Annotated in this window: 35 protein-coding genes; 27 read left to right on the plus strand and 8 right to left on the minus strand. The window is 52.6% G+C overall.

Annotation, left to right across the window (positions count from 1 at the left end; genetic code table 11):
* From VMX96_05125 to VMX96_05135, 3 genes are all read left to right on the plus strand, one after another.
* Nucleotides 1-1,766: CFI-box-CTERM domain-containing protein (locus tag VMX96_05125; protein ID HUU63285.1), on the plus strand; the 1,766-nt coding region annotated here is incomplete at its 5' end.
* A 39-nt stretch (nt 1,767-1,805) separates the two neighbouring features.
* A complete protein-coding gene (locus tag VMX96_05130) occupies nt 1,806-1,988 on the plus strand; it encodes a hypothetical protein (GenBank protein ID HUU63286.1) in 183 nt (60 codons plus the stop codon).
* Between the two features lie 248 nt (nt 1,989-2,236).
* The gene (locus VMX96_05135) at nt 2,237-4,210 is read left to right on the plus strand and encodes a hypothetical protein (GenBank protein ID HUU63287.1); all 1,974 of its coding nucleotides are present in this window, start codon (nt 2,237-2,239) and stop codon (nt 4,208-4,210) included.
* Between the two features lie 353 nt (nt 4,211-4,563).
* On the opposite strand, the gene VMX96_05140 is transcribed toward VMX96_05135, so the two are convergent.
* Complete coding sequence (locus VMX96_05140; GenBank protein HUU63288.1) at nt 4,564-5,430, minus strand: hypothetical protein; 867 nt, start codon at nt 5,428-5,430, stop codon at nt 4,564-4,566.
* 398 nt (nt 5,431-5,828) lie between these two features.
* Here VMX96_05140 and VMX96_05145 point away from each other — a divergent pair, with 398 nt between their 5' ends.
* From VMX96_05145 to VMX96_05205, 13 genes are all read left to right on the plus strand, one after another.
* Nucleotides 5,829-6,065 carry a 4Fe-4S dicluster domain-containing protein gene (locus VMX96_05145; protein HUU63289.1) on the plus strand — a complete coding sequence of 79 codons (237 nt, stop codon included), beginning with the start codon at nt 5,829-5,831 and terminating at the stop codon, nt 6,063-6,065.
* Nucleotides 6,066-6,072: 7 nt separating this feature from the next.
* The gene (gene vorB, locus VMX96_05150; protein ID HUU63290.1) at nt 6,073-7,134 is read left to right on the plus strand and encodes a 3-methyl-2-oxobutanoate dehydrogenase subunit VorB; all 1,062 of its coding nucleotides are present in this window, start codon (nt 6,073-6,075) and stop codon (nt 7,132-7,134) included.
* A complete protein-coding gene (locus VMX96_05155; GenBank protein ID HUU63291.1) occupies nt 7,131-7,886 on the plus strand; it encodes a thiamine pyrophosphate-dependent enzyme in 756 nt (251 codons plus the stop codon). Before vorB ends, VMX96_05155 begins: the two co-directional genes overlap by 4 nt.
* Entirely contained in the window at nt 7,876-8,406 is a 531-nt protein-coding gene (locus tag VMX96_05160) for a 2-oxoacid:acceptor oxidoreductase family protein (GenBank protein ID HUU63292.1), read from the plus strand. The genes VMX96_05155 and VMX96_05160 overlap by 11 nt, the downstream gene beginning before the upstream one ends.
* 368 nt (nt 8,407-8,774) lie before the next feature.
* Nucleotides 8,775-9,206 (plus strand): amino acid-binding protein, encoded by a 432-nt coding sequence (locus VMX96_05165; protein HUU63293.1) that lies wholly within the window; start codon nt 8,775-8,777, stop codon nt 9,204-9,206.
* A gap of 301 nt (nt 9,207-9,507) precedes the next feature.
* Nucleotides 9,508-12,894: an adenylate/guanylate cyclase domain-containing protein gene (locus VMX96_05170; protein ID HUU63294.1), complete on the plus strand. Its 3,387-nt coding sequence runs from the start codon at nt 9,508-9,510 to the stop codon at nt 12,892-12,894.
* Nucleotides 12,894-16,265 carry an adenylate/guanylate cyclase domain-containing protein gene (locus tag VMX96_05175; GenBank protein ID HUU63295.1) on the plus strand — a complete coding sequence of 1,124 codons (3,372 nt, stop codon included), beginning with the start codon at nt 12,894-12,896 and terminating at the stop codon, nt 16,263-16,265. Before VMX96_05170 ends, VMX96_05175 begins: the two co-directional genes overlap by 1 nt.
* A gap of 40 nt (nt 16,266-16,305) precedes the next feature.
* Nucleotides 16,306-17,625 (plus strand): DUF362 domain-containing protein, encoded by a 1,320-nt coding sequence (locus VMX96_05180; protein HUU63296.1) that lies wholly within the window; start codon nt 16,306-16,308, stop codon nt 17,623-17,625.
* 23 nt (nt 17,626-17,648) lie between these two features.
* Nucleotides 17,649-18,476, plus strand: a complete 828-nt coding sequence (locus VMX96_05185; protein HUU63297.1) for an EFR1 family ferrodoxin — start codon at nt 17,649-17,651, stop codon at nt 18,474-18,476.
* A 70-nt stretch (nt 18,477-18,546) separates the two neighbouring features.
* Nucleotides 18,547-20,055 carry a long-chain-fatty-acid--CoA ligase gene (locus VMX96_05190; protein HUU63298.1) on the plus strand — a complete coding sequence of 503 codons (1,509 nt, stop codon included), beginning with the start codon at nt 18,547-18,549 and terminating at the stop codon, nt 20,053-20,055.
* 83 nt (nt 20,056-20,138) lie between these two features.
* The gene (locus tag VMX96_05195) at nt 20,139-21,935 is read left to right on the plus strand and encodes a patatin-like phospholipase family protein (GenBank protein HUU63299.1); all 1,797 of its coding nucleotides are present in this window, start codon (nt 20,139-20,141) and stop codon (nt 21,933-21,935) included.
* 379 nt (nt 21,936-22,314) lie between these two features.
* On the plus strand, nt 22,315-23,511 hold the full coding sequence (locus VMX96_05200; protein ID HUU63300.1) for an acyl-CoA dehydrogenase family protein: 1,197 nt from the start codon (nt 22,315-22,317) through the stop codon (nt 23,509-23,511).
* A gap of 98 nt (nt 23,512-23,609) precedes the next feature.
* Nucleotides 23,610-23,876, plus strand: a complete 267-nt coding sequence (locus VMX96_05205; protein HUU63301.1) for a hypothetical protein — start codon at nt 23,610-23,612, stop codon at nt 23,874-23,876.
* A 459-nt stretch (nt 23,877-24,335) separates the two neighbouring features.
* On the opposite strand, the gene VMX96_05210 is transcribed toward VMX96_05205, so the two are convergent.
* From VMX96_05210 to VMX96_05230, 5 genes are all read right to left on the minus strand, one after another.
* The gene (locus tag VMX96_05210; protein ID HUU63302.1) at nt 24,336-25,457 is read right to left on the minus strand and encodes a sodium ion-translocating decarboxylase subunit beta; all 1,122 of its coding nucleotides are present in this window, start codon (nt 25,455-25,457) and stop codon (nt 24,336-24,338) included.
* Between the two features lie 3 nt (nt 25,458-25,460).
* On the minus strand, nt 25,461-25,850 hold the full coding sequence (locus tag VMX96_05215) for a biotin/lipoyl-containing protein (GenBank protein HUU63303.1): 390 nt from the start codon (nt 25,848-25,850) through the stop codon (nt 25,461-25,463).
* A gap of 4 nt (nt 25,851-25,854) precedes the next feature.
* Nucleotides 25,855-26,064 carry a hypothetical protein gene (locus VMX96_05220; GenBank protein ID HUU63304.1) on the minus strand — a complete coding sequence of 70 codons (210 nt, stop codon included), beginning with the start codon at nt 26,062-26,064 and terminating at the stop codon, nt 25,855-25,857.
* A 228-nt stretch (nt 26,065-26,292) separates the two neighbouring features.
* On the minus strand, nt 26,293-27,675 hold the full coding sequence (locus tag VMX96_05225; protein HUU63305.1) for an RtcB family protein: 1,383 nt from the start codon (nt 27,673-27,675) through the stop codon (nt 26,293-26,295).
* Between the two features lie 99 nt (nt 27,676-27,774).
* Entirely contained in the window at nt 27,775-28,332 is a 558-nt protein-coding gene (locus VMX96_05230) for an archease (protein HUU63306.1), read from the minus strand.
* A 468-nt stretch (nt 28,333-28,800) separates the two neighbouring features.
* Between VMX96_05230 and VMX96_05235 the strand changes: the two genes are divergently transcribed.
* The 4 genes from VMX96_05235 to VMX96_05250 all read left to right on the plus strand — a co-directional run bounded on the left by VMX96_05235 (nt 28,801) and on the right by VMX96_05250 (nt 32,957).
* Nucleotides 28,801-29,412: a DUF47 family protein gene (locus VMX96_05235; GenBank protein HUU63307.1), complete on the plus strand. Its 612-nt coding sequence runs from the start codon at nt 28,801-28,803 to the stop codon at nt 29,410-29,412.
* Between the two features lie 8 nt (nt 29,413-29,420).
* Complete coding sequence (locus VMX96_05240) at nt 29,421-30,380, plus strand: inorganic phosphate transporter (GenBank protein HUU63308.1); 960 nt, start codon at nt 29,421-29,423, stop codon at nt 30,378-30,380.
* Between the two features lie 169 nt (nt 30,381-30,549).
* Nucleotides 30,550-31,722 (plus strand): CoA transferase, encoded by a 1,173-nt coding sequence (locus VMX96_05245; protein HUU63309.1) that lies wholly within the window; start codon nt 30,550-30,552, stop codon nt 31,720-31,722.
* Nucleotides 31,723-31,742: 20 nt separating this feature from the next.
* Nucleotides 31,743-32,957 carry a CoA transferase gene (locus VMX96_05250; protein ID HUU63310.1) on the plus strand — a complete coding sequence of 405 codons (1,215 nt, stop codon included), beginning with the start codon at nt 31,743-31,745 and terminating at the stop codon, nt 32,955-32,957.
* Here the strand turns inward: VMX96_05250 and VMX96_05255 are convergent.
* Nucleotides 32,954-33,331, minus strand: coding sequence for a molybdenum cofactor biosynthesis protein MoaE (locus tag VMX96_05255; protein ID HUU63311.1), 378 nt, complete (start codon nt 33,329-33,331; stop codon nt 32,954-32,956). The two genes, VMX96_05250 and VMX96_05255, sit on opposite strands and share 4 nt — an antisense overlap.
* On the minus strand, nt 33,324-35,246 hold the full coding sequence (gene ftsH / locus VMX96_05260; protein ID HUU63312.1) for an ATP-dependent zinc metalloprotease FtsH: 1,923 nt from the start codon (nt 35,244-35,246) through the stop codon (nt 33,324-33,326). Before ftsH ends, VMX96_05255 begins: the two co-directional genes overlap by 8 nt.
* Nucleotides 35,247-35,379: 133 nt before the next feature.
* Between ftsH and VMX96_05265 the strand changes: the two genes are divergently transcribed.
* From VMX96_05265 to VMX96_05295, 7 genes are all read left to right on the plus strand, one after another.
* Entirely contained in the window at nt 35,380-35,979 is a 600-nt protein-coding gene (locus VMX96_05265) for a DUF3786 domain-containing protein (protein ID HUU63313.1), read from the plus strand.
* Nucleotides 35,980-36,195: 216 nt separating this feature from the next.
* Nucleotides 36,196-37,032 (plus strand): 4Fe-4S binding protein, encoded by an 837-nt coding sequence (locus VMX96_05270; GenBank protein ID HUU63314.1) that lies wholly within the window; start codon nt 36,196-36,198, stop codon nt 37,030-37,032.
* 22 nt (nt 37,033-37,054) lie between these two features.
* A complete protein-coding gene (locus VMX96_05275) occupies nt 37,055-37,309 on the plus strand; it encodes a 4Fe-4S dicluster domain-containing protein (protein ID HUU63315.1) in 255 nt (84 codons plus the stop codon).
* Nucleotides 37,306-37,890: a hypothetical protein gene (locus VMX96_05280; GenBank protein HUU63316.1), complete on the plus strand. Its 585-nt coding sequence runs from the start codon at nt 37,306-37,308 to the stop codon at nt 37,888-37,890. The genes VMX96_05275 and VMX96_05280 overlap by 4 nt, the downstream gene beginning before the upstream one ends.
* Nucleotides 37,862-38,209, plus strand: coding sequence for a hypothetical protein (locus VMX96_05285; protein ID HUU63317.1), 348 nt, complete (start codon nt 37,862-37,864; stop codon nt 38,207-38,209). Before VMX96_05280 ends, VMX96_05285 begins: the two co-directional genes overlap by 29 nt.
* Nucleotides 38,210-38,615: 406 nt before the next feature.
* Entirely contained in the window at nt 38,616-39,419 is an 804-nt protein-coding gene (gene greA / locus VMX96_05290; protein ID HUU63318.1) for a transcription elongation factor GreA, read from the plus strand.
* Nucleotides 39,420-39,638: 219 nt separating this feature from the next.
* Nucleotides 39,639-40,058: a hypothetical protein gene (locus VMX96_05295; GenBank protein ID HUU63319.1), complete on the plus strand. Its 420-nt coding sequence runs from the start codon at nt 39,639-39,641 to the stop codon at nt 40,056-40,058.
* Nucleotides 40,059-40,417 lie beyond the last annotated feature (359 nt).

Consider the following 40,417-nt stretch of genomic DNA (forward strand, 5'->3'; position numbering starts at 1 on the left):
CCATCGATCCCGCTGAAGTACGTGCCAGCAGCTTTCACTTCACCGTGACGGCCGACATGCGCGGCATCCACACGGCCTTCGGGAAACTATGCGACTCGATTAACAGCGAGGTCGGTGGGCCCGGCGCATTCCACGTCTCCGCAGGGGATATCGATTCAACCATCCCGGAGAACCGCGCTGTAATCGATACCAAGTTTGGGTCGTCGGCAATCTGGTACCCCCTCATCGGAAACCACGAAGCGGAAACCGGGGCAGACATGCAGTGGCTTCGGGAGGAATATGACAACGGCAACAGCCTGAGGACGCCGCTGAAGAACTACACCAACCAGGACGGCCCAACGGGTACAGTGCGGGTGAATTATTCCTGGGACCACGAGAACGCCCACTTCATCGCGCTGAACGAGTATTGGAATGGCGGCACCAGCGAGGGCAGCGGAACGAGTCTCTCGGGCAGTGACACGGCCACCGACGGCGACATCGTACCGGAGCTGTACGACTGGCTGGCAGCGGACCTGGCGGCTAACACCAAGCCGTTCGTCTTCGTCTTCGGCCACGAGCCGGCCTTTCCTTACACTCGTCACGTTGGCGACAGCCTGGACAAGTACGAGACCCACCGGGACGACTTCTGGGCCCTTTTGGAGTGTGCGGGCGTTGACGCATACTTCAACGGTCATACACACTACTACTCCAAGCACCAGGGCGACAAGAACCATGTCGGCAACGTCTGGCAGCTCGATGTCGGTAATGCCGGTTGGGACCTTGGCGACGGCTTGACCTACTTCGATGTCGTCGTGGGCGATGACCAGGCGACTGTCAACGTGTACCGTGGGACCGGGACGTCATTCAGCCTGGCCGATTCGGTCTCCCTCCCTGCATCAATAGATTGTTTGCAGGTTGATGGAGAGGGGTTGGCCGATGGCACCCCTATTCCTAGCTGGAACTTGACATATTTCGGCATTTCACCGGTTGCAACTGTTACTGCAACTGACACTCCAGCTGGTATTCATTCGGGCGATCGTGGCGTGCGGGTCAACGGTGACAACCCTGCAGGCATAGAACTCGACAATGTTGCCAAAGGGATTATAACGGCGGACTACTGGCATTACCCCAAACCAGGTCCTGACACCAACTCTGTCTTTCGGTTTTTTGGAGGCTCATGGAACGGTAGCTCCGAATCTATCTGGGACTATTTTTACGTAACTAAGAACGATCAGGACAAGTGGCTGGTTGACCCTGGGGCGCATTATGTGGGCGACTACTCAGGTAGTTACACTCATTTCGTGATTACAATCGACACCTGCACCGGTCTGTTCGACCTCTCCATTGACGAGCAGCACGTATACCATGGCCTGGTGCAGTATGCCGATAGGATTTGGACCTCTGGGATTCGTTATGTCACTATCAATAGCGGCCGCGATGGAGCCGGTACCGACAGCTATTTTGACGACCTCTTGATCACCGCTACTGCTACATCTACTTCCACGCCTACACCGACACCTACGCCTCCTGCTCCCTCCTGCTTCATCGCCACCGCTGCCTACGGCACAGCGACAGCAGAGGAAATCGACACCCTCAGAGCTTTCAGGGACGACGTGTTGCTGGAAAGCACATTGGGCTCTCAACTTGTGGAGTGGTACTACCAGACCAGCCCGCCGGTGGCGGACTTCATATCGGAGCATCAGCCGTTAAGGACTTTGGTGAGGGAGCTACTTGTTGACCCCGTTGTTTCGCTAGTTGAAGCTACGGAGAATCTCTGGCGAAATTAAAGCACCAGCCTTACACGCTGCACAAATAGAGGGGCAACAGTGAAAGTGACTATTGAAGAGGAGAAAGTAGGGAAAAAGCTAGGCAGTACGAAGGTTGATTCCCATTGTGAGGGATTCTATTCCGGCAACGGTTGCAACCGTCACCCTGATTGTCTCACTTGCCCCTTCCCCGATTGCCAGGCTGGATACAAGCAGATGAAAGTGGAGCGCAGCAATGGCTAGGCCGAAGCGATGGATAGGGGTTAACGATAATATGTGGGAGTATAACCAACAGGATACCGTCGCTTATTTCACCCCAATAGCGCCTTATAAAAACTCAAGCTACCACTAAAGCTGACAGAGCAAGTATATCGCTGCACCATCTCTAGGCTTTCCCATCTGCTACCCAACCCTTCCTAACTCTACAAATGTTGACAACAAACCCCATTTATGCTATACATGGCCTACTAAAGAAACAAAAGGAGAGTCAAATGACTAAAAGGGGGAAAATCCTGCTTGTCCTAGTTAGCTTGGCAGTGGTTCTGGTCATAGCAGGCGTTACCAGCACCGTGACGCACGCTGCCACAGAAACCCTAGTCTTAACCAGGGCATGGTGTGGAAACACTTCGGTACTGCCTCCTACCCTCAACGATTTGAACATTGGTACGGAGATATCGGAGATATATAAAGCGAACTTATTATCTTCTAATGATGTATGGGATGATTGTTCGCACACCTGGGAAGAAGCCGCTTATGATTTTCATAGATTTGAGTTCAAAATAGAGGACACTAGTACATGTTGTACCCAGCTTAATGTGTTACACGAAGGGTGTGGGCATTTTACATCGGATTCGGAGGCAAATGGGCATTTCCTTTGTATATGGAATTACGCCAATCCAGGATGGGAATTTGTAGACGGAACTACTAACGGGAACTGTGATCAAACACTAACGGGCACATTTACCACTAACTGGTCCAATTATATTCAAGGTGGATATGTATATCTATTAGCAATAACTCAAGATAAAGGTTGGTCCTGCCCTTTCCTTTATACCTGGAACGGAACTACCTATCAACTTATAGGCGATATGTATGGTGGTGCCGGGCTGGGCTATAATCCTACACCAGGGAGAGACAAAGATTATATTAACGTTGATGGCTCTAAACTGATACCAGTCAATGGTACCTACCGCCTGGAGATCGCAGTGGACCAAAATGAAATAACATATCTGGATGAGGTCAGATTGATAGCTGTCGATCACTCACCCGATATAGAGATTTACTCACCAGCGCCACCAGCATTTTGGATTAATGAGATTCCTCCATTCGAGATAGATACGATAAAGGATCCTGTAACCCCGGTCTCGGCAACAGACGGGGATGGCAGGGATATTCTGCCAGCTATCTCAGAAATAGACAGGGAGTGTACCGAGGCACATCTGTTCTCTTTTGATACCATAACGCTAGACTTTGGAAATCTAAGCGAAGCAGAACAAATAAAGCTGTTATACAGCGCCTGGATGGACTTGGGAGGTGAACCTGAGTGGACCGTGAGACGAGAATTTGTTGCATCGCACCCCGGTGAACCACTGATTGGCAACTCCTATGCTGAGGTGATAAATGAGGATGGAGAGTGGGAGAGGATTTCCGACTTCCGCACACTATCAATGTCGAAACCGAGGACGTGGGTCGTGGACATCACCAACTGGTTTAAGACAGACGACTATAGAGTTAGGCTAAATATTTTCACTAAGACACATTTCGATTATATAGCTGTTGATACCTCACAGGATGAGGAGGTCTCAGTTACCGAGCTCGCCCCCATTTCAGCAGACTTATACTGGAAAGGCGTTTCCATACAAACTTCTCCCGATGGGAAAGAGCCGGTCATGGCTAGCTATTACGATACCACGGAAGATTTAACCGGTTTCGGTGTGTTCGAGGGTAAGTTCACCAGGTATGGGGATGTCCTCCCATTATTAACCCAGGTTGATGACAGGTTTGTTATTATGCATGCTGGCGATAGCATCTCTATCAACTTCAATGAACTACCTATTCCCGAGGGGATGGAAAGGGACTATTATGTGGTTTGCGATGGATATTATAAGACGGATGCTGTGCGGAAATGGTTGGGCCAGGATGTAAGCAGTGTGGAACCACTGCCGTTCCATGCTATGTCTGCTTATCCCTACCCAGAAAGCGAAAGCTACCCCTATAATGCTAAAAATATGGCATACCTTGATGAGTATAACACAAGGGAATTTAGGGCATCGCTGTCTGGTGAATCAGGGCACCATACCATTTATTCCGATTATGCCGAGGTGGAATTCACCCCTTGCGTGGTGGGTGGCGATGTCCTCTCCATAAACAAAGTTGCTGTCCTGGCGCCGCTGGTCGGCTTTTTAGTATTCTTAATCTTGGTTGTTGGTGGTTTCCTGGGTTTAAGAAGACTCAAGGCCCGGTAGGTTATCCAAAAGCGAACCGAGGGCGTTTAGCTACATAGCCCTGGTGATGCTTACCTTGGCATTACCAGGGCTTGATTTATGACGCCGCTTTCCCTTGCGGCAGGTGTTTTGGCCCACCTGTTCCGCAGTAGGACTACGTCAACCTAGTGTTCACCACAGTGACGGCTTAAGGAACTTCGGGCTGTCGCTGAAGCTAACTGTGTGAGTATATCGCCGGATCATCTCTGAGCTTTCCCGTCTGCCTAATGGCTTAGTTCCCCTGTGCCATACAATTTGATAATCAGATAATCAAAGGCAAGCCCGAAAAGAGCTTGCCTTTGATTTTTTTATAAACTTTTTCTATGAACTAACTCTTATGCGCTAATCCTGCGTCGTATAAAGAGTGTTCCACCAACTATGATAGCTGCCGTTAGAGCAAGCCAAGGCGCCAGGATAACATATTCATTCACCGGGTAGACTTCTCCGCCTACAGGTACCCTACACTCATCCGCTGCCAACGCACCCATATCTGCTCCTGGGGGACCTTGAAAGGAATTTATGACACCACCATTGTTTGGATTAACCTCCCATATATGCGAAACATTCCCAATAAACAGGGTGTTCCTATGAAAAGAGAAGCCCAAACCGAATATTGTAGCCCCGCCGGGAGAGGAAAACGAGTTTAGCATTGTCCCATCTTGAGTGTCTAGTTCATATATTGTATTCGTGTCTGTAAAGAAGACGGTGTTCCTCGTCCCGGCAAAAGAGCCTCCTCCGTGCAGATCTAAAACGACGGGATCATTGAGGGTAGTAATAAGCGCCCCGGTGTCTGGATTCAAGACATAAATCTCGTCGGTGCTATTATCCAAGGCAAATAGCCTGTAACAGGAAAACCCCAAGGCGGCAATATCACCGGCAAATGCCGGTCCTGTAAAAGAGTTAATCAAAGAGCCATCTAAAGGATCTATTTCGTATATAGTCTGTGGTGTCCCGCCTGTACCGGAAGTAAAAAACATTCTCCCATTACCATAGGCTAGACCTTCGCTACGATCGGTAACCGATGGTGTGGTGAAAGTATTCAGCACATTACCTGTTGATGGGTCCAGCTCATGGATTTCTTGAGAGGCACTATCAACTATAAATAGTTTTCCCTGTGCAGCGAGTGCAGGTGAATTCATAGGCATTAAGAAGAGAAGTGACAAAACCACCGTTAAGCACATAAGCCTGAATACTTTAGTCATTTTCTTAGCCTCCCCCATTTAATCTTAAACCTTAGTTTGACTTTATATAAATACTAAAGTCCGTGGTTTGCTACTGCTAATTCATGTCCCCTTTATTAGTCCTTCCTACCTGTCAAATTGAAAATACCACTTTATTCGCATACAGTTATATCACTTATGCTGTTGCATATAAATATCACTATTTATCGAATTTGTCAATGCATCAAATAGAGCCAATCTATGTCCCCCAGCCTCCCATCAGGACAGTTAACGGGGTATCCTGGACTAGATAGGGCAGGCTGAACTACATAGTGTAGGCTGGCCGACGTCGGCCAGCGCCTACCCGTCATGATTGACTATGTGGCGCGAGGGCCTTAGAATTGAAAGTTGTAATAAGGGCTTTTTAGCAGGCGGTTTTCATGGGTTCGGGAAAGACAGAGACTAAGACAAAGGGATATATTGAAATTGACCAGGAGTTCTGCAAGGGATGCCAGATCTGCATGTCGTTCTGCCCCAAGGATGCGATTTGCCTTTCCGACAAATTGAATGCCAGTGGCTATTTGCCGGTCCGGTTCAATGAGGAGAGCGGGTGCACCGGCTGCGCCATCTGTGCTGTGGTATGTCCGGAAGTTGCGATAGAGGTCTACCGTGACTAAGGTTCTCATGAATGGTAACAGCACGATCGGAGAAGCAGCCATCCGGGCTGGCTGTCAGTGCTATTTCGGCTACCCCATTACCCCTCAGAATGAGCTGACCGAATATATGGCTACCCACCTGAGCAGAAGGAAGGGTTGCTCCTTTATTCAGGCAGAAAGTGAGATTGCTGCCATAAACATGGTCTACGGGGCCAGCGTGGCCGGGTCAAGAGCCATGACCTCCTCCTCCAGCCCCGGAATCAGCCTGAAGCAGGAGGGAATCTCCTATCTGGCAGCCTGCGAGCTTCCCGCGGTGATTGTCAATATGTCCAGAGGCGGGCCGGGGTTGGGAAGCATATCCGCCTCTCAGTCGGACTATTTTCAGGCTACCCGCGGCGGAGGTCACGGTGACTACCGGACCATAGTTCTGGCCCCATCATCGGGGCAGGAGCTGGCAGACCTCACCCACCGCGCCTTTGACCTGGCCGATAAGTATCTGGTTCCGGTAATTGTCCTTGGAGATGGCATGCTGGGACAGATGATGGAGCCGGTAGAATTCAAGCATGAAGCCCCCGATGAACTGCCGGTAAGAAGCAATGCAATGAGGGGGGCTAAAGGGCGACCGAGCAGGATTATCAAGACCTTCACCTCAAAGCCCGCCGAGCTGGAGGAGATAAACTGGAGTTTGTTCAGAAGATACCAATTGATCAGGAAAGAAGAAACCGCCTACGAGGCCTTTATGGTTGAAGATGCCAGGCTAGTAGTCGTTGCCTTCGGTATAGCAGCCCGGATCGCTAAAGGGGCGATCAAGAATGCAAGGTCAAATGGACTGAGAGTGGGAATGTTGAGGCCAATTACCCTGTGGCCATTTCCTTCCCAAAAACTGAAAGATTTGTCTAAAAAGACAAAGGATTTTCTCGTCTTTGAGATGAACATGGGCCAGATGATAGAAGATGTGCAACTGGCACTGGAAGGCAAAGGAGCGGTCTACTTCTACGGGAGGCCGGGAGGCGTTATTCCCACCCCCACAGAGGTCTCCCGCGTAATCTCGCGCCATTATTATCAGAAGGGTTTGAAGTCGGCAAAATGAGAAAGGTATACACCCGACCCAGATCGTTAAAGAGGGTTCCTTTCCACTACTGTCCAGGATGTGGGCATTCCATTGTCCACAGGGTTATGACCGAGCTCATTGACGAGATGCACCTGCAGGATAGGATCATCGGTATCCCCCCGCCCGGGTGCTCGGTCTTCGCCTACCACTACTTCGATGTGGACATGGCAGAATCGGCCCATGGCAGAGGGGCGGCGGTGGCGACCGGCATAAAAAGGGCATATCCCGAGGTAATAGTGTTTACCTATCAGGGGGATGGCGATCTTGCCGCCATCGGCACCGCCGAGACCATACATGCCGCCAACAGGGGAGAGAGGATAACCGCCATCTTCATCAACAACGCCGTATACGGAATGACCGGTGGGCAGATGGCCCCAACCACCCTTTCAGGGCAGGTGACCACTACCACCCCTTACGGACGGGATGTAAACCTTGAAGGATATCCGGTAAAAATGAGCGAAATGGTGGCTCTGGTCAGGGGTGCGGTGTATATCGAGCGGACTGCGGTGAACTCCCCGGTCAACATTAGAAAGACCAAGAAGGCTATCCGAAAGGCGCTCCAGTCCCAGATCGACGGTCTCGGCTTCTCCCTGGTGGAAATACTCTCCCCGTGTCCCACTAACTGGAGGATGACCCCGTTAGAATCGTGGCAGTGGATCGACAAAGAGATGACGAAGGAGTTCCCTCTGGGGGTAATCAAGGACATAACTGGAAAAACCGATGCTGATTAAGACAGTATTTGCCGGTTTTGGAGGTCAGGGTGTTCTATCCATGGGGCTCAATCTGGCCCAGGCAGCAATGCTAGAGGGAAAGAACGTAACCTATTTACCCTCCTACGGCGCCGAGGTCCGCGGGGGCACCGCCAACTGCACGGTTGCGGTATCAGACGAAGAGATTGCATCTCCGGTTGCCTCCTCTCCGGACTTCATTGTCGCCATGAACCAGCCCTCCCTGGTCAGATTTCAAAACCAGATTCAATCGGGCGGTGTGCTGTTTATTAATTCCTCTCTGATTGACGCTGAAATCTCAAGGGGTGATATTGAAATTGTCAGAGTGCCGGCAAACAGTATTGCTGAAGAACTGGGCAGCCCTAAATCAGCTAACATGGTGATGCTGGGAGCATTTACCAAGAAAAGCAATCTGGTTTCCGTTTCGAGCGTAATTGAAGAGCTAAAAAGCACCTTGAAGAAAAAACAGAAACTGATCGCAATCAACAAAAAGGCTCTGATGGCAGGATATGATCTGGTCTAATGAGCGGTTAGCTAGATATGTATTGTTCGCAGGTCATTGCCCTAGCAATCCAACATGCCGCTTGCCAGCAGCTCCACCGATGATGAAAATGGCGCATATTTACACCGGCCTTGTCTGTCAGTACTATGGAAGCAGGAACCCGGAGACCCATGGGCCTGGATTCCCGCCTGCGCGGGAATGACATGGGCGTTTCAGCCTGTCCCGAGGCCGACAGGTCGGCCGACGCTTCGGCCCATATCAGGGCTCTATTTCAGTGGCAATGACAGAAAACATTGCGTTATTCTATATTTATCCGCAATGGAAGCTGGTTTTATCAGCGTCCTGGCCAGTGCTGACGGCTGAAAGCTTTATAAAATCGGGGGTAAGTCATGTGCGTAAAACAGACTTCGATCAGTCTTGATAACGTGCCGGGGAAGTTCTTGGATGTGAGCGAATACCTGGGAGCCGAAGGGATAAACATCAGGGCTATTTCCGTAGCCGATACATCCGACGTCAGTACCGTAAGGTTTGTTGCGGATGACCCGGAGAAAACTACCAATGTCTTGAGAAGCCACGGTTATTCAGTAAAAGAAACCGACGTAATAGCCGTAGAGGTGCCTGACCATCCCGGTGGCCTTCAAGCAGTACTCAAGCCTCTTAAAAGGAACAACATTAATGTCCACTACCTCTATCCCTATCTGGGCAGGGGAGCAAGCGGGCAGCCCATAATAATCGTGGGCGTGGATAAAACCGAAGAGGCCCTGGATGTTTTGAAAAAGAACTGGGTTCACACCTTCGGTAAAGAGATCTATGCCCTTTGACGATGTCCCCCTCAACGATATTATTAAGGCCTCAATCGAACCAAACCCGCTTTACCCACAGAGGGCCGGAGGTTACTTAACAGCAAGCCTATCGACAAGGGATACTGGTATATGCAAAATAGTCGTGCCGGTTTTTCTGTATAGCTTAAAGTCAGGCGCCGTGCGGGGTCTGAGTCAGCATTGGCATTGGCATTCCTCTTGACGAAGATCCCCAAAGCCCTCCACCATTGACAGCAGACCCTCCGTCGTCTACTATGTGCGCACAAACAACCAGCGTAGAATTTGCCCAGCCTGAATTAACATGAAATGTATAAAATGCGATTCTGATAATCGAGAAGGTGCCAAGTTCTGCGAACAGTGCGGCACTCGGTTAGTCCGCAAATGTCCTGATTGTGGTGCTGAGGTTAGCCCGACGGCCAGGTTCTGCGCCGAGTGCGGCCACGATATAGCAGAGCCCAAAGAAGCCCCTCCTATCGACTACTCCCAGCCCCAGACCTACACCCCCAAGTTCCTGGCCGATAAGATCCTTACTACACGCAGCTCTATCGAGGGGGAGCGCAAACTGGTCACCGTGCTCTTCGCCGATGTAGCCAACTTCACCTCCATGTCGGAGAAGCTCGACCCCGAGGAAGTCCACGAGATCATGGACGGCTGTTATCAACTCCTCATGGACGAGATACACAGGTATGAAGGCACCATCGACAAGTTCACCGGCGATGGAGTTATGGCACTCTTCGGTGCCCCAGTGGCCCATGAGGACCACGCTCAGCGTGCCTGCTACACCGCTCTGGCAATGCAGAGAGCCATAGGGGAATACGGTGAGAAGATAGTGAAGGAGTGCGGGGTAGAGTTCAAGATGCGAGTAGGACTGAACTCCGGTCCGGTGATCGTAAGCTCTGTGGGGAATGACCTGCGGATGGACTATACCGCCATCGGGGACACAGTCAATCTGGCCTCGAGGATGGAGACCAATGCCAAGCCCGGCAGAGTTCTGGTTTCCTCAGGTACCTATAAGATAGCCAGGGACTTCTTCAAGTTCGAGCCTGTGGGAAAGATACAGGTAAAGGGGAAAGAGGAGCCTGTGGAGGCCTACCAGATTATCGAGGTCGGAGAGGCCGAGACACGGATAGAAGCGTCGGTCGCCAGGGGCCTCACCAAATTCGCCGGCCGGCAGAGGGAGATTGCAGCCCTGAAAGAGGCTTTCCAAAAGGCGCAGTCAGGCTCTGGCCAGGTAGTGGGCATCGTGGGTGAAGCTGGAGTAGGCAAATCCAGGCTCCTCCTCGAGCTGAGGGTAGCACTTAAGGAAGATGAATTTACCTACCTCGATGGCCAGTGTCTTCATTACGGTGGCTTAATGGCGTACCTCCCCTTGCTAGATATCCTGAGGTCCTACTTCGATATTAATGAGGGAGAGCGGGAGTTTGTGGTAAAGAAGAAGATCACAGATAAGATAGCCCTCCTTGACGAGAATCTTGAGAGTATCCTATCACCGCTACATGACATTCTCTCCCTCAAGGTAGAGGATGTGAATTACATGATGTTGGAACCTCAGCAAAAACGGGAGAGGATCTTCGAGGCTATTCGTGACCTGCTGATACGGGAGAGCCAGAACACGCCCCTCATTCTCGCTATTGATGACCTGCAATGGATCGATAAGACCTCGGAGGAGTTCCTCACCTATCTAATCGGCTGGCTAGCCAATGCCCGTATCCTGCTAATCATTCTCTACCGGCCGGAGTACACCCATCAATGGGCGAGCAAGTCCTACTACAGCCAGATCCGTGTTGAACAACTCTCCACGGATAACAGCGCCGACCTTGTGAAGTCGATCCTTGAGGATGGAGAAGTAGTGCCTGAATTAAGTGACCTAATCCTTACCAGAGCGGCTGGAAATCCTCTCTTTATGGAGGAATTTACTCGCACCCTATTAGAGAACGGCTCCATCCAGAAAAAGGACCATCAATATATGTTGAGCACAAAGGCCTCTGAAATACAGGTACCCGATACCATTCAAGGAATAATTGCAGCCCGCATGGACCGATTAGAGGATAACCTCAAACGTACAATGCAGGTGGCCTCTGTTATTGGTAGAGACTTCGCTTTTCGTATCCTCCAGACCATTATGGGGATGAGTGAGGAGCTTAAATCATGTCTACTCAACCTACAGGGATTGGAATTCATCTACGAGAAGAACCTTTTCCCCGAACTAGAATACATATTCAAACATGCTCTAACTCAAGAGGTGGCATATAATAGCCTACTTCTTAAAAAGAGAAAGGAGTTACACGAAAGAATAGGGACGGCAATTGAGGAACTATATCCAGATAGGTTGGAGGAATTCTATGAAATGCTGGCTCATCATTATGCCAGAACCGAGAACCTGGAGAAGGCTTACCAGTATCTGAAGCTATCTGGGGACAAGACATCAGGTCACTATGCCAACAGGGAAGCCTTTTATTTCTACAGGGAAGCGATAAAGGTACTAAATGAGTTACCTGAGCCCGAGGAGAACAGAAAGAGACTGATAGAGGTGGTACTCTCAATGGAAGGCCCTATGAAACTCCTCGCCTACCCAGAAGATTCTCTTCATGTCCTCCAGGAAGGAGAGAGGCTGGCAAAAGAGGTCGGGGATCTTAGGAGTCTGGCAATTATTTATGCCAGCATGGGTCTCTGTCATACGTTTAAAGGAGATTCTAAGCAGGGGATGAGGTACGCCGAGTATTGCTTCGATATGGCGGCCAAGATAGAGGATATTGAACTTATGGCTCCTACTGCATTCAATCTTTGCTCCTCCTATGCCATACTTGGGGAACATACAAAAACAGTTGCAGTAGCAACTAAGGTCCTTTCTCTACTTGAGAAGACTCACAGAGAGTCTGAATCCTTCGGAGTAGCACTCAATTTCAATATATATGCGGCTCTCTCTTCGTATTGTGGGCAGGCAATGTGCCTTATGGGAGATTTCAAAGAGGGAATAGCTTTGTGCGACAAGGGCCTCCGTTTTCTGCAGAATACGGATAACTTATACAGCTTGGGTTTCGTGGAGATTATGTATGGTTTGGTTTACGTTGCCAAGGGAGACGGCGAAAATGCCATTAACCATTCGCAAAAAGCTGTCGCATATGGGGAGGAGGGACAGATAATACCTGTGGTGAGCATTGCATCGGGTTTGTTGGGCTTGGGATATCATTTACTTGGGAATCAGGAAACAGCTCGTCAATATATAGAGAAAGGGCTTCAAATACAGGAGGATACAGGGCTTTCTATGCTAATGTCTCTTAATAAAATAGCTTTGAGTATGGTTCATTTCGATTCGGGTGACCTGGATAGTGCTCGGATGTGTGCTGAGGAAGCCCTGGAGTTAGCACGGAGCAATGATGAGAAATGGCCATTAGCGATGTCATGGATCTTCTTGGGGATGGTCCTGGGTAAAGCGGGTAAATCACAGTACAATCAGGCCGAAGAGTGTATTCTGCAGGGAATCAAGCTCTGTAATGAATGGAAAATGAGGCCGTCGTGCTCTGAAGGGTATCTCTACCTGGGAGAGCTTTATGCCGACATGGGCCAGAGGGAAAAGGCCATTGAAACCCTGAAGAAAGCCGAAGGTGCGTTCCAGGAGATGGGAATGGACTACTGGCTGCGCAGGACGCAAGAGGCGCTGGAGAGGGTGGAAAAGAAAACGAAATAATGAAATGCCCAAAATGCCAGGCTGAAAACCGACAAGGGGTTAAGTTCTGTGAGGAATGTGGTGCCAAGCTAGAATTACTCTGCCCAAGCTGCGGAGCTAACATTCCATCAGGCAAGAAGTTCTGTGGCGTGTGCGGCCACGATCTGGAGGAAATAAAAGCAGCACTGCCCGTCGACTATAACGAGCCCCAATCCTACACCCCCAAATTCCTCTCCGATAAAATCCTCACTATTCGCAGCGACATAGAGGGGGAGCGCAAGCTGGTGACCGTGCTCTTCACCGACGTTGCCGGCTACACCTCCATGTCGGAGAAGCTCGACCCCGAGGAGGTCCACCAGATCATGGACGGCTGCTTCAAGCTCCTTATGGACGAGATCCATAAGTATGAAGGCACCATCGATAAATTCACCGGCGATGGAGTCATGGCCCTCTTTGGCGCTCCTATAGCCCATGAGGACCACGCCCAGCGTGCCTGCTATGCTGCACTGGCAATGCAGAGAGTCATGGGCGAATACGGCGAGAAGATTGAGAGGGAGTGCGGCGTGGAGTTCAAGATGCGGGTGGGGCTCAACTCCGGCCCGGTGATTATAGGCGCGGTGGGGAATGACCTGAGGATGGATTACACCGCAATCGGGGATACCACTAATCTGGCCTCCAGGATGGAGACCAATGCAAGGCCCGGCACCGTCCTGGTTTCGTCAGGCACATATAAGATAGCCAGGGACTTCTTCAGGTTTGAGCCCCTGGGAGAACTGAAGGTGAAGGGGAAAGAGAAGCCGGTGGAGGCCTACCAGCTTATAGAGGCCAGCGAGGTTGAAACGCGGATCGAGGCCTCGGTCGCCAGGGGCCTCACCAAATTCGTGGGCCGGCAGAGAGAGATTGCAGCCTTGAAAGAGGCCTTTGAAAAGGCGCAATCAGGCTCCGGCCAGGTGGTGGGCATCCTGGGAGAGGCCGGCGTGGGCAAATCCAGGCTACTCCTTGAGCTGAGGGGAGCACTCCCCAAAAGGGAACATACCTACCTCGAGGGCGAATGTCTGCACTACGGGGGGCTAATGGCTTACCTGCCCTTGCTGGATATCCTGAGGACATACTTCGATATCAAGGAGGGAGAGCGGGAGTTTGTGGTAAAGAAGAAGATGACAGATAAGATAACCCAGCTCGATGAGAAGCTCGAGGGCATCCTGCCGCCGCTGCAAGACATCCTATCCCTTCAGGTAGAGGATGTGAATTACATGATGCTGGAACCTCAGCATAAAAGGGAGAGGATCTTCGAGGCTATTCGTGACCTGCTGATACGGGAGAGCCAGAACAGGCCCCTCATCCTCGCTGTGGAGAACCTCCAATGGGTTGATAGGACATCGGAGGAGTTTCTGACCTATCTCCTCGGCTGGCTGGCCAATGCCCGTATCCTGCTGATAATTCTCTACCGGCCGGAATACACCCATCAATGGGCAAGCAAGTCCTACTACAGCCAGATCCGCGTGGACCAGCTATCCACCAGCACCAGCGCCGAGCTGGTGCAGTCTATCCTTGAAGAGGGAGAAGCGGTGCCCGAGCTCAGTGAGCTCATACTGAACCGGGCCTCAGGCAACCCCCTCTTCATGGAGGAGTTCACCCATACACTATTAGAAAACGGCTCCATCCAGAAGAAGGACCACCAGTACGTGTTGAGCATAAAGGCATCCGATATCCAGGTGCCCGACACCATCCAGGGGATCATCGCTGCCCGAATGGACCGACTGGAGGAGAACCTCAAGCGCACCATGCAGGTAGCATCCGTCATTGGGAGGGACTTCGCCTACCGCATCCTCCAGACCATCACCGGAATGCGGGAGGAGCTCAAGTCCTACCTGCTCAACCTTCAGGGGCTGGAGTTCATCTATGAGAAGAGCCTATTCCCGGAGCTGGAATACATCTTTAGACACACTCTCACGCAAGAGGTAGCATACAACAGCCTGCTTCTCAAGAGGAGGAAGGAGATCCATGAGAGGATAGGTAATGCCATAGAGGAGCTGTACCCGGACAGGCTGGAGGAGTTCTACGAGGTGCTGGCACATCACTATTCCCGAAGCGAGAATGCAGAGAAGGCCTTCCAGTATCTGTTTTCATCGATGGTAAAGACAGGGCTCAGCTATTCCCTGTGGGAAGCCTTTCGTTTTGGCAGGGAGGCGTTTAACGTACTCAACAATATGCCACAGACCGATGAGAATAAAGTTAATGGTATCAATGTTCGACTAATATTAGCATTGGTAATGCAAGGTTTGGGCTACCCGGAAGATTCGCTCCAGATCCTCCAGGAGGGCGAAAAATTATCGAAAGACCTAGGTGATGAGAGAAATCTAATCATATTTCACAGCAATATAGGTATGTGTTATACGAATAAAGGAGACCTGACCCAGGGGATTAAGTATACCGAGAATGCATATCAGGGTGCGGAAAAGTTAGATGAAATCGAACTCTTAGCTCCAATTGGGGTTGATCTTTGTGTGGCATATTTTTGGGCGGGGGAATTTTCACAAATAGCCGAAGTAGCTTCCAAGGTTATTGCTTCTTTGGAGAAAACGAGCAGAGAATCCGAATACTTCGGCAAGCCTTTCAATCCGTATTGCGCACTTCTAGCACTCCGTGGGTCGGCATTGGGCTATTTGGGGAATTTCGAGGAAGGAGAAGCCCTGTGTGACAAGGCACTGCGTTTTTCACACGATATCGCAAACGTAGTAACTATTGCATTTGTAGAGATATATTATAGCACTCTTTATGCAATCAAAGGAGATGGGAGGAACGGCGTACAGCATGCTAAAATCGCTGTCAAGTACGGTGAGGAAACAGGAATACTCACTATATTGGCCCCAGCCTGGTATGTTTTAGGATGGGGGTATTTCCTTCAGGAAGAACTAGAAACGGCTATAGAATATATGCAGAAAGGCCTGGAAATCCAGCTTTCTGCCGGAATTTCCCCGAATCTATCTTCCTTCTATTCAGCATTAGGTCTATATTATATCGAATCTGGTGATCGAGAAAATGCGATAGATTGTGGCAAGCGGGCCTTAAAGCTCTCGTGTGATAACTATGAAAGGAAGAATGAAGCATTATCAAAGATACACATGGGAAGAATATTGAGTAAAGCAGATATCTCACAAGGCAGCGCGGCGGAGAAATATATTCTAGAGGGAATCAAGATCGATGAAGAACTGAAAGTAAAACCCGGTTGTTCATGGGGATATTTATACTTAGGAGAGCTCTACGCTGATATGGGCCAGAGGGAAAAGGCGCTTGAAACCCTGAAGAAGGCCGAGGGAATGTTCAGGGAGATGGGAATGGACTACTGGCTGCGCCGGACGCAAGAGGTGCTGGGAAGAGTGGAAGGCTGAAAGGGCGCATTCTGGATTAGAAACGATTGAGGTAAGTACGATGTATGATGTGGCAGTCGCAAAATACGAAAAGCCTTTTGAATCATTGAAGAAAGTAGTTGACCTAGCCGGAGGACTTGGAGACATTTCTGGTGGTTCAAAGGTATTCATCAAACCTAACTTCGTCCTGTGGCTTGAGGGAGTAAATTTTCCTAAGTACGGTGTTTTAACGACGGCGCGATTGATTGAAGATACTGTAATCCTTTTGAAAGAACACGGGGCGCAAGATATTACTATAGTAGAAGGCATAATTGAACTCGAGAAACAATCCGAGTCAGTACTTCAACTAGCTGCTAAAGGTATGGGACTCGATATGCTTGCGAAACGCTATGGTGTAAAGTTAATTGATGTACTCAAAGGATCTTTTACAAAGGTAACTGTGGGTGACGTGAGGTTGTCGGTTAATGCGGATATCCTTGATGCCGACTATATTATTAACATGCCGGTATTGAAAACGCACGGCCAGAGTATGGTTTCTCTTGGGATAAAAAACCTGAAAGGCCTCCTCAATATCGCCTCCAGAAAGAGATGCCATAACGCAGATCAGAATATTGATCTCGATTATCATCTTACCAAATTACCGGAGATAGTTCGGCCATCCCTGACCATCATAGACGGTATTTATACCCTTGAAAAAGGGCCCACCACTTTAGGTGAAGCGCATCGATCAAATATCCTTGTCGCCTCCAAAGACCTTGTTTCTGCTGACAAGGTAGGAGCAACAATCCTGGGTATTGACCCGCAAACGGTCCCCCATATTACTCTTTCAGCTAGAAGTAAGAATCGCCCCACTGATCTAAGCGACGTTAATGTTAGGGGAGACGTTGATATAAAAACGGCCACGAAACCGCATGAGGTAACACATTCGTATAATGAATCAGGAGACATGCCACTAGTTTGGGAACTGATGGGAATACAAGGCATCAGATTCCCACAGGTTGATAAGACTGCCTGCACTTATTGCGCATATTTTCTCTCTTTGGCAAGTGTAGGTATTGCCATGGCTAAAAACAAAGATAAACCCTTTGACGATATTGAGATACTGACCGGTAAGATCATGGAACCCACACCGGGACACAAACATACCCTGCTCTTCGGGCAATGTCAGGTAAAGAAAAACGCTAAGGACTCCTCAATAAACCACGGCGTAGCACTGAAGGGCTGTCCGCCCAGTAGAAAGGGTTTTATCAAAGCGTTTGACGAACTAGGTATTGAATTGCCAGATAATCCCATGGAATGGATGAAAAAAGTACCGGAGTTCTTCATGGGGAAATATACGGGTAAACCGGAGTTCGATGAGGCATTTTACAAAATCCACTAGCCCAGCGTGGAGCTGAAAAGAAAATGACCGCGGATAAAAGTGTATTGCTCTACCATTTCTCCGGCACGGGGAACTCCAGAAGGTTGGCAGAAGTATCCTCTGAAAGATTTAAAGAATCAGGATTTAAGGCCAAAGTAAAAAATATTGAAGATAACGAGGTGGCTGAAAAGCACAACGATTACTCCTGTCATGGTTTCATATTTCCCTCCCTTGGCTTTGGCATTCCCCGTATTATGACTGAGTTTATGCAAGCTCTCCCCCCCACAACGGAAAAAGAGGCATTTATTATAGTATCGATGGGAAATGAAGAATACCATATTCCGCCTTCAGAGGGCAAATGCCTGGGTCAAGGTAAGAAAATCTTGGAGAAAAAAGGATATAAGGTAGTCGGCGGAGACGCGGTAGCCATGCCTAACAACTGGATTACGGGGTGGAGCGCTCCCCCTCCAGAAAAGGCGGCACTAATAGTCGAAGCCGGTGAGCAAGCGGTCCGTAAATTCATCGAAAAGATTATAAATGGAGAGTTCTACATGAAAAAATCCCATTGGCTATCGAAGCTACTTGGGATCACTGTTAACCCATTTATGTTATATGGATTAAACTATTTGTACCTCGGTTTTTATGTAAACGATAAATGTAATTCCTGCGAAATCTGCGCCAAAATCTGCCCTGTAGAAAATATCGCAATGATAAATGGCAAGCCTAAGTGGGGAAAAGAGTGTTTCTGGTGTCATAGATGTTTAAACCTCTGTCCAAAAGAGTCCGCTCAGGGCATATTTATCGGCACATCGGCAAAAAGGAGAAGATACAAGGAACCACATCTGAAGGTAAAGGATTTAATCAGGGAATAGAAATACTGACACCAAGGTATACTAGCTATCTTTAACAAGAATCTATGGCTAAGAAAGGTAAGGGTTCAGAATGAACATCTGGGAACTCGCTGAGAACGATTTCCAGGCTTTTGGCGAGCGTGTAGTTATGGTGTTCGAGGGACAGGAGTTCACAAATGCGGAGATGGGTCGAACGGCAAGGAAGCTGGGAAACGTACTAAAGGATCTGGGTGTAAAGCGAGGCGACAGGGTAATAATTCAGATGCCAAACTGTCCAGAGGTTGGAGAGAGCTTCGGGGCAGTGTGGGGAATAGGCGCTGTTGTTGTACCGATGAACTATCTTATCGGGGAGGAAGAAAGCGCCCATATATATCAGGACTGTGGTGCGGAGACGGTAATTAGCAGCTCTGAGTTTCTACCCAAGATTGAGGCATGTCGTGCAAGGGCTCCAGCTATTAAGAACGTGATCCTTATTGACAAGGAAGTGCCAAAGGGCTATCAATCGTTCTGGGAGCTCGTGGAAGGCAGCTCTGATGAGCTGGAGATGGTGAAAACAGACGATGATGAACTGGCAGCCTTGGTTTACACTGCCGGGACCACGGGTCGCCCGAAGGGGGTCATGCATTCCCACGATAGCTTATATGCCGGAGCTAAAGTTGCGAGTGAATCCAGCGCTATGCTCGAGAGGAGGGTAACTGTCTTTGTATTACCCCTTTGCCATATATATGGAATACTTTGCATGAATATAGGCAACCTCCAAGGGGGTTGGAAATCTATCATTTTACCCTCTTTCAGTGTGGAGAATGTGTTTGAAGCGATTGAAAAGTATAAAGCTACAAGGTTCGCTGGTGTACCCACAATATATATCCTCATGCTCCTCTACCCCGAGCCTGAGAAGTATGACCTGAGCTCCATGCAGTCGTGGATATCAGCCTCCGCGCCCCTCTCTATGGAAACCTGGAAAGGCTTCAAGGATAAGTTCGGCTTTGAAATCATAGAGGCATGGGGGCTTACCGAATCGGGGGGCACTGGATGTATAATGCCCCCTAAGGGACCGATAAAGGTCGGCTCCATAGGTAAAACCACGAAAGGGACCGAGGTGAAAGTCGTCGATAACGATGGTAACGAGCTTCCCCAGGGTAAGGAGGGAGAGCTATTCATCAGCGGCTCAGGACTCATGAAAGGCTACTGGAATATGCCCGAGGAAACAGCGGAGTCTCTCAGAAATGGCTGGCTCTATACCGGGGATATCGGCTATGTTGATGAGGATGGCTACTTCTTTATCACCGATCGAAAGAAGGACTTAATCATAAAGGCCGGGGAGAACATCAGCCCCAGGGAGATTGAGGAAGTCCTTTTCGCCCATCACAGGGTAGCGGAGGCCGCCGTAGTTGGCATCAAGGATGATGTGTATGGTGAGGATATCAAGGCTTTCGTGGTATTGAAGCAGGGTGAGCAGGCCACGGCGGAGGAGATCATCGAGCATTGCCGCGCAAGACTCAAGACTTTTAAGACACCAAAGGAGCTACAGTTTATGGAATCCCTACCCAAGAACCTCGTTGGCAAGGTTGAGAGGAAGGAGCTGCGGAAATTGGGATAGAGCGTCCTGCGCTTTTCAGAGCAATCCTATGTCCACCATAGGCAATAAAAAATAGCTGTGATAGCTAGAAGGAGCGTGGCACTATGACAGACGACATTCAATCCTTTTTGGCGACATCACCCGTTTTCAAGGACGTGCCTCCCGAACAATTAGCGGAAATTGCGCCGCTCTTCCAAACGGAGCGCTATCGTGCCGGAACGGTCATACTGCATCAGGGTGATTACAGTCCGGCCGTTTATTTCCTGCGTTCGGGACGCCTCGTGGTACGCGTACAAAGGGGCGAGTTGAGGGAAACGGTAGCCTACTTACAGCCTCCAGCCATTGTCGGCGAACTGTCATTTTTCACCGGGCGCCGCATCGTCGCTGACGTCGAGGTGGAGGTAGACGCAGAACTGGTGTTCTTGACCAAAGAGGCCTTTTCCAAGCTGCCGAAGGAGGGGGACGTAATCCTTACTGGGCTCATGGGGGAGATCGCGGGGAGACTGCATGAGACTATGACTCGCGGCGCAAAGGTGCCGGAGTCGCCTATCGCCTTGCTCTATAACCATCCCAATTGGGAAGCTCCATTAAGCTTTGCCTCTGGGCTGGCCTGCTCGTTGGCCCGCCAGAGTGGACGTCAAACGCTCCTGGTAAACCTGGGCGCAGTGTCCCCTCACGAGGTCCGCTTGCTTGACGGTAGTGCCAGTGCCTGCTCCCTGGCTGTGAGTGCGGAGGACGAAAACCTGCGCGCTGACGTGGCCCAAAAGCTGACTGCCTGGAAAGACAGTTTTGAAAATTTGCTCTTGAACCCGGTGGGTCCGCAGGCAGCGGCTATCGCTGAAACCATCAAAGAGTTCACGAATTTTCGGGGAGACCTGGTCGGCCCAGGCGATCCAGTTCCAGGCGAGGCGGGGGAGGCGCATTTCATCGTCCAGAGCGCCTTGCGTCCCACATTGCCGTTTCTCACTGGCAGGCAGCAATTGGTTTTTGATGCGGCGGCTTCGGAATCCGCTTACCTGTCGGGTCATCCGATAACATCTCGGTTCCAGCGCAGCGTGGATTCCATCGCCCGTTGTATTGCCGGACTTCAGGTGGGCCTGACGCTGGGTGCCGGCGCCGCATGGGGCTGGGCACACATTGGCGCGCTTTCGGTCCTGGAGGACGCCGGCCTGCCAATTGATTGTATCTCCGGTTCCTCGATGGGAAGCGCCATGGGCGCGGTTTATAGCGTGGGCTACACTATACAAGAGATGAAAGAGATGGCTGTTTCCTACCCCTGGCGCTCGAAGCGCTTACGCGAATGGCGCTTCTGGCGCATGTGTCTGCTCAACGAAAGGGTGTTCCTGAAGACTTTACACGAGTATTTCGGCGACCGCCTGGTAAACCAGACGGAGATCCCGTATTGGGCCAACTCCGTGGATATCCAAACCGGCCGCGAGTACACGATCAGGACTGATACTTTGGTGGAATGCGTTCGCAGCTCGTGCGCTATGCCTGGTTTGTTGCCTCCGCGGCCGTGCGAGGGCCACCTGCTGGTCGACGGCGGGATCATGGATCCCGTACCCGTAAAACTCGTCCGGCAGATGGGCTGCCACTTCAGCATTGGCATCAATGTCATGGCTGAGATCGAGTCAGGTAAGGTGAAACGCCGGTATCCGTTCAACGCCTTCGAGATCGTGCTGCGCTGTATGTTCGCGATGGCGCACGAAATCGGCCAGGCACAGGCGGAGCGTACTGCGGCCGTGGTTTTTACGCCGGAACCGGGAGAGATTGGGATCCTTGATTTTTCCCGCAGTCCAGAACTCATTGAATGCGGCCGTAAAGCGGCGGAGGAACATATGCCAGCGATTCTCGCTAGCTATCAAAACTTGAAGGCCAGTTCGCCAGGAGGGCAGCCGTAAGTGGCTTCGCCGGAACTCTGATGGGTGGCTGGCTAGTCATATCTTGATAGGCGTTGGCACCATCAGTGCCCAAGCGCTAGAGAAATGCAAGACTGCTCCATAGAAGCGGGGGAGCGGGGCGATGACAATGAAATGCCCAAAATGCCAGACCGAAAACCCTGAGGGTGCCAACTTCTGTCGAAAAAAACGGGCATCAGTATTTGCAGGATTCGTTCTGTGGTTTTTTTCTGAGTCATTAGTAATTGGCCGCAGTCTATTGGCCCTGCCCATTGCTTCAATGAGATTTAAGGCGACGTTGTTGAAATAATAGTAATGGGGCGACCACTGTAGCAAACTCCCGGTCACATATAAACTGCTAAGGCTTTTTAAGGGAAACGACATGGACTTCCGATTTAGCGAGCGAGAAGAGACCTTTCGTGGAGAGGTTGATGATTTTATTAAGAGGGAACTCCCTGCAAACTGGGCGGAGGAAAACCTTTACTGGCCTGGTGGATACGGCACTATCCCGGAATTTGAGGAGACTAACCCCGTTGTTGAGCAGTTCAGGCATCGACTGGCAGAGAAGCGCTGGCTGACCATCTCATGGCCTAAAGAATACGACGGTGCAGGACGATCCTACATCGAACAAGCTATCTTCCAAGAACGTATCACTTACCATAGGGCGCCCATGGCTGATATAGGTGTGCTTATCTCCGGCCCCACCATTATACGCTTCGGGAGTGATGAGATGAAAAGGGAGTGGTTGCCCAGGATAGCCAGGGGAGATATAAGGTTCTGGCTTGCCTACAGTGAGCCAAATGCGGGCTCTGACCTCTCCGCAATTCAAACGCATGCTGTCGAGGACGGCGATGACTTGGTTATTAATGGCCAGAAGACCTGGAGTAGTGGTGCACATACATCAGATTACGCGTGGATGGCTGTAAGAACAGACACTGATGCACCCGCGCACAAGGGAATATCGTTAATCATAGTGGATAACAGGTCAGAGGGCATTACTATTCGTCCATTGATAAATATGTGTGGCCATCATTCTTTTAACGAGGTATTTTTCGACAACGTAAGGGTCAATAAAAAGAACATTGTCGGGAATATAAATCGAGGATGGTATTACCTGATGGTCGCCCTCGATTATGAGAGGCTCGCAGTTGCCATAGGAGGCTTCCGTCGAACCTTTGAGGAATTAGTACAGTACGCCAAGGAGACGAAATACAACGGGCAGGCTGTTAGCAGTGATCCTCTGATACAGAATAGGTTAGCAGCGATGAGGATCGAGATAGAGATAGCATATATGTTCTTTTGGCAAACCGCTTGGATGCTGGACCAGGGTTTTTCTACAAATATTGGGGCATCGGTGCTGAAGCTATTTACCACGGAACTAAGTCATAAACTTGCCAGAACCTGCATGGATGTTATCGGACCCTATGCGGAACTAAAGATGGGTTCGAAATGGGCCCCATTAGGAGGCAGGGTTTGCACGGGTTACTTGGACTCTGTATCTGCACTCATTGGTGCTGGCACCTCGGAAATTCAGCGCAACATAATTGCCATGAGGGGACTCGGCCTGCCCTTAGTATAGAAGAGCCCGTGGCATGGGAATAAATTGCTGGCTGCGCAAGACGCAAGAGGTGCTGGAGGGAGTAGAGGACTGACGAATGAAATGCCCAAAATGCTAGTTTGATAATCCGGAAGGGGCCATATTCTGCGGTAAATGCGGAGCCAAACAGGAAGGGACTTGCCCACAGTATGACTCTTGAAATCCTCTCGACTTCAATTTTCTATGTGAGGTGCGGCCACGATCTAACAGAGCTCGAAACAGCTACTCCCGAACAACCCCCTGAAGACCTCTCCTTTGACGAGAAGAAAGTATTGGTGGACGGTATCCAGAAGTTTCTGGATTATGCGATAGAACTCAAAGAGAAACAACCCGACATGTTTCATTAAATCATTTCAGATTACGAATCATCTACCCAGATAAGAGACCTGTAGATAGAAGCTGCTTTGCTACTCCCAGTTCAGTTTTGTTCTCTGAAAACAACTATTTTAGTAGAATCGTGCCATAGGCCCTAATTGTGCTGTAAGGGCAAAGGCGACACCTATAGTATCATTATTAGTGGTTTCCACTACATAGAGAAAGCGCATACAAAAATCTACCAACCCAATATACCCAAATGCAGGTGCCTCAACTTGCTAAAACAACCCCCATTTCAACCTCGCAACAGCTTAGTGGACGTATAGGGAGTTCTCCTCCGCTTCAGGGCAGCCAAACAGAAAGGCACGGTATAAAACCGTGCCCTATCGATTGCTCGGTAGCTATAGTTGAATTCGCACCAACGACCTCAGGAACAAGACAAATGTCATACACAGGCTGGCGACCGTTGACAACGGATCCTCTGAATACCTTTATGCCAAGAATGCGATCAGCAGTCCGGCTACTGTAGCGGAGCCGATGACTCCGGCGACGTTCGGCCCCATGGCATGGAGCAGCAGGAAGTTCTGCGGGTTAGCGCGCTGCCCCTCAACCTGCACTACCCTCGCTGCCATGGGCACTGCAGAGACCCCAGCGGCACCGATGAGCGGGTTGACCTTCCCCCCGGTGAGCCAGCACATCAGCTTGCCCATCAGAACGCCGCTGGCGGTCCCGAAACCGAAGGCGAACAGCCCGAGCAAGAATATCTTAAGGGTATCAGGGGTCAGCACCTTATTGGCAGCCATCTCGGCACCGACGACGATGCACAGGAAGATAGTGATGATGTTTATCAGTTCGTTGCCCGCTGTCTTGTGCAGACGCTCGGTGACACCGCACTCACGCAGCAGGTTGCCGAACATCAGCATCCCGATAAGCGGTGCCGCTTTGGGCAGCAGCAGGACCACGATCACTGTGATAATAATAGGGAACAGGATCAGCTCCAGCCTGGAGACCTCACGGGTATCCTCCATGACGATGGCCCTCTCCCTCTTGTTGGTGAGCAGCCGCATAATAGGCGGCTGGATAATGGGCACCAGCGCCATGTAGGAATAGGCAGCGATGGCTATTATACCCAGCAGTTCCGGCTTATCCGGAGCCAGCATCACAGTGGTGTATATCGCCGTGGGACCGTCTGCACCGCCGATGATTCCAATGCTGCCTGCCTCGTTCATGGGAAAGCCCCAGGCAAGCGCTAAAAAGAATGCAGCAAAGATGCCGAACTGCGCCGCCGCGCCGAGGAAAAACGTCTTGGGATTTGCCAGCAGGGGGCTGAAGTCGGTAAGTGCCCCGATACCGAGAAAAATAAGGGGGGGGAAAATGGCCAGGTGAACGCCCAAACCGAGGTAATTGAGCAGACCACCCTCCTCCATCAGACCAGTGCCCGGGAGGTTGGCCAGTATTACGCCGAAACCGATGGGGAGCAGCAGAAGTGGCTCATATTTCTTCTTAATCGCCAGATAGATAAGGACTCCGCCGACGACGAGCATAACCACATTGCCCCAGTATAAGCCGGCGAAGCCTGTTGTGTTTAGAAATTCCCAGATTCGATCCAGCACCCTCTATCCCTCGATAGAAACCATGGGCTCCCCCTTTTTCACATAACCACCCTCCGATACATGTATCTCCTTGATCTTACCATCTTTAGGAGAACGTATATCACTCTCCATCTTCATCGCTTCCAGAATGAGTACGCCGCCCGCCTTCACCGTATCGCCAACCCTGCCCTGCATAGGTGATGGCACAACGCCCTCATCAAGTATCCTAGGCACAGGCGGCTGTGATGCCAGCGGTGGGGCTTCAGGAGGTTTTGGCAGGGCTTCAGTTGGCTTATTAATCATTGGTACCGGTGGCACGTTGGCCATTGGGGGTGGCACCCTGCCCTCCACTACCTCTTCAACATCTACCTCGTAAGTCTCACCCTCCAGGGTGATCTTGAACCTTCGTTTCATTTACTTACCTCTTGCTCGATCGATCCAAATAGCTCCTCACTGCAGCCGCAATTATCGCCTTTCTCCCTGCTGCCTTGGGCCCTTCCTTAACCCTCCTCCCAACGCTAGCCCCCCACTGCAGGCCCCGGCTTAACCCTACAAAACAGAAAGAAATCAGCAGGAGTGCCACCAGTGCGATCACCGTCAGCTGTAAGGCGTCGATGTAACCTTCCATTTCAATATCACAACAAGTATGAAGCCGTGCTCAGTTTATGCTTTTCCGAAGCAGAAAACAAGCTACCGAATTGACTCATCCAGTATATTGGTGATACGCAACCGTTCACCGTCTTTTCCCCGTCATTGCCACGAAAATAGAGCTACGTTCTCTGTCGTTCCAAACTTGTTTCGGAATCTCAAGATTAATACTGGGATGCTGAAACAAGTTCAGCATGACAAGGGCGAATCAGCCCTTGACCACGCCCATGGGTCTTGATCTGGCCACCTTGCGCGAGATGCCGGCGCGGTGAGTCACCTCTACCACCTGGGCGACATCCTTATATGCCGCCGATGCCTCCTCAGCCAGCGAAGACATGCTCCCCGCCTTGACGGTGATCCCCTGTTCGGCAAGCCCTCTGGCCACATCGACACCGCGCAGGCTTCGCTTGGCAGCAGAGCGGCTCTGCACCCGCCCCGCGCCGTGGCAGGTGGAACCAAAGGTCTCCGCCATCGCCCGCTGGGTGCCTACCAGAACGTAGGAATAACGGCCCATATCGCCGGGGATGAGCACCGGCTGCCCGATATCGGCATAGATGTCGGGCACCTCCGGCTGTCCCGCAGGAAAGGCCCTGGTGGCCCCTTTGCGGTGAATACAGAGGGCGAGCCGCTTACCCTCTACCTCGTACTCCTCCATCTTGGCGATGTTGTGAGCCACATCGTAGACCATCTCCATGCCCAGCTCGCGGGGACTCTTGCTAAACACCTGGATAAAGGACTCTCTGGCCCAATGGGTGATGCACTGGCGGTTGGCCCAGGCGTAGTTGGCAGCACAGGCCATAGCAGCAAAGTAGGCCTGTCCCTCGGGGGATCTCACCGGTGCGCAGGCTAGCTGACGGTCAGGGAGATTGATCCCGTACTTCGCTACCGCCGTTCCCATGGTCGCTAAATGGTCGGTGCAAACCTGATGACCAAAGCCCCGCGATCCGGTATGTATAAGGAGCAGTACCTGGCCCACCCGCTCAATGCCCATGACCGAGGCGACTTCGGGCTCGTAGACCTCATCCACCACCCCCACCTCAATGAAGTGGTTCCCCGCACCCAGCGTTCCCAGTTGAGGGGCGCCACGCTGCTTTGCCTTGGCGCTCACCTGCTCGGGGTCGGCACCCTCCATAGCTCCCTGCTCCTCGGTGACCTCCAGGTCCCTCGCCTCCCCATACCCCCGCTCCACCGCCCACCTGGCACCCTTTAGAAGCACATTTTCCATCTCCCGCTCTTTCAGTTTCAGCTTGCCCTGGGAGCCCACACCCGAGGGCACATTACGATAAAGTGTGTCCACCAGCTCCCCGATCCGGGGTCTAACCTCCTCCTCGGTGAGGTTGGTACGCAGCAGCCTAACCCCGCAATTTATATCGAAACCGACCCCTCCCGGCGAGATTACCCCATCCGATACCCTGGTAGCGGCAACACCACCAATGGGGAAGCCGTAGCCCCAGTGTATATCGGGCATAGCCAGGGAGCGGGATACGATCCCGGGGAGGAAGGCCACATTGGCTACCTGCTCCAGTGCCTGCTCCTCCTTTATATGGGACAGCATTCCCTCATCGGCGTAGATGAGCCCGGGCACCCTCATCCCCGCCTTATAGCTCTGCGGGATCTCCCATCTATAATCGTCGATCCTGTTTAACACCGATACCCCTTTTTCGCTCTCCCCCCGACACCCCCACACCCCCTAGATATCAAAGAGCACCTGAACCCTGAAGCCCTTTTCACTCTCCCCCTCAACCCTGAGCATGTGATAGGTGGCTGCCTTGAACCCCACTTTTATCCGGTGACGCTGGGGGTCGATCCTTTCCCCGTAGCACATTGCCCTGAGCCTCGTCTCACCTAGCTCGCTGATTTCAAACCTCTTGAAGAGCACACTCTCCACCTCGAAGAGGTAGATCAGCTCGTTGAGCCAGGCCACCAGGAGCTCCGACCGGTCCTCAGCGGTTACCTCAACCTGGTGGCAGCTATCATCGCCCACACCCTCAAGGTCGACCATCAGGCTAAAGAGGCCGTAGGCTGCATTTGCAAAGGCCTCCTTCAGGTCTGCCCCATAGGCGGCGATGCCGATATCAGCCGTATGGTCGATAACCTCGAACCTTTTTCCCATATATATCGTCCCCATTATACCAAAAGGGCTCCCACAGTTCACCCACATCATTTCTATGAAAATAAAGCCCTTAAATCTCTTGACGAAACCTTCGTCCATGTCATTCCCGCGCAGGCGGGAATCTAGGCCGACCATTCTCTGGATTCCTGCTTCCGCAGGAATGATAGACAAAGCCGGTGCAAGCATGTACCATTTTTATCCCTGGTGATGCATATTTCAATAGGCATGTTGGATATCTATGAAAGTAGTGTCTATGTAAAAAGACATTATGGATTCTTCGCTGCCCCTAGCTTCGCTCAGGGCTTCGGCTCAGAATCTATGAAATCCTTTAGGCCCTCCGCCGGGTTTACCCTGATGCGCCCAAGCTCTGAACAGAGCGAAGAGGAGATTCTTCCCCCGAGGCCGGAAGGTCGGCCCACGCTTCGGCCCAAATCGTCCAATAAATCGGGCTCTCGCAAAGCGGATGGGTCAGAATGGCAGACGGCGAATGGCTCCAAGTGGCAAGAAAGGTAGGCCGAACTACTAAGTGAGGGAATTATATTGACAACTAATCCTCTTTCTGTAATGATATACTAAGGAGGTGTCAAGCTGAGATTCCCTTTTATACCCAGGGAGGAGAAGTTCTTTGATCTTCTTGAAGAAAGCGCCCGCAATGCAGTGAAGGCAGCAAGCCTCCTTGCTGAACTTATCAACAATTGGGAGAATGTGGAATCAAAGGTTCGGCATATCACAGATCTAGAGCACCACGGGGATGAGATCACCCACCGCATCATCGCGCAGCTGCACGCCACATTCGTTACACCCATCGACCGAGAGGATATCTCACAGCTTGCCCATTGCATGGACGATGTGATGGACCTTATTGAGGCGGCGGCGGTGGACATGCTTATCTACGAGGTGAAGCGGCCCACGGAGAAGGCGCGGGAGCTGGCGGATATACTGGTCAGGACAACCTCAGAGGTCATAGCGGCAATACCAATGCTGCGCCGCCGTAATCAGCTAAACAAGATGCCGGAGCACTGCATAGAGATAAATCGGCTGGAGAATGAGGCCGATACGGTGGTGCGCTCCGCCCTGGCGGAGCTTTTTCACGACCAAATTGACCTTGCCTATGTAATAAAGTGGCGGGAGATCTATGACCACATGGAGACCGCTACCGACCGCTGTGAGGATATCGCCAATGTCCTCGAAGGGGTTATGATCAAGCGTGCCTGAGTTATAACTTGTTCATCCTTGTAATTATTCTCGCCGTCGGATTCGCCCTTGTAAACGGCTTCAATGACGCCGCTAATGCCATCGCCACCGTAGTCGGCACCCGCTCTCTCTCCCCCCTTCGTGCCGTGATCATGGCGGCTATCTTCAACTTCGCCGGCGCCGCTACCGGCCTCGCCGTGGCCATAACCATCGGCAAGGGCATAGTTGCCCCGGAGTTCCTGGACTACGGCGTCATGCTTGCCGCCCTGTCTGCGGTTATCATCTGGGGCGTCGTGGCAACGCGCCTCGGCCTTCCTGTAAGCATAAGCCACTCCTTCATAGCCGGCCTTGTCGGTGCAGCGATCGCCGCGGCCGGAAGCGTATCCATTGTGTGGAACACCTTCTACAAGGTGATTTCATCCGTTGCCATAGCACCGGCACTGGGCTTCACCGGGGGGCTATTAATCATGGTCGCCCTGATGTGGCTACTACGCCGCAGGGCACCCCTCCGGGTAGAAGGCATCTTCAGCAGGCTGCAGATCCTCACTGCCGCCTTCATGTCCTATGCTCATGGCAAGAACGATGGACAGATGCCCATCGGCATAATGGCCATGGCACTGGTTATCCACACCGGCAGCGAGTTTCATGTCCCCTTCTGGATGATCGCACTCTCCGCCGGCTCAATCTCCCTGGGCACTCTCTTCGGCGGCTGGCGCGTCATCAAGACAGTGGGAATCAAGATCACCGCCCTCCGGCCGGTTCATGGCTTCGCCGCCATGGGCTCGGCGGCCACGGTGGTTGAGGTCGCCTCGGCCTTCGGCATCCCGGTGAGCACCACCCACTGCGTTAGCTCTTCCATTATGGGGGTGGGCGCTACCAAACGTCTCTCCGCGGTGCGCTGGGGGGTTGCCGGTAATATCTTCATCGCCTGGATCCTTACCTTCCCCATATGTGGCATCATCGGCTGGCTGCTGGGCTCGATACTATAGACATTAGGCTCGTCCAATAGAGGTGATGCTTGCCGAAAAGCTCACCATATGTTATAAATATAAACTAGAGAGATATGGTCACCACAATCACCCTTGGGTGGTGGCCTGAGGATTTTCTATCAAGCGGAAAGAGCAAGTAAGCGAAACGGCCCTCTACGGGGTAAAGGTCCTGGAGTATGCACAGCTTGCCGCCGGCCCCTACTGCACCAAGCTCCTTGCCGACCTGGGAGCCGAGGTAATAAAAATCGAGCCTCCCCGTATAGGCGATAAGGCGAGGAGGCGGGAACCCTTCCTCCGGGATGTCCCCCATCCGGAGCGGAGCGGTTTCTTCTTCTACCTCAACACCAACAAGCTGGGGATTACCCTTAACCTTAACACCACCACGGGGCGAAAAATATTCCTGGAGCTGGTAAAGCAGAGCGATGTCCTGGTGGAGGATAACCCTCCCCTGGCGATGAAAGAGCTGGGCCTGGACTACGAGAGCCTGGCTGGGATAAACCCCCACCTGATTATGACCTCGATCACTCCTTTCGGGCAGTACGGCCCCTACCGAGATTACAAATCTTATCATCTCAACGACTATCACGGCAGCGGGATAGCCAAAATCCTGGCCTCCATCCTGCCCGATGAGACCCCCAGACCCACCAAGGGCCCCGGATTCCTCGGTGACTACGACTGCGGGCTCAACGCCGCTACCGCCACCATGGGAGCCCTATACGAACGCTTATTCAGCGGCATGGGACAGCATATCGACATCTCCAAGCAGGAGTCGCTGATGGCCACCGAGAGAATAGAGATAGATATGTTCGGAAATAACGAGAGGGGAAGCACGGTCTGGATGCAATACATGGTAGGAGGGCTGCAGCGCTGCAAGGACGGCTACGTGATGATCACCCTCGGCGGGAGGCATCACTGGGAAGGCCTCATCGAGCTCCTGGGTAACCCGGACTGGGCCCAGGATGAGAAGTATAGGGAGGAGATAAACACCTATATTTATGCCCAGGAGATAAACCAGCATATTGCGGAATGGATGATTAACCAAACCAAGGAGGAGGTCTATCACCGCGCCCAGGCCTTGAACTGCCCCATCGGCATTGTAACCACAGTGGAGGACCTGGTCAACTCGGAGCAGCTCCAATCACGGGAGTTCTTTACCGAGGTGGAGCACCCCGAGATGGGCAAGTTCAAGTGCCCTACAGCACCCTATCGCTTCTCCAGGACACCGCTGCGATTTGACCGCCCTGCTCCTTTACTCGGCGAGCACAACGAAGAGGTTCTGGTTGAGCGGTTAGGTTATACCGGGGAGAAGCTGTCACAAATGAGAGGGGCCGGGATCATCTAAACAGGAGGGCTATAGATAGAATGTCGCGCCTACCCCTGGAGGGGATAAGGATAACCGACTTCACCTGGGCCTGGGCCGGGCCCTATGCCACCATGCTCCTCGCCTTTATGGGAGCCGAGGTGATCAAGGTCGAGACCAGCAAGCGCCCCGACCACACCAGGTTGCGCGCCCTGGCGACCGGTCCCGGCGCTAAAGACCCCGACTGGTCCCCTATTTTCAACGACCTCAATCTCAACAAGATGGCCATCACCCTCGACCTTTCCCGTCCCAGGGCAGTGGGGCTGGCAAAAGGGCTAGTGGGAATAAGCGATGTAGTGACGGAGAATTTCCGCCCCGGGGTAATGGACCGGCTGGGGCTGGGGTACGAAGCGCTCAAGGAAGTAAAGCCCGATATTGTCATGCTCTCATCATCATCGCATGGCGCTGCCGGGCCGGATAGTAAATACGCCGGCTACGCCCCTATCTTCGCCACCCACGGTGGCCTCGCCCACCTCACCGGCTACCCCGATGCCCGTCCTGTCCCGCTTATGGGTTCCAGCGACCTGAGAAGCGCCGCCACCAGTGCCTTCGCCATCCTCATCGCCCTATTTCACCGCGCCCGTAGCGGTGAGGGTCAGCGTATCGACCTCTCCTCCGTCGAGACCATCTCCGTGCTCATTGGCGATGCCCTCCTCGACTACATCCTGAATAAGCGGATTCCCATCCGCCAGGGGAACCGCGATGAAATCATGGCGCCCCACAACTGCTATCCCTGCCAGGGTGAGGATAAATGGGTCTCCATCGCCATAGCCACAGAGGAGGAGTGGCAATCATTTTGCCATACCATGGGAGATCCCCCATGGACCGGTTATGAAAAATTCAGCGATGCTTACCGCCGGTGGCAGAACCAAGAGGAGATGGATCGGCTCATCGGGGAGTGGACGATGAACTATACCCACTATGAGGTAGCCCAAAGGCTGCAGCAGGCGGGGGTCGCCGCTATCCCATCCTTCGACGGCACGGAGCTATTCCTGGACCCCCACCTCAAAGAGCGCGGGCTTGCCACCGAGGTGATTCACCCCAGGGTCGGAAAGCGCGTGGTGCTCAACCCGCCGTGGAAATTCTCAGAAACACCGGCTCAGATTTCCCAGCGTGGCCCGCTACTGGGGGAGCACAACAAATATATCTTTGGTGACCTGCTGGGGATACCTGAAGAGGAGATTACCCAAATGGAAGAAGAGGGGGTTTTCTACTAGAGAATCTCTCTTATCAAGATGTTCTCTTTAGCACGATCCACGGCATGCTGACAGGCCTCAAAGGCCTCCTTGCGATGAGGGGCTGCAACGGCAACAACCATGATGACATCCCCCACCTCAATCCTACCCACCCGGTGACAGATTGCCACATTCTCAAGCTGCCAGTTAGCGCGTATCTCATCATCGATCTTTCGAAGCTGTTGCTCCGCCCTTTGCTTATCACTCTCACATTCGGCGAAGCGGACCTGCTTGCCGCTTGCGGAGTCCCGGCGCAACGAACCGATAAAGCTTACCGTCGCCCCGTTACTGGAATCACCTCTCACCCTATCTATGATAGTATCAGGGAAGATGGGGTCCGGTGTTACCTTAACCACGCTTCTTTGCACTCTTCGCCGCTCTGGCGCTAGGTTCCCTGTTAACGACCTCCTTCTCAGCCTCCGTAGCCGCATCCTCAGCAGCCTCTGTTACCGGCTTATTGAAGAGCGCCTCCAGCTCCTCGCCCTCAATGGTCTCGCTGGAGATCAATGCCTCCGCCAGCTGCACCAGCTTTCCCCTGTTCCTTGTGAGGATATCATTGGCCACGCTATACGCGTGCTGAATAAGCTGATCGACCTCCAGATCGATCTCATCGGCAACCTTGTCACCATAGTCCTTCTGCTGCTCCGCCACCTCGCGCCCCAGAAAGACCATTTCCTCCCTTCGCCCGAAGGTACGGGGGCCCAGCTTCTCGCTCATACCATATTCGGTGACCATCCTGCGGGCTATTTTGGTTGCCTGCCCGATGTCGCTCTCAGGCCCGGTGGTCATTTCACCAAAGATAAGCACCTCGGCACAATGCCCGCCCAGCAGTGTGGCCAGCGTATCGTTAAACTGGGAGCGTGTCCATATATAGCGGTCCTCAGCTGGCAGGAGGCGAGTGTAACCACCAGTCACGCCACGAGCTATTATGGAGACCTTGTGCACCGCGTCGGCGTTGGGAAGCATCCTGGCGACCAGGGCATGGCCTGATTCATGGTAAGCGGTGATCTCCTTCTCCTTAGGGCTGATGATCCTGCTCTTGCGCTCCGGCCCTGCTATCACCCGGTCGACCGACTCCTCAAGCTCCTCAAGGCCGATCTTCTTCTTATTACGCCGCGCCGCCAGTATGGCTGCCTCATTCACCAGATTGGCGAGGTCAGCGCCGGAAAAACCCGGGGTCTGTTTAGCCACGGTCTCCAGGTTAGCCGAATCATCCATCGGCAGGCCTCTGGCATGCACCTCCAGGATCGCCCTACGGCCCTTAATATCGGGGCGGTCCAGCACCACCTGTCGGTCGAAGCGGCCAGGTCGAAGAAGCGCCGGATCCAGGATGTCGGGTCGATTGGTCGCAGCGAGTACGATAACCTTAGTAGAGGTCTCAAAGCCATCCATCTCCACCAGTATCTGGTTCAGGGTCTGCTCTCGCTCATCATGTCCACCGCCAAACCCCGCACCTCGGTGGCGACCCACGGCATCGATCTCATCGATAAACACAATACAGGGGCTATTGCGCTTGGCCTGCTCAAAGAGGTCCCTTACCCGGGAAGCTCCCACCCCGACAAACATCTCTACAAACTCGCTACCGCTCATGGAGTAGAAGGGGGCACCGGCCTCACCCGCCACCGCACGACCGAGCAGGGTCTTTCCGGTGCCCGGCGCTCCCACCAGCAGCACCCCCCGGGGGATGCGCGCCCCCAGCGAGGAGAACTTCTCCGGGTTCTTTAAGAATTCCACCACCTCCTCGAGCTCCGCCTTCGCTTCATCCACCCCGGCGACATCATTGAAGGTAACGGCGGGGTTGGTGCTGGGAAACAGGCGCGCCTTGCTCCGCCCGAAGCTCATCGCCTGATTCCCCGCTCCCCGCGCCCGGCTGAAGATGAACCAGATTACACCAACAAAGAGCAGTAAAGGAAGCAGGGTGAAGAGCAAACTGCCCCAGTCAAAGCCGCTCTCAGGGATAAAATCAACCTCTACATCACCTATGGCAACATTCCAAGGATCTTTACTCAGATATTCTTCCACTGCAGCCTGGTTTTCAAAAGGACCGGTCTCCACCCGCAGCACCGGAGCTTCACTATCCCATCCGGAAAGATAATTACCTTGAGCTTCAAACTTCGTAATCTTTCCCTGCTCATAATCGCTAATTAACTCATTCATGGTCCCTGTCGGAACCTCTTCAGAAGAGGGGTTGTAAAAGAAAAAAAGGATCGCTATGACCGCCACGATAACGACCATGTAAATAACGCCTCTTTTAAGATGCTTCGAACCCATCCATATCTCCAGACCGCTAGCCCTGCCGCGGTAGTGTATTACTATACCAGTATACCAGAAAACGCCTCACAATTAAATCTAAAGGGGGCGTTACGGTTGCCTCGCTGCTCAAGCTGTATTATACTGAGTAGTGATGAGCCTGGATGACGCTTACGAGAATGCGCTAAGAGACATGGCACGGCTCAGACCAAACGTTGCTGCCGCTACCAGCGGGTGCAGCTTCGATGAGGGCCGCTTCACCGTGCCCTTCTTCCACCGCTCCTTCTCCGTCCACTTCCCCGAGATTAAGGTGTCCGAGGTGGGAAGCGATACCCCACGCCCCCCTTGGCTCGACATACTTCTAATGCATTACCTGGTGAATGCCGATGGCACGCCCGTATCTGGCACGTGGATTGCCTATCGTAATCTCCCCGGTGCCCACCTATTCGAGCAAAGGTTCAACAACATGGCGATACGACCCCTGCTGGATAGCTTCGGCAACGATGCTGACGGGTTTCGCCAGGCAGCCCTGGCCATCGGTGGAAAGCCAATGACCCGCACCGGCGATGCCGCCTTCCGTTTTTTGGCGCTGCCCAAAATTCCTGTGGGGTGTATCCTGTATCTCGGCGATGATGAGGTATCCCCCTCCATCAGTATACTCTTCGATGCCGTTGCCCCCCACTATCTGCCCACCGAGGACCTTTCCTATCTGGGCCTCTCCCTGGTCATAGAATTACGCGGCCATAAAACATAGCTAAGGTGATGATGTGGGATACCCTGGCAAGATTTGACATGCCAACACAAAACCGAATCGCTTGGAGGGGAAATATAAGTAGCGAGTTGAGTAGTCATGGGTGAAGTAAAAGACCGGAGCGCTAACTCAACAGTGTACCGCCCGCGGAAACGGATTGGCTTAAACTTCGAGCCATGTGCTGGCGAGGTACGGGAAGCTTTTTAAAGGAGGCAAGCTATGTGTGATTGGTGTGAGAAGTATGGTGATGGGTATGACAGGTGGTACTTCAACCCCGCCAACTACGCGAGGAGGCTCTACAAGATTAGAAGGGAGGAGGCCGAGGCATCAGGGGCGGAGGCCAACCCCCAGTCCGCTGGGGGAATGGCAGTGGTGGGCCACGAGTTCCTGGAGGCCAGGGACAGGGGGGACACCGCGGAGGTGGAGCGGATGAAGCAGCAGGTAGAGGGTGCTTTGTGGCTTACCCACTTCGGGCAGGTTATAACCCTGGAGGAGGCGCTCAAGATCACCGACATCATGTATCCCATTTGCCTTATAACCTGTGCCTGCCGCCGCTCCATGGAGGGTCTCCCCGACGAGGAGAACTTCACCTGCATGGGCATGGGGCCAGGCATGTACAAGTGGGAGCGCTGGCCCGATACCTATAGGGGAGGGGTCCACTTCCTCACCCCCGATGAGGCAAAGGAGGTTCTAAACAAGCTGGACGAGAGGGGGCTGGTGCACTCCATATACACCTTTGGTACCCCCTATCTCGGCGGCCTTTGCAACTGTGACTACCCCGATTGTGCCGCCATCAGGACGGTGGTCGATCTCGATGTTAAGATCCTGTGGAAAGGGCACTACGTGGCCACGATCGACCCCGAGCTGTGCAATGGCTGCGCCTCCTGCGTGCACCGCTGCCAGTTCAAGGCGCTCAGCTTCATCCCCAGCAGGAACAAGGCCTACATCGACCAGTTCCAGTGCTTCGGCTGCGGTCTTTGCGCCACCGAGTGTGACCAGGATGCGATCACCCTGGTGGAGCGGACCAGCCTACCCGCACTGGCAAACGTATGGTAATCATGGATGGAGAGTGATTAAAATGCTGCCAACAGTAACCGTTGACGACGAAAAGTGTAAAGAGCCCGCCTCATGCCGCAAGTGCCTGCTTATCTGCCCCACCCATATCCTGGGACTGGGCACCGATGTAGGGGCACAGAAGTTCCGCGAGATAGACCCCAGCCACTTCATCGTGAGGCCGGTACGCCTCGACAAGTGTAGCGGCTGCATGGATTGTGTCCAGGTTTGCCCCCAGAATGCCATCCAGGTGAGCTTCAGCGGAGGTGATGCCAGATGACAATGGGTTGGAAGTACGCAAAGCCAATAAAGGAAAAACTGATAACCCTGGAGGAGCCGGGGAAAGCGCTGCCATTCGATGCCGACCGGGGGCTGGTGGAGGAGGTCATGGCGCGATGCGACATCAGGTCGCTGGTGGAAAGCCTGAAGGGCAAGGGTGAGAAAGCGGCCGGAGAGGCCCTGGAGTCCTTCGGCAGGGAGCTGATGAAGCTTACCATTGAGCTTGCCGATGGCAAGTACATCGACCGCACCGGCGAGATGGTGGAGAGAGTAGCCAGGCAGACGGGTATCTCCTTCCCCCATCGCCTCGAGCGCTATGTGGAGCTATCCATCCTGTCCTCTCGACCCACCGACAGGTGGAACATCGCCAGGGCTACCACCAGGGAGCTGGTGCTCCAGGTCTCCAGTTGTGCCCTGAACCAGGCACTAGCGGAGGCCGGACGCGCCCTCCCCTGCAAAGCGATGTGCCTTACCAGCTTCGAGGTTGCCGCTGCCAGGACCGGCGACAAATTAAACATGGAGATGAGCAAGACGCTGACCAAGGATGGCATGTGTGAGTTCAGTTTCTCGCTCCAGCCCTAGGATAAGGGTCGGTTTCGGCCTGTTCCTGCCGCTGCCACATCGCGGATGGCACAGGTCAGGGGGATTCAGCGGCCTGCAGTGCTCCAGTGGCTTCCGCGCCCACCGGGTAGGGCTGGAGGAGTTCCTGGAGGAGTGGTACGACCGAAGCTCCGAGAGCTGCGACCTCTTCGAGAATATTAGCAAGGTGGATAAATACAGCGTCACCTGCACCGTGTGTCGTCACTTCGAGGAGGAGTGCTGCGCCTCCGACTCCAAGGGCCCAAACATTCTAGGCCTGCTAAAGGCATCCTATATACACGATGGCCTGGCCTGGCACTAGCAACCGAAGAACCCAACTGACATTCTGACACCGATTTGTCGGAGGAGGAATCTCACTGATATTTTTTAATACCCCTTCTCTGCCCCTTAGCTTCACTCAGGGCTTCGGTTCAGAACACAACATGTCGCTCGCCAGCGGCACCACCGAGTTATGAAAATGGTGCATGTTTGAACCGGCTTTGTCTATCATTCCTGCGAAAGCAGTAATCCAGAGACTGGTCGGTCTAGATTCCCGCCTGCGCGGGAATGACAATGGTGTAGAATTCGTCCAGACACATCAGGGCTCTATTTTCGTAGCAACGATAGGGGGATGGGTTGGCATTAATGTACTGTGTGTGTGTACAAGCCATTGACAGGAGCAATGCAGAACCCTAGAATTATCTTCGAGAGCGGAAAGACGGAACAACTTGAATAGCGAATTTAACCGGGAGAAAACCCTAGCGCAAGCGGCAATGCATTTCCTTGCCAGCCTGCCTCAGCAGGAGAGGGCGGAATACCAGCAGGAGCTTAACAAGTTTGTGCGCTGGTATGGCAGCGAGCGCCCCTTGAGCGAGCTTGCCGCACGCGAGGTGGCGGGTTACGCCAAGGGGATAGAAGGCTCCCCGGTCAACGCCACTAAAAGGCTGACGCCGGTAAAGGCCTTCCTGGCACACGCCAGGAAGGAAGGCCTAATCAGGGAAAACCTCGCGGTCCATCTCCGGGTCAAGAAAGGCGCGCAAAAGAAGGGGTACCACGCTAAAGAAGCTGCACAGGCGATCACCTTCACACCGGAGGGTTACCGGGAGCTTAAAGATGAGCTTTCCTCCCTCAAAGAGGAGCGCCCCGGGATTGCCGAGGATATACGCCGGGCCGCTGCCGACAAGGACTTCAGCGAGAATGCCCCACTCGATGCCGCCAAGGACCATCAGGGAATGGTCGAGGGGCGGATCAGGCAACTGGAGACCATCCTCAAATCGGCAGTGGTAAAAACGGGGAAGGGAGATAGCGCAAAGGTAACGCTGGGCAGCACAGTTACCCTTGAGGACCTCTCCTTCCAGGAAGAGTTGCGCTACACCCTGGTCAACCCCCGCGAGGCGAGCCCTTCAAGGGGCAAGCTCTCCATCGACTCACCCACGGGCAAGGCACTACTCAATCGCCGGGAGGGTGAGGCGATCGAGGTTGCCGCTCCGGCGGGCATGGTGCGCTATCGCATCGCCAGGATCGAGGGCTGAAAACGATATACCCGGAAGGACCACGCTGATGCGGCAGGCTCTTGCGCCAGCCCGTGGCGCTATCTGGTAGCAGGCTCCAGGCTCAAGCGCTCACCCCGGATAACGATAACCGGGGAGCCTAAGAAACTTAGGCTATCTGCCAGGCGTGAAAACCCATTTCCCCCAAATCCTTGTATTTCTTGATGGGATGGACTACTATAGCCAAAACAGGAGGTAGAGATGCAATTTCTGTCAAAGGAAATGATTGATGAAATGGTAAAGCTAGCGGAAGCAGATGCCGAGCTCCCGTCGAAGCTGAAGGGGCTTAGCATCAGGCTTCAGATGGTAGGTACCGACTGCCCGGGGAATGAAGACAGACAATTTAGCATCATCCTGGAAGAGGGGAAGCTTATCAACATGGAAGTGGGGGTCTATCCCGCCCCCAGCGACCTGAGGACCGCACCGCTGGATAAAACCAGGTTTGATTCCCGCGTGCTTTGCCCCTATGACGCGCTCCTGGACCTGGTGCAGGAGAAGATGAGCATGGTAGCGGCGCTGGGGAAGGTGAAGATCGACGGTGATTTACCCAAACTGATGACCCAGGTAGAGGGATTCATCGCCTTTCTACAGTTTATGAACACGCTGCCCCTGGAGTATTGAGGTCAGTTTCCACCCTTAAGGACTGGTCGGGGTGCGAGGATTCGAACCCCGGACACCCTGATTAGAAGATATTGAGGGGAATTACCAAAGCTGGAGGAGCCTAAAATCCTGGTTTTAACACCCTAACTCCATATCTCTTATCTATCCCTTATTATATGTTACTCCGACCCTGCCAAATATTCCTAACTCAACGTGTCCAGTTTCAGGGGTTCACTCCAACCCGTATTCCATGCCATTATATTCGAAAAGAGGGGCCTGATCGGCCCCCCTTTTCTTTGATTGTCTCCAGCCATTTTGGCTAGCTGTGAATCCTTAGTGTTTGCCTGTGCGGGCTATTGCCTCGGCTGGATGCTGCTCGG

It is taken from the genome of Dehalococcoidia bacterium (genome assembly GCA_035528575.1).
In the GTDB taxonomy this organism is placed as follows: Bacteria; Chloroflexota; Dehalococcoidia; order E44-bin15; family E44-bin15; genus DATKYK01.

What these genes read in the sequence shown, in the direction of transcription:
- VMX96_05135 (HUU63287.1), top strand. Translation starts at nt 2,237, where the DNA reads ATGACTAAAAGGGGGAAAATCCTGCTTGTCCTAGTTAGCTTGGCAGTG.
- VMX96_05140 (HUU63288.1), bottom strand. Translation starts at nt 5,430, where the DNA reads ATGACTAAAGTATTCAGGCTTATGTGCTTAACGGTGGTTTTGTCACTT.
- VMX96_05145 (HUU63289.1), top strand. Translation starts at nt 5,829, where the DNA reads ATGGGTTCGGGAAAGACAGAGACTAAGACAAAGGGATATATTGAAATT.
- vorB (HUU63290.1), top strand. Translation starts at nt 6,073, where the DNA reads ATGAATGGTAACAGCACGATCGGAGAAGCAGCCATCCGGGCTGGCTGT.
- VMX96_05155 (HUU63291.1), top strand. Translation starts at nt 7,131, where the DNA reads ATGAGAAAGGTATACACCCGACCCAGATCGTTAAAGAGGGTTCCTTTC.
- VMX96_05160 (HUU63292.1), top strand. Translation starts at nt 7,876, where the DNA reads ATGCTGATTAAGACAGTATTTGCCGGTTTTGGAGGTCAGGGTGTTCTA.
- VMX96_05165 (HUU63293.1), top strand. Translation starts at nt 8,775, where the DNA reads ATGTGCGTAAAACAGACTTCGATCAGTCTTGATAACGTGCCGGGGAAG.
- VMX96_05170 (HUU63294.1), top strand. Translation starts at nt 9,508, where the DNA reads ATGAAATGTATAAAATGCGATTCTGATAATCGAGAAGGTGCCAAGTTC.
- VMX96_05175 (HUU63295.1), top strand. Translation starts at nt 12,894, where the DNA reads ATGAAATGCCCAAAATGCCAGGCTGAAAACCGACAAGGGGTTAAGTTC.
- VMX96_05180 (HUU63296.1), top strand. Translation starts at nt 16,306, where the DNA reads ATGTATGATGTGGCAGTCGCAAAATACGAAAAGCCTTTTGAATCATTG.
- VMX96_05185 (HUU63297.1), top strand. Translation starts at nt 17,649, where the DNA reads ATGACCGCGGATAAAAGTGTATTGCTCTACCATTTCTCCGGCACGGGG.
- VMX96_05190 (HUU63298.1), top strand. Translation starts at nt 18,547, where the DNA reads ATGAACATCTGGGAACTCGCTGAGAACGATTTCCAGGCTTTTGGCGAG.
- VMX96_05195 (HUU63299.1), top strand. Translation starts at nt 20,139, where the DNA reads ATGACAGACGACATTCAATCCTTTTTGGCGACATCACCCGTTTTCAAG.
- VMX96_05200 (HUU63300.1), top strand. Translation starts at nt 22,315, where the DNA reads ATGGACTTCCGATTTAGCGAGCGAGAAGAGACCTTTCGTGGAGAGGTT.
- VMX96_05215 (HUU63303.1), bottom strand. Translation starts at nt 25,850, where the DNA reads ATGAAACGAAGGTTCAAGATCACCCTGGAGGGTGAGACTTACGAGGTA.
- VMX96_05220 (HUU63304.1), bottom strand. Translation starts at nt 26,064, where the DNA reads ATGGAAGGTTACATCGACGCCTTACAGCTGACGGTGATCGCACTGGTG.
- VMX96_05225 (HUU63305.1), bottom strand. Translation starts at nt 27,675, where the DNA reads ATGAGGGTGCCCGGGCTCATCTACGCCGATGAGGGAATGCTGTCCCAT.
- VMX96_05230 (HUU63306.1), bottom strand. Translation starts at nt 28,332, where the DNA reads ATGGTCGGCCTAGATTCCCGCCTGCGCGGGAATGACATGGACGAAGGT.
- VMX96_05250 (HUU63310.1), top strand. Translation starts at nt 31,743, where the DNA reads ATGTCGCGCCTACCCCTGGAGGGGATAAGGATAACCGACTTCACCTGG.
- ftsH (HUU63312.1), bottom strand. Translation starts at nt 35,246, where the DNA reads ATGGGTTCGAAGCATCTTAAAAGAGGCGTTATTTACATGGTCGTTATC.
- VMX96_05265 (HUU63313.1), top strand. Translation starts at nt 35,380, where the DNA reads ATGAGCCTGGATGACGCTTACGAGAATGCGCTAAGAGACATGGCACGG.
- VMX96_05270 (HUU63314.1), top strand. Translation starts at nt 36,196, where the DNA reads ATGTGTGATTGGTGTGAGAAGTATGGTGATGGGTATGACAGGTGGTAC.
- VMX96_05275 (HUU63315.1), top strand. Translation starts at nt 37,055, where the DNA reads ATGCTGCCAACAGTAACCGTTGACGACGAAAAGTGTAAAGAGCCCGCC.
- VMX96_05280 (HUU63316.1), top strand. Translation starts at nt 37,306, where the DNA reads ATGACAATGGGTTGGAAGTACGCAAAGCCAATAAAGGAAAAACTGATA.
- VMX96_05295 (HUU63319.1), top strand. Translation starts at nt 39,639, where the DNA reads ATGCAATTTCTGTCAAAGGAAATGATTGATGAAATGGTAAAGCTAGCG.